The organism is Methylopila henanensis (assembly GCF_042681025.1).
Lineage (GTDB): Bacteria > Pseudomonadota > Alphaproteobacteria > Rhizobiales > Methylopilaceae > Methylopila > Methylopila henanensis.
Genome location: NZ_JBHUER010000008.1, coordinates 1 through 57216 on the forward strand (window position 1 = coordinate 1; position 57216 = coordinate 57216).

Consider the following 57216-nt stretch of genomic DNA (forward strand, 5'->3'; position numbering starts at 1 on the left):
TCGACGGCGACGGCCGCGGCGGTCTCCGCAATGGCCTCCGCCGTCTCGGCGTCGATCCCGGCGGCCTCGACGTCCTCTTCGGCGAGCGCCGCGACGACCGTCTCCGGCTCGGGCTCGTCGGAGGCGACCGGGTCGACAAGAGCCGGCTCGGAGGCCGCGGCGTCGAACACCGGCGTGTCGGCCACGGGCTCGGGAGCGCTTTCCCCGGCCTCGTCCGCTTCGACGGCGTCGGGCGCGGTCTCGGCGAGGCCGGCCTCCGTGGAGAGGTCGGCGTCCGCGACATCGGGCGCCGCGGTTTCGACCGTCTCGGCGACGTCCGGCTCCACGGCGGCCTCGGCCGCAGGGGCCTCGGCCCCGACGGGCGCGGGCGGCGCGATCGGCTCCGCCGGCTTCGGACGGCGCTCCATGCGGTAGCCGAGCGAGCGCAGGATGGTGGCGAAGTCCTCGCCGGAGCAGCCCGCGAGCGAAGTCATCGCGACGGTGACGGTGAAGCCGTTGCCCTCGAAGGCGCCGGCCGGCGGCGTGCCCGTCTGGCCGGGCTTCCAGGCGATGGCCGGGCGGATCAGGTCGGCGAGCCGCTCCAGGATGTCGACGCGGATCGCCCGCTCGCCGCAGACGCGGTAGCCGAGCGCGCGGTAGACGCCCTTGTCGATCTCCTTGTCGACCGGGATCGAGGTCCGGCCGGAGGCGGCGAGATGGGCGACGTCGTCGACCTTGGCGTCGGCGTCCTTGCCGTGGGCGAGCGCCCAGAGCTGGGCGGCGAGCGCGCGCGCCGCCGGCTTCATCAGCGCCGGCAGATAGATATGGTGCGCGCCGAAGCGCACGCCGTGCTTGCGCAGGCTCGAGCGCGAGTCCTGATCGAGCCCCTTGACCTCGTCGGCCACGCGGGCGCGGTCGAGCACGCCGAGCTCCTCGACGAGCTGGAACGCGACGCCGCGCGCGACGCCGGTGACGTCCTCGGCCTGCTCCAGCGCCGACAGCGGCCCGAGCAGCTTCGCCACATGGCCGCGGATCCACTGGTCCATCCGCTTGTCGACCTGCTCGCGGGCGGCGCCGGCGAGCAGGTCGTCGGCGAGCACGCGGATGCGCGGGCTGAGCGCCTTGTCGCCCTTGGCCAGCTTTCCGACCAGTTCGCCCTGCCAGCGCACGGCCCCGTCGGCGGCCAGCACGATGTCGCCGTCGCCGGCGTTGGCGAAGCGGTTCGCCCTGGCCTCGATCTCGCCGGTCAGCGCCTTCGCGGCCGCGGCCCTGAGCGCCTTGCCCTCGACGCTGTCGGCGGATGAATCCGGCGCGAACTGGAAGCCCGCGAGCCGCCCGACGTGATGACCTTCGACGGTCACGCCGCCATCCTTCGTGATTTCAGCCTCGAGCATGTCCTTTTCCCTGAGGCGGCGCATGAGGACGCTGGTGCGGCGATCGACGAAACGCTGGGCGAGCCGCTCGTGCAGCGCGTCCGACAGTTTGTCCTCGACGCCGCGCGTCACTCCTTGCCAGTGAACCGGGTCGTCCAGCCAATCGGCGCGATTGGCGACGAACGTCCAGGTCCTGATATGCGCGATGCGCGCGGATAGCGTGTCGATGTCCCCGTCGGCGCGGTCGGTCAAGGCGACGTGCCGCGCGAACCAGTCGGTCGGGACCTTACCCGGCCGGCTCAGAAAACCATAGAGCTCCGAGAGAAGTTCCGTGTGCTGGGCCGGGGCGATTTTGCGGTAGTCCGGAACCTGGCAGACGTCCCACAGCAGCGACACCGCCTTCGCGCCGCGCGCGGCGTCGCGCACCAGCGGGTCGCGGGCGAGATGAGCGAGCGCGCGGACGTCGTCGGCGTCGGGCGCGCGGGTGAGGCCCGCCTCCGCCGGCGGGCGCGACAGGCTGTCGAGCAGGGCGCCGACGGAGGCGAAGTCGAGCCGCGCGTTCCGCCACTGCAGCACCTTCACCGCGTCGAAGCTGTGCCCCTCCAGCCGCTCCACCAGCTCCGGCTCGAACGGCGGGCAGCGCCCGGTGGTGCCGAACGTGCCGTCGCGCAGGTGGCGGCCGGCGCGGCCGGCGATCTGGGCGATCTCGGAGGGGTTCAGCCGCCGGAACTGATGGCCGTCGAACTTGCGGTCGCCGGCGAAGGCGACGTGGTCGACGTCGAGATTGAGGCCCATGCCGATGGCGTCGGTCGCGATCAGGTAGTCGACGTCGCCGGCCTGGTACATCGCGACCTGCGCGTTGCGCGTCCGCGGGCTGAGCGCGCCGAGCACCACCGCGGCGCCGCCGCGCTGGCGCCGGATCAGCTCGGCGATCGCGTAGACCTCCTCGGCGGAGAAGGCGACGATGGCGCTGCGCGGCGGCAGGCGGGTCAGCTTGCGTTCGCCGGCGAACATGAGCTGGCTGAGCCGCGGCCGTCCGACAACATGCGCGCCGGGCAGCAGCTTCTCCACCAGCGGCTTCATGGTGGCCGCGCCGAGCGCGAGCGTCTCGTAGCGGCCGCGCCGGTTCAGCAGCCGGTCGGTGAAGACGTGGCCGCGGTCGAGATCGGCGCAGAGCTGGATCTCATCGATCGCGACGAAATCCACGTCGAGGTCGCGCGGCATGGCCTCGACGGTCGAGACCCAGTAGCGCGCTCCGAGCGGCTTGATCTTCTCCTCGCCGGTGACGAGCGCGACCTTCTCCGCCCCGACCCTCTCCACAAGCCGCTGGTAGACCTCGCGCGCCAGCAGCCGGAGCGGCAGGCCGATCAGGCCGGAGCCGTGCGCCGCCATCCGCTCGATGGCGAGATGGGTCTTGCCGGTGTTGGTGGGGCCGAGCACCGCGGTGACGCCGCGGCCGCGCATGGGGGCCAGGATGTCGGAAGCGGGCGCCGGCGCGAGATCAGCGACGTCGGTCATTCACCCTTCCTTAGCATCCCGACGCGGCCGGATGCACGCGGCGCGAGTCTTTCGCGAACCCGCGAAACCGGAACGAGTCCGGAACGAAGGCGGGTCGAATCGGCGACCCGGTTGCGATTCCCGATTCGTTCCAAGCACTTGGCGCGACTCGCGAAATCCCGGGACGGGGGAAACGCCCCCACAACCCGGGAGGCAGGCCTGCGGCGGGACAAAGACCGGGCGACCCCGCAACGGGCGACGGCGGCGCGTGGAATCCGCCGGTCAGAGGTCGGCGCCCACCTTCTTGTCCTTGTCGCCGGGCCGGACGACGACGAAGGAGCTGGCCGCGATCACGGCCGTGCCGACCTCGGTCCGGACCGAGATCTTCCAAGGCAGCAGCGCGCGGGTCCCGGCGACCGGGGCCAGCCAGACCTCCATGTCCTTGTTGCTTTCCATGAAGGCCACCTGCTTCCGGCCGGGGCGATGGCCGGAGATCGCCTTGTAGCTCGCCTTGCAGACGATGGCCTGGCCTTCGTACTGGCCGGGCGCCGAGGAGCCGCCCTTGACGGTCTCGGTGCGGTCGTAGCGCAACGTGACGTCGAAGCGCTGTCGGCCGTCGAACACCGGCAGCGTGCGGTTGCAGGACGACGACGCCAGCGTATCGCCCGCCCCCGCGACCGGCATCATCAGGGCGCTCACGGGATCCAGCACGCCGCGCTTGTCGCTGTCGGAGACCGGGACGATCCCCTCGGTCCGCGCCGGCGGCTCGACCAGCATCGAGCGGATGGCGCCGGCGGCGAGCGCGAAGCGGATCACCTGGCCCTTCTCGCCCGAGCGGGTGTTGATGGCGTAGGCGGCCGGCGTCACCGTCGCGTCGCGCAGCGCGCCCCGTGCGGTCGCCGCTCCGCGCCCGCCGGTGAGGAAGCGCGCGAGCCCCGTCATGCGGGCGCTGACGTTGAGGTCGTAGCTCTGGTCCTGAATGCCGGCCTGCATCGAGGCGGTGCCGATGCTGAAGCCGGCGAGCGTGAGGTCGTAGCGGGCGCGCACCCGCGTCTCGGCGGCGGAAGCGGCCTGCGCGGAGGCGGCGACGGCGAGCGCGATCGCGCTGAGGCGGACAAGGAATCGGACGGCCACGAGCAACCCTTGCGACGACGTCGGAACGGACGACGCGCGGCGCGTCGAAGAATCACGGCGACGGCCACGCGCCAAACGGCTCTAAGATGCTAGATCATATTCGGCCTTTTGTGAGGCCTAGCGCCCAAGACCTCGCCTCGCCGACGTTCCACGCGCCCGTTCCGCTGTGCCGCGGCGCAATTCTTGACGGGCTGCCGCCCCGCCGTTATAGGACCGCCTTCTCTTTCAGGCACGCGGAGCGCGCGCCCGGGCGGCGCGCCGCCCGAAGCGCCGCTCGAACGCGCGGGTCGAAACGTCACCTTCAGGAGCTGAGCCCATGTCGCGGCGCTGCGAACTGACCGGCAAGGCCGTCCTTACGGGCCACAAGGTCAGCCACTCGAACCACAAGACCAAGCGGACGTTCCGTCCGAACCTGCTGCGCGTGTCGCTGCTGTCCGAGACGCTCGGCCAGTCGGTGCGGCTCCGGGTCTCGGCCCACGCGCTGCGCTCGGTGGAGCACCGCGGCGGCCTCGACGCGTTCCTCGCGAAGGCTTCCGAGCTCGAGCTGAGCCAGGGCGCGCGCGACCTCAAGCGCAAGATCGCCAAGGCCGGCCAGCAGGCCGAGCAGGCGCAGGCCTCCTGATCCCTCTCGTCCGAAACGACACGCCGTGACGCGCGAGCCGCTCACGGCGGGCGGACTGGCGTTTCCCGTCGCCGCGATGGCCCTGGTCGTCGCGGCGTCGAACGTTCTGGTGCAGCATCCGGTCGACGCCCTCGGCCTCGGCGACAAGCTGACCTGGGGCGCCTTCACCTATCCGCTCGCCTTCCTCGTGACCGACCTGACCAACCGTCGCTTCGGCCCCTCCGCCGCGCGGCGCGTGGTCTATTGCGGTTTCGCGCTCGCGGTCGCGCTGTCGATCTGGCTCGCCACGCCGCGGATCGCGCTCGCCTCGGGCTCGGCGTTCCTCGTCGGGCAGTTGCTCGACGTGGCGGTGTTCTCGAAGCTGCGCCGCCTGGCCTGGTGGCGCGCCCCGCTCGCGGCGGGCCTCATCGGCTCCGCGGTCGACACCGGACTGTTCTTCTCGCTCGCCTTCGCGGGCGACCCCGCGATGTCGGAGCCGGTCGCGCTGTTCGGCCTCGCGCAGACGCCGCTGTGGGCGAGCCTCGCGACCTACGACTTCGTGGTGAAGGTCGCCGGCGCGTTCTTGCTGCTCGCCCCTTACGGCGCGCTGATTAACGTGATCCGCCCTTACGAGCAGACCGCCGCCGGCTGACCGACGGCGGCTCGCTCCGCGCTCCGTCCTTACAGACTCCAGCCTGTGAACGGCGTCTCCGCGACCGGCGTCAGCGGCGGCTCGCCGGCGGCGTAGGCCTCGAGATTGGCGACGACGAGATCGGCCATCGCGCGGCGCGTCGCGACCGAGGCCGAGCCCACATGCGGCAGCAGCACCGCGTTGGGCAGCGCGATCAGCTCCTGCGGCACGTGCGGCTCCTGCGCGAACACGTCGAGGCCGGCGGCGAGAATCACGCCGTCGCGCAGCGCCGCGATCAGGGCGGGCTCGTCCACCACGGAGCCGCGGGCGACGTTGATCAGAACCCCGTCCGGACCAAGCGCCTGGAAGACCTCGGCGTTGATGACGCCTCTGGTCTCGGCGCCGCCTGGAAGAATCGCGATCAGCGTGTCGACGTCGCGCGCCATCGCCACGAGATCGGGATAGTGGCGATAGGCGAGGTCCGGCTGCGGCCTTCGGCTGTGGTAGACGACCGGCAGATCGAAGGCGTCGAGCCGGCGCGCGATGGCGCGGCCGATGCGGCCCATGCCGATCACGCCGACGGTGCGGCCGCGCAGGCTCGAGGTCAGCCGGTAAGGCCCCTCCCCGCTCCAGCGACCCTCGCGCAGCCAGCGCTCCGCGCAGGCGAACTCACGCACGGTCGCGATCAGCAGGCCGAGCGCGGTGTCCGCGACCTCCTCGTTCAGGACGTCGGGCGTGTTGGTCACCACGATCCCGCGCCGGGCGGCGAAGGCCGCGTCGACGCTGTCGTAGCCGACGCCGAAATGCGACACGATCCTGACCCGCGGCAGCCGCTCCAGCAGGTCGGCGTCGACGGGGCGCTTTCCGAACGAGGCGATCGCCTCCGCGTCGCCCGCTCCGTCCGCCAGCAGGGCGTCGAGCGACGGCGCCTCCCACAGGCGGCGCAGGTCGAAGACGCGTTCGAGCGTCTCCAGCGCCTCGTCGGGCGGACGCCCTGTGGCGATCAGCATGGGACGGGACATTGGCGGCCTCCTCGCGGCGCGGACGTCATGGCGCCTTTCCTGCTCTGCGCCAATAAGCGCGTCGCGCGCCGCGATCCAGCCCCCTATCCTCGGATAGAGAATGTCGGCGCATTCGTAGAAGCACGTAATGCTCCGTCATAAAACTGGAATAATCTTTCGCTTAAGGCCACGGTCGGCGTGACGTCACGAACAATCCGGAAGTGATCGCGCTCAAGTTGAAGTCCCATTCCGGGACGGAGCATCACATCCGTGGACGTTCGCACAGCCTTTCTGGACTTGCATCGGGGACGGGTTCTGGGCAGAGATTGGGCATGAACCTGTGATACTTCGCTGAGCGGCCGCCGTCGCCCTTCGGGCAGGCGAAAGGCGGGGCGGGGACGTTCGCAGACGCATCGGGGTGTGGATGGCAAATCAAGTCGAAACGATCAACGAGTCCGTCAAAATCGCGCACGCCGCCGGCGCGAAGGCCAATGTCGTCGTGTTCGGCGGACTGGTGAAGAAGTCCGGCTACAGCGTTCCGGACTTCGAACTCGTCGATGAGATCGCTTCGCTGCCCTACAACGCGATCTTCCTGAAGGACAGCACGCGGCGCTGGTACAATCTCGGCGTCAAGGGCGTGTCCGACAACTTCGAGGGCACGACCGCCTATATCGAGGAGCTGATCGAGGACAAGTTCGGCGACGACGACCTGCCGCTGGTCACCATCGGCGCCTCGATGGGCGGCTACGCCGCGGTCGGCATCGGCGAGCAGCTCGGCGCCCGGTTCGCGCTCTCGATCGCGCCGCAGACGGTGATCTCGCTCGAGGCCCGCGGCCGGTTGGGCGACAGCCGCTGGAAGGCCGACTTCGAGTTCTTCAAGCCGCGCTGCGCCGATCTCCGCTACATCCTCAAGGGCCGCATCGAGAAGCTGAAGATCGTGGTCGGGACGGAGAACGTGGCGGACATCATCCAGGCCTCGAATCTCGCCGGCGCGCGCGGCGTCTCGATCGACTTCGTGAAGGGCGCCGACCACGACGTGCTACGCGCCTGGAGCGATAAGGGCGACCTCGCCCGCGTCATCGCCGACTACATCGAGGACGGGCTGAAGGGCGACCACGAGCTGGAAGCCCCGGAGACCGACGGCGCCGGCCTCGTGGACGCGCAGCCGACCACCGAAGCCGAAGCCCTGGAGCCCGCGCGCAGCTGATCCGCGCGACGCCTGCGACCTGTTCCCTATAGCGGCGCGGCCCCCGCCTGCGCCAAGCTTCGCCCGCATCCCGCAGACGGGGTCCGGACGGGAGCGTCGCACGATGGGGTTCATTCGCATGCTGGGCGCGGCGGCGCTCGCGGTCCTGATCGCGGCGCCCGGGGTCGCCCAACCGCTCGACGACGCCCGGATGCGCGCGGCGGACAGCGACCCCGCCAACTGGCTGCTCCACGGGCGCGACTACGGCGCGCGGCGATTCTCCCCGCTCGACGAGGTGAACGCCGGCACGGTGAAGCGGCTGGTCCCGAAATGGATCTACCAAACCGGCTACGCCGCCACCTTCCAGACGACGCCGCTCGTCGCGGACGGCGTGATGTACCTGTCCGCCCCCTTCTCCCACGTCATCGCCATCGACGCCGCGACCGGGCGCGAGCGCTGGCGCTACGAGCACAAGGCCCGCACGAAAAAGCTCTGTTGCGGCCCCGGCAACCGCGGCGTCGCGCTCGGCTACGGCAAGGTGTTCGTCGCGACCGTCGACGCGCGTCTCGTCGCGCTCGACCAGGCGTCCGGCAAGCCGCTCTGGGACGTCGCGCTGGTGGAGGACGCCGGCGCGCCGGCCCCGACCGAGGACGCGCTGGCGCTCAACGCCGCCGACGCCGCCAAGACCGTGTCCGGCTCGACCGGCGTCGGCGCCTCCGCGGCGCCGCTGGTCTATGACGGCAAGGTGGTCGTCGGCATCACCGGCGTTGGCTACGGCCTCCATCTCGACAGCGACCGCCCCGGCGCGCCCCTCGGCGCCGTGGTCGGCGTCGCCGGCCGCTACGGCCGGCCCGGCTTCCTCGCCGCCTTCGACGCCGCGACCGGCGCGCGCGTCTGGTCGTTCGACAGCACGGTGAAGGACTGGGAAGGCGCGTTCGTCGAGACCACCGCCTACGGCGCGAAGCTTCCACGCGACATCGCGGCGGAGAAGGCTTCGGCGCCCGAGCATCGCGACGCGTGGCGCTACGGCGGCGGCTCGATCTGGCACGCCCCGGCCTACGACCCGGAGCGCGGCCTGCTGTTCCTCGGCGTCGGCAACCCCTCCCCTCAGGCCGCGAGCGAAAGCCGGCCCGGCGACAACCTCCACACCTCGTCGCTGGTGGCGCTCGACGCGAAGACCGGGCGGCTGGTCTGGGCCTACCAGCAGGTGCCCCACGACCTCTGGGGCTACGACGTGGCGAGCCCACCGTCGCTGTTCGACGTCGAGCTCGACGGGCGCCGGGTCGCGGCGGTCGGCCAGGCGAGCAAGCTCGGCTGGTACTTCGTCCACGACCGCGAAACGGGCCGGCTGCTGTTCAAGTCCGAGCCTTACATCCCCCAGTCCAACATGTTCCAGGCCCCGACGCCGGAGGGCGTGGTGATCGCGCCGGGCGTCGGCGGCGGGGTCAACTGGTCGCCGGCCTCCGTCGATCCGGCGCGCGGCGTGGGCTATGTCGCGGCGATGCACTGGCCGGCCCGCTACAGCGTCCGGACGCTGCCGGCGCAGGGCGACAAGCCGGAACTGCGATACTTCGCGATCGAGCCTGAGAAGGAGGGCATGTACGGGCTGGTGAGCGCGATCGACCTCGCGCGCGGCGGCAAGCTCCTGTGGACCCGCAAGGTCGCCGAACCGCTGATCGGCGGCGTGCTCGCCACCGCCGGCGGCCTCGTCTTCACCGGCGAGGGCGGCGGCGATCTGATGGCGCTCGACGCCCGGACGGGCGACCCGCTCTGGCGTTTCAATTGCGGCGCCGGCGTCAACGCCCCGCCCATGACCTACGCCGTCGACGGCCGGCAATATGTGGCGGTCGCGGCCGGCGGCAGCCAGATCTGGGGCTTCCGTCAGGGCGGCGCCGTGATCGGCTTCGGTCTAGCCGACGCGCCCTAGCGAAGCTCCGCGGCGAGGCGGCTCCTGAACAGGTCGCCCTCTTCCACCCGACCACGCTCGACCTCGGCCGCGATCGCCACGACGTCCGCCTCTCCGAGCGCGCGCCCCACGATCTGCAGGCCGACCGGCATGCCGTCCGACGCCAGCCCAGCGCGGACCGAAGCCGCCGGCTGGCCCGTCAGGTTGAAGGGATAGGTGTAGAACACCCAGCTCACCAGCGTGCGGTCGGTCAGTCCCTCGGGCACGTCGACGCCCGCCGGCACGCTCGCCTTGGGCAGCGTCGGCGACAGCAGCGCGTCGTAGCGCTCGAAGAAGCGGCGCATCTGGTCCCGCAACGCATAGCGACGAAAGACCTTGTCGTAGTAGTCGCGCATCTCCTGCGCGAGCGCGGCCTCGAGCACGACGGCGACGGCCGGATCGAGCAGCTCGCGCTTGGTCTCGACCACGGTCCGGAGCCGCGTGCCGACGCCGGCGTAGAACTCGGCCATCCACAGGTCTTCCGGGTCGGCGTCGAACACCCGCTCGACCTCCTCGACGATGGCGCCGGCGTCAGCGAGCCGCTTCGCCGCCGCCTCCGCGATGGCCACGACCTCTGCGTCCGGCCGGGCGTATCCGAGCGTGGGGCTCCACGCGATCCTCAGCCCCTCCACGCCCCGGCCAACCGCGCCCAGCACGTCCGGGACAGGCCCCGCGACCGCGAACGGATCGCGCGGATCGTAGCCGGCGACCGCCGAGAACAGCAGCGCCGCGTCCCCGATCGAGCGCGCCATCGGCCCGACATGGGCGAGCGTCGGCGTCGCCGAGGTCGGCCACACGGCGACGCGCCCGAACTGGCCCTTGAGCCCGGAAAGCCCCGTCAGGGCGCAGGGGATTCGGATCGACCCGCCGCCGTCGGTGCCGAGCGCGAACGGCGTGATCCCGGCCGCGACCGACGCCGCGGCGCCGGCGCTCGAGCCGCCGGGGGTCTTGCTCAGATCCCAGGGATGCCGCGTGATTCCGGTGAGCGGGCTGTCGCCGACCGGCTTGCAGCCGAACTCGGACGTCGTGGTCTTGCCAATCAGGATCGCGCCGGCGGCCCTGGCGCGCTCGACCGCGGGAGCGTCGACCTCCGCCACGTTGTCGGCGGTCGCGCGGGATCCTGAGGCGTAACGCTGCCCCTTCACCGCCATCAGGTCCTTGGCGGAGAACGGCAGTCCGTGCAGCAGGCCGAGCTCGTCGCCGCGCATCACCGCGGCTTCCGCCTCACGGGCGGCCGCCAGCGCCTCGTCCTCCATCAGCAGGAAGAAGGCGTTGAGCGTCCCTTGCGTCGCCGCCGCTCGGTTAAGCGACCGCCGGGTCAGCTCCACGGGCGAGACGGCTCTGGTTGCCACCAGCCGCGCGAGCTCGGTCGCGCTCATGAAGTCGAAGTCGGCGGACATGGGCGGCTCTCCGGGTGAACCAGCGGGGGTCGTCGGCGGGACGGGACCGCCTCGCACGAGCCCCCTAACGCCGGGCGTCCACGGCTTGACGGCGGCGCCCCCGCCGAAACAAGCCGCGGACGCCCGGCAGGCGGCCGGCGAAGCCGGCGCGCAGGGGCGTCAGTTCACGATGGCGAAGGCGCGGACCGGCGAGCCCGAGCCGCCCTTGAACTTGATCGGCGCGCCGAAGAATTGGAACTCCCCGGCGCCGACCAGCTCTTCGAGGTTGACGAGCCACTCCCAGTGGCTGACGCCGAGATCGCGGCAAAGCCGGTGCTGGGCGAAGATGTTGTCCGTCGGCTTGTCGGTCGACGGCCCCTCGACGCCATGCATCTTGGAGCCGCGGTCGTAGAGCCACTGGGTGGCCTCCACCGTTAGAAGCGGGTTCTTCCAGACCGAGTCCAGGCTCGGATAGTTGCGGGCGTGGAAGCCGGTGCAGAGCAGCACGATGTGGCCGTCGACCTTGACGCCGCACTTTTCCTCGGCCGCCTCCATGTCGGCGACGGTGATGTCGCCGAGGTCGGGAATGTGGCGGAGGTCGAAGCAGAGCGCCTTGCCCATGAACATCTCAAGCGGCATCTCGTCGATCGGCGCGCCGTTCGGGTTCACGTGCTTGTAGGCGTCCACGTGGGTTCCGACGTGGTCGAGCATGGCGATGAAGTTGGTCTGGAACGTCATCGCGTCGCCGGGCACGCCGAGGTCGAAGGCCTTGGAGCTTTCGTGGCTGAGATGGGTGGTGATGACCGGCCGCTGGAACAGCTTGTGGGCCGGCATGTTGTCTTCGACGGTCAGGCTGAGATCGACGACGCGGGACATGGGTACGCTCCTTGGGGTGGTGTTCGATCGCGGCGGCGCGGGCTAATGCGCCTTGCCGAGGAAGGCGGCCATCACCTCCGGGTCGCGCGCGAGCTCCTGGGAGGGACCCTCCTTCGCGACGATTCCGTTGGAGATGACGTAGGCGTGGTCGGCGATGGCGAGCGCGCGGGCGGCGAGCTGCTCGACCAGCAGGATGGTGAGCCCCTGGCGGTTGAGATCGCGCAGCACGCCGATGAGCTGGTCGACGATCTTCGGCGCGAGGCCGAGCGACAGCTCGTCGATCACGAACAGTTCCGGCTCCGCCATCAGGCCGCGGGCGATCGCGAGCATCTGCTGCTCGCCGCCGGACATGCTGCCCGCGAGCTGGCCCAGACGCTCCCGAAGCCTCGGAAACATCTCCAGCACCCGCTCGCGGGTCTGGCGCGCGCGCTCGCCCTTGAGGCCGCCGTGGACATAGGCGCCGAGGGTCAGGTTGTCGTCGACCGTCTGGTCGGGGAACAGCAGCCGGCCCTCCGGCGCCATCACGAGGCCGCGGCGGACCTTGGCGTCGGCGGTCAGGCGCGTCGTGTCCTCGCCCCGGAACAGCACCTCGCCGCGGCTCGGCCGCACGAGGCCGGTCGCGCCGCGCACCAGCGACGACTTGCCGGCGCCGTTCGCGCCGATGACCGCCACGAGCTGCCCGCGCTTCACGGTCATGGACACGTCGCGCACGGCGACCGCCGCGCCATAGCGGATCTCGAGATTCCTGATCTCGAGCAGGGTCTCGTTCGGCGTCGCGGGGGCGCTCACGACGCCGCCTCCGCGAATTCGCCATGGGCGACGGGCGTGCCGAAATAGGCCTCGATCACCCGCGGGTCGTTCTGGACGACGCCGGGGCGGTCGCTCGCGATCACCTGGCCGTAGTCGAGCACCGTCACCGTGTCGGCGACCGCCATGATCAGGTCGACATGGTGCTCGATCAGCAGCACCGAGACGCCCGAGGCTGCGATCTTGCGGATCATCGTCGCGAGGTCGTCTATCTCCTGGGTGGTCAGGCCGGCGGCCGGCTCGTCCAGCAGCAGCAGGCGCGGCCGGGCGGCGAGCGCGCGGGCGATCTCGAGCCGGCGCTGCAAGCCGAACGGCAGGTAGCGGGCGGCCTCGTTGGCGTGCTCCGTCAGGCCGACGAAGGCGAGCAGGCCGACCGCCGCCGCGCGCAGGGCCCGCTCCTCGCGGCGCTGCCGCGGGGTGCGCAGCAGGGCGTCGGCCAGTCCGTAGCTGAGCCTGGTCTGCCCGCCGACCATGACGTTCTCGATCACCGTGAGGTCGCCGAACAGTTCGGTGTTCTGGAAGGTGCGGGCGAGGCCGAGCTTCGCGATCTCGTGCTGGCGCTTGCCCGTCAGGTCCTCGCCGTCGATCCCGAACGAGCCCGACGTCGGCCGGTAGACGCCGGAGATCGCGTTGACGAAGGTGGACTTGCCGGCGCCGTTCGGCCCGATCAGCGCGTGGACCTCGCCGCCCTTCACCCGGACATTGGCGGCCGAGAGCGCGGTAAGGCCGCCGAACCGGACCGTCAGGTCGTCCGTGACGAGCTCGGCGGTGGCTCCGCGGGCGGCGGGCGCGAGCTCGGCCTGCGCCGAAGCGATCTCCGCCTCGGAAAGCCCGCGCGCCGGGGGCCTCAGCCGCTTCAGCACGAAGCCGGCCGTTCCGAGCACGCCGCGCGGCAGCACGAACATCACGATCAGCAGCAGCGCGCCGTAGGCGAACTTTTGCCAGAGCTGGAACTCCTGCAGGTACTCCGGCAGGTAGGTCAGCGTGAACGCGCCGAGCACCGGGCCGAAGGTCGTCGCCGCGCCGCCGAGGATCACCATCAGCAGGAAGCGGACGCTGTCGGAGAAGGTGAAGATGTCCGGCGAGATGTACTGGTTCAGGAAGCTGTAGAACACGCCGGCGACGCCCGCCGTCACCGCCGCCGCCACGAAGGCGAGGATGCGCATCGCGGTGGCGTTGATCCCGAGCGAGCGCGCCGCGATCTCGCTCTGGGAGACGGCGAGCATGGCGCGGCCGTAGGCCGAGTTCTTGAGATTGTGGGCGGCGAGCGTGGCGAGCAGCAGCGTCACCGCCAGCACGCCGTAGAAGCCGTAGCCGGAGAGCTCGTAGCCGAGCACGTTCGGCATGGGCACGCCGCTGAGGCCGGTCGTGCCGCCGGTGAGCGACGACCACTCGATCGCGACGTTCTCGACGATGATGCCGAAGGCGATGGTGACGACCGCGAGATAGACGCCGCGCACCCGGACCGTCGGATAGGCGAGCGCGACGCCGGCGACGCCGGCGACCACCGCGGCGCCGATTGAGGCCGTGATCAGGTCCGCGCCGAGACGGACCGCGAGGATCGCCCCCGTATAGGAGCCGAGCGCGAACAGGCCGGCCTGGCCGAGCGAGACGAGACCGGTGAGGCCGACCAGCACGTTGAGGCCGACCGCGATCAGGCCGTAGATCAGGAACAGCATGAACAGGCGGAGCTCGTACTCGTTCTCCGCGGTGAGCGGCACGGCGACGAGCAGTCCCGCGAGGGCGATGAAGCCGAGGAGGTGCAGCCGGCTCATACCTTCACCGTCTCGCGCTTGCCGAACAGGCCCTGCGGGAAGGCGAGCAGCACCGCGATCATCACGCTGAAGGCGACGATCTCGCGGGCGGCGGTCGAGATGTAGCCCTCGACGAACTTCTCCAGCACGCCGAAGGCGAGGCCGGCGACGAGCACGCCGGGCGCGCTCGTGATGCCGCCGATGATCGCGACCGCGAAGCCCTTGAGGCCGATCAGCACGCCCATGGTGGCGGAGGCCTGGATGACGGGAGCGACAAGCACCCCCGCCCCGGCGCCGAGCACCGCGGCGAGCCCGAAGGACAGCGCGACGATGCGGTTGACGTTGATCCCCATCAGGGCGGCCGCGCGCTTGTCATGGGCGACGGCCCGCATCGCGCGGCCGACCAGCGTGCGTTTCTGGGCGAGGCCGAGGCCGAGGGTGAGCAGCACCGCGACCGCCGGGATCAGCAGCTCCTGCGGATAGACGCCGGCGCCGAAGACGCTGATCGGCCGTTCCACGCCCGGCGAGGGCAGCGCCCGCGAGAAGCCGCCGAACTGCATGGTGGCGAGGCTCTCCGCCATGATGCCGATCGCGATCGTCGCGAGCATCCAGCCGATCGAGTTGGCCTCCGCCGTGAACGGCCGCACCGCGATCCGCTCGAGCGCGACGCCGAAGACAGCGCCGGCGAGGATCGACAGCGAACAGGCCAGCCAGACCGGCATCCCGGCGTCGACGCCGAGCACGGCGAGGACCGCGCCGATCATCAGCGTGTCGCCATGGGCGAAGTTCACCGCCTTCGCCGTCGACCACATGATGTGGAAGCCAAGCGCGACGAGCGCGTAGACGCCGCCGATGGCGAGGCCGGACAGCGTGTATTGCAGGACTGTGGTCATGGGCTGGGATGCTCTGCGGCGGAAGTCGCGGACGGCTCCGGGGTGGGAGCCGCCCGCGCCGTTCGGCTCCGACGGTTAGGACGACGGTCCGAAGGGTGCGTAGGACGGCGGCCGCGCGGACGGGCGGCCCGCCGTCCGGCGTCAGTTGGTCTTGCCGTAGGGCGTCTGCTCGATCGGCAGCAGCTTGCCGTCCTGCCAGGCGGTCAGCTTGTAGTACTTGGGCAGGATGGCGTCCTGACGCTCAGGATCGGAGTCGTCGAAGGCGGGATCGTAGTTCGCGACGAGGCCTTCCATCCGCACCTGATAGAGCGCCTCGCGGACCTTGGCCCAGTCGTAGGCGCCGGCCTTCTCGATCGCCTGCGCGATGATGTAGACGGCGTCGTAGGCGTTGCCGACGCCCGAGCTCATCTTGATGTCCTGCGGGTCCTTGAGGCCGTACTTCGCGGAGATCTTGTCCCAGAGCGCCTTCTTCTTCGGGTCCATCTCGCCCATGAAGGTGTAGGTCTGGACGACCTGGACGCCGTTCGCGAGCGGGCCGGCGAGTTCGCCGAGATTGCCGGCGATGCCCCAGGCGCCGATGATCGTCGGCTTGTAGCCGACCTTGTCCATCGAGCGCAGGATCTGGTTGCCCTCGCGGTCGAGCGCCCAGAACAGCACGACGTCGGCGCCGGCGTCGCGCGCGCGGATCGCCTGGGGCGTCATGTCCTGGTCGTTCCAGTTGAAGGTCTCGGTCGCGACCAGCTCCTTGCCGGCGGCCTTCATCGCCGCCTGCACGTCCGGCAGCGCGCCGTTGCCCCAGCCGGTGTTCTCGTAGAAGAACGCGACCTTGCCGGTCTTGGACTGCGCCATCGCCTTCTCGACGAGGAAGCGGGCGACCCATTTGTCCTTGGCGGAGACGCGGAACATGTAGTTCGGCGACCGGCCGTTCTCGATCGCCTTGGTGTTGGCCGCGAGCACGCCGACGAAGGGAATGCCGATCGCGTTCACGGGCTCGGCCTGCGCGACCGACACGGTGGAGTGGTAGCCGCCGAGGATCGCGACGCATTTGTCGGCGAGCGCGATGCGGCGGGTGTTGTCGACGCCGCGCGGCGGCGCGCCGGCGTCGTCGTACTGGATCAGCTTCAGCGGCTGGCCCAGCACGCCGCCCTTGGCGTTGATTTCCTCGATCGCGGTCTCGGCGCCCATCTTGATCGCCGCCCCGCCGAAGGCCGCAGGACCAGTCGTCGCGACCGAGTTTCCAATACAGGGCGCCTTCTGCGCCAGCGCAGCCGTGGGAGAGAGCGCGATTCCCGCAAGCGCCAGCCAGCGAAACGCATGCGATAATCTAGACGACGTCATGGTGTCTCTCTCCGAGATCATACCGCGCTGCGGCCGAGGGGTGCGCATATCTTCGCGCCGCGTCGAAGGCTGACGGAGACGCGCCCCGCGATCAAAGACGGTTTTCCGATGAGAGCTATCGGCCTGTCCTATGACTTAAAGTTTGCGCAGACCATTAGGCCGCAGAAGATCAAATAAAGCATTGATTATAAATAATTTTTGTCAGGACAAAATCCATAATATATGCATATGATATAATTCTAGGCAGGCGTCGAAAAACGTCGCCGTGCAGGCTGGCTGTCTCAATCGTGAGGATCGTCCCCTATGGATCTGCGGCAGCTCCGCTACTTCGTGCAGATCGCCGAGAGCGGAAACTTCTCCCGCGCGGCGGAGGTGCTGCGCGTCGCCCAGCCCTCGCTCAGCCAGCAGATCCGCAATCTGGAGGAAGAGCTCGGCGTCGAGCTTCTGATCCGGCACGCGCGCGGAGTGACGCCGACCGAGCTCGGCCAGCGGTTCTGCGAGCGCGCGCGCCGCATTCTCGAAGAGGCCGACGGCGCGAAGGCCGACCTGCGCTCGCTCGCGGAAAGCCCCGCCGGCCGCGTCTCGGTGGGCCTGCCGACCTCCGCCGCCCGCGGGCTGGCGCCCCATCTCTATCAGGCCTTCGCGAAGCGCCTGCCGAACGTCCGGCTGCATGTGGTCGAGGCGATGAGCGGCTATCTCGACGAGCTCATCCAGGCCGGACGCCTCGACGTCGCGCTGCTCTACGACCACAAGGCGTTCGAGAACGTCGCCTGGACGGAGATGATGGTCGAGGAGCTGTTCTTGTTCGTGCCCAGGGGGCATGCGCTGGCCGCCCGCGGCGAGATCGCGTTCGCCCGGCTGTTCGACCTGCCGCTGGTGCTGCCCGGCCGGCCCAACGTGCTGCGGACCGTGATCGAGCAGCTCGCCGCCCGCAACGACCTGACGCCGCGCGCGATCGACTGCGACAGCCTGCCGGCGATCGCAAGCATGGTGCGCTCCGGCGACTTCGTCGGGGTCATGCCGCGTTTCGCCTTCGCCGACGAGATCGAGCGCGGCGAGCTCGAGACCGTGCGCATCGTCGATCCCACGCCGTCGTGGCGGCTGTCGGTCGTGGTGTCGAAGCGCACGCTCAACCTCCGGATCGCCGACTTGACCGCGCGGCTGATGGCGGATGTGATCGCCGATCTCGTCCGCCAGGGCGCCTGGCCCGCGAAGCTGACCACGCTCGACCGCCAGACCGCCTCGAAGCGGAGGACGGGGTGACCGCGGAGCCTTAGGAAGCCGTCCCGCCCTGACAAAAAGGGCGCCCGCCCGAACATAGGGTTCGGACGGGCGCCATCGCGCAAGCAGGGCCGGGCGTCAGCCCACCGTCGCCCACCCGACGCCGTAGCCGGTGGCGGCGTCGTAAGGCCGGACGATCTCTTCCAGCATGATCCGCGTCGGGGCCTCGGAACGCCCGCCGGCAGCGTCGAGCCAGAAGTCGGGCTCAGCGTCCGGGCCGATCCTGACCGGAAGCTGGCCGGTCATGCCGGTGACGCACCACTCCTTGGGACGGTCGCGGCGCGGGGTGTGGCGGCGGGTGATGTCGAAATCGCCCCTATCGACGAAATCGTCCAACTCCTCGAACGTCGCGTCTTCCGGCGCCGTGAGCCCTAGCTCCGCCATGCTCTCGACGCTGCCGGAAAAGCCGTCGCGCACGCGACGCTCGTAGCCTGGCGAGCTTTCACGCGGCCATTCCACGCGCGCCGCCTCCCCTTCGCCCGAGAAGACAGCGTGGGCGGGAATGTCCAGGCCGCGACGAGCCGCCTCCTCCTTCGCCCCCGAGAACGCCTCGCGCGTCACCACCTCCGGCGCGGATTCGACCTGCTCCGGCCAGCTCACGACCGTGACCTTGCGGGTCGCGGGCCGTCCCCATTCGTCGCGGACGTAGCGGCCGCGCCATTCCAGATCGTCGGCGTTGCCGAGGACGGACGGATTGACCGAGACCACGCCGAGGATGAAGCGCGCGTCGTCTCCTGCCCGCCCTTTCCGCACCTTCCGCGTTCCCGGCTCGCGCACGACGATGTCGCCGGGCTCGAGCGCTTGTCCGGGCGTCGCCAGCTCCCGCATCTCTGCGTAGTCGGCGCCCATCGTCGACGTGCCGCCGGAGAAACGCCCGATGCCGTCGATCGAGCCGATCCGCCACTTCATGTTTTTCGACGAGGCGCCGTCGGAGGTGATCGCGGTCGGCGAATAGCCGCCGCCGATGCTGTAGGTGCTGACGCTTTCGGTGTTGCGGGAGCCCACCAGCGTCATGAACGTGCCGTTGGAATGGGAGGTCTGGGACGAGATCACGCCCGCGCCGCGCACATTGTCGACGAGCACGGAGCCGCCGTTGGTCTTGGCTCCGCCGCCGGCGCTGGACGACAGGGTTCCAAGCAGGAAGTGCATGTCGCGGTCGGAGCCCGCCGACGTCAGCCGTCCATTGTAGGACGCCAGCACCACGCCCCAGTGACAATTGTAGATGGAGCTGCCGCCAGAGGCGATCATCGCGCTCGCCAGCGTCTTGTCGGCTCCTGAGGCGTTCGGTCGGATGAAAAAGTCCGACGACGCGATCACAGCCGTGGAATCAGCGTTGATCTTGCCGCTGTTGCGGCACGAATAGACGCCGGCTCCCGACCCGTCGACGATGATCTGCTTGATGATCTGGAAATTGGTCGTGCCGACGACGGAATCCGCGCGCGAGCCGATGATGACGTTGTTTGATCCGCTGCGGATGTCGCCGGCCATAGAGCCGAGGATCGTGTTGTAGAAACAGTCCTTCGGGTCTTCGTCCGTGTCGCCGTTGAAGGACGAGATCGCGATTTCCTCCGTGCTGCCGGACGGCGAGAACGGCCCGTCTTCGCCGGCGAGCACGAGTCCCCAACGATCTTTCCGCCTAAGGCCGTCGGCGTCCGGATCTCGGTCGTTCACGCCCTGAAAACCGAACGTGCGGCTGAGCAAAGACGATGCGATGAGCGACGTCTGCCCGTTAGCCTCCACGAAGCGGCAGGCCGTCGCCGTCGAGTTGAAGTCGCCAGATAGGTCCGAGACGCTTATGCCGCCCATGAAATTGTTGGTTCCACGGGCCCAGATCCGCGAGACGCCGGCCGCGACGACCCTGGCTCCCTCGTTGACGACCTCGACCTTGCTCCGGTCGGCGCCGATCAGGATCGCGCTTCCTTTGGTCGACCGCTGCGCACCGGTCGACTGCTCACCGCTGATGATGGCGTGAGTCGTGTCGCCCATGGGATAGTCCACGCCGCCGACACGGAAATAGCCGTGGTAGTAGGCCGGCAACGACCAACGGTTGCCCGTGTAATCGGGCAGCGCGTCCACGAGATAGGTCCGGCCGCACAGGTTGATCCAGCGATCCCCTCCGTCCGCTGTGGCTCTGCTCACCGCCGCAGTGTCGTTGGTCATGCCGTCGCCCGCAGCGCCATAGTCCAGAAGCGTCGCAAGCTCGCTTATCCGCTGGCGCAGGGGGCGCGCCTCGACCCCTCGGCCGCGGACCGCCTCGGCGCCGTAGGCCGGGGCGGACATCATGGCGCGGGTGCCCGTTCCGGACCCGCCGACGCCGCAAAACGCGCCGAGCTGCGGCGACCATGCGATCGCGCGCCAGTCGAAATCGCTGGCCGCGGGCCGCGCCGTCCACACGATCCCGTCCGGCGACGTCATCACCCGGTTGCCCGTTCCGGTGTTGGCGAGAGCGGCGAACAGGCCGATGTCGTCGGACCACTCCACGCCGAGCCAGGCGTTGTCCGCGGCGCTCGCGCGCGCCGTCCAGACGACGCCGTCGGGCGACGTCATCACCCGGTTTCCGGCGCCGCTGGACGCGACCGCCGCGAACAGGCCGATGCCCTGCGCCCATGCGATGGACTGCCAGGCATTATCGACGGCCGAGCTGCGCGACGTCCATGTGAGGCCGTTCGGAGACGTCATGACGCGGTTGCCCGTCCCCGTGGCCGCGACCGCGGCGAACAGTCCGAGCCCCGGCGACCAGACGACCGAACGCCAGTCCTGCGCGGGCGCCGTCGGGCTGACAGCGCTCCACGTGATCCCGTTCGACGAGGTCATCACACGCGCCCCGGAAGACCCGACCGCGACGAACCTGCCGGCCTGCGTCGACCAGCAGACGCTGCGCCACGTCTCCGCGGGCGCGCTGCGCGCCGTCCAGTCGACGCCGTTCGGCGAAGTCATGACCCGCGTGCCCGCGCCTGACAGGGCGACGGCTGCGAACAGGCCGAGCTCCGGCGACCAGGTGACCGAACACCAGCTGTCATCGGCCGGACTCGAGCGAGTGGTCCAGACGAAGCCGTTGGGCGACGTCATGACGCGATTGCCGGAACCCGTCTGCGAAACCGCGCAGAACAGTCCGAGCTGCGGCGACCAGGCGACGCTGAGCCAGGTGTTGTTCGCGGACGTGGAGGACAGCGACCAAGGGCCATCCTCGACGGCTCGACGCCAAAAGGTTTTGAGTGTCATTGTGTCACCTGTTTGTTTATATTCCTACCATCAGATCGCATGATCTCTCTCTCGGCCCCAAGCGGAGCGAGATTTTGTGCTTTGGACCTGGGATCTGACCGCTCTTTCCCTTGAACCTGAACGGAACCGCCGGACTTCGCCCGACGCCGATCTTTGGGAATTAAAACCTAGAACATATAAGGAACAAACGCAAGCGGCTTTCGCCGCCGACGAACTAGGGAACGTCGGTCGTCGCGCCGTTGGCTGTCTGTCGCTAGCGGACGTTTGGAAGCGTCAGGCCGGTGGATTCGGCCCGGCGACGCGCGTCTGACGCTTGTCGCGATTGTGCGGGAACGCCAACGACGGTAAGGCCATGCCCTTTCCGCCAAGCTCCGCCGAAAGCGCCGCCTCGTGACCACCTCCGCCGACGCCCCGAAGAACTCTCCCGCCCGCGTGCTGTTCGCCAGTCTCGTGGGCACGACGATCGAGTTCTTCGACTTCTACATCTACGCGACCGCCGCCGTGCTGGTGTTCCCGAAGCTGTTCTTCCCGTCGAGCGATCCGTCCTCGGCGATGCTGCAGTCGTTCGCGACCTTCGCGATCGCCTTCTTCGCGCGGCCGGTCGGCGCGGCGGTGTTCGGGCATTTCGGCGACCGCGTCGGCCGCAAGGCGACGCTCGTCGCGGCCCTGATGCTTATGGGCTTCTCGACGGTCGCGATCGGGCTGCTGCCGACCTACGCGCAGATCGGCGTCGCGGCTCCGCTGCTGCTCGCCCTCTTCCGGCTCGGACAGGGTCTCGGTCTTGGCGGCGAATGGGGCGGCGCGGTGCTGCTCGCGACCGAGAACGCGCCGAAGGGCAAGGAGGCCTGGTACGGCATGTTCCCGCAGCTCGGCGCGCCGATCGGTTTCATCTGCTCCGCGCTCAGCTTCCTCGTGCTGTCCTGGACGCTGACCGACGAGCAGTTCTTCGCCTGGGGCTGGCGCATCCCCTTCGTCGCGAGCGCGCTGCTCGTGATCGTCGGGCTCTATGTCCGGCTCAAGATCACCGAAACGCCGGCCTTCCGCGCCGCGCTGGAACGGCATGAGCGCGTGCGGGTGCCGTTCGCGGCGGTGATGAGGGATCATACCGGGCTGCTCGCGCTCGGCACGCTTGGCGCGACCGCGACCTTCACGGTGTTCTACCTGATGACGGTGTTCGCGCTGAGCTGGGGCACCGGCGTGCTGAACTACACCCGCGGCGAATTCCTGCCGCTGCAAATGCTGGGCATGGTGGTGTTCGGCCTCACGATCCCGTTCTCCGCCCGCATCGCCGACCGGGTCGGCCGCGAGCGCGCGCTGATCTGGGCGACGATCGGAATTTTCCTGTTCGGCTTCCTGTTCCAGCCGCTGTTCGGCGCCGGCGACGTGGTCAGCGTCGCGCTGTTCCTGATGCTCGGCCTCGGCCTGATGGGCTGCACCTACGGCCCGCTCAGCGCGGCGCTGGCGGAGCTGTTCCCGACCGCGGTGCGCTACACCGGCGCGTCGCTGACCTTCAATCTCGCCGGCATCCTCGGCGCCTCGCCTGCGCCCTATGTCGCGACCTACCTCGCCAAGGCCTACGGCCTCGCGGCCGTCGGCTGGTATCTGTCGGCGATGGCGGTGCTGACGGCGATAGCGCTCGTCGCCGTGGCCCGGCGTCGGGAGACGCCGGCGCTCGCGGTCTGAGGACGCGGGACGGCGGCGGAGCTTACTCCGCCGCCTGCGCCATCTGGCGGCGCGGCAGGTCGAGCTTCTCCCACACCGCGTCCAGCGCGCGGGCGAGCTTCGCGATCAGCGCGTCGTCGTGGAACGGCGTCGGCGTGATCCGCAGCCGCTCCGTGCCGCGGGGCACGGTCGGATAGTTGATCGGCTGGATGTAGATGCCGTGGTCGGTCAGCAGCGCGTCGGAGGCGGCCTTCGCCATCTCCGGACAGCCGACGAACACCGGCACGATGTGGGTCTCGGAATCCATCACCGGCAGGCCGCGGTCGGCGAGCGCGGCCTTGGTGCGGGCGGCCTGCGCCTGATGGCGCTCGCGCTCGGTCTGCGAGGCCTTGAGATGTGCGACCGAAGCGCGGGCGGCGGCCGCGATCGCCGGCGGCATCGCGGTGGTGAAGATGAAGCCCGGCGCGTAGGAGCGCACGGCGTCCACCAGCGAACGCGTGCCGGCGATGTAGCCGCCGATGACGCCGAAGGCCTTGGCGAGCGTACCCTCGATCACGTCGACGCGGTGCATCACGCCCTCGCGCTCGGCGATGCCGGCGCCGCGGGGGCCGTACATGCCCACCGCATGGACCTCGTCGAGATAGGTCATCGCGCCGTAGCGCTCGGCGAGGTCGCAGAACGCCTTGATCGGCGCCACGTCCCCGTCCATCGAGTAGACGCTCTCGAACGCGATGAGCTTCGGGCGCGCCGGGTCGGCCTCCTTGAGCATGCGCTCGAGGTCGGCGACGTCGTTGTGCCGGAAGATCTTCTTTTCGCAGCCCGAGCCGCGCACGCCCGCGATCATCGAGGCGTGGTTCAGCTCGTCGGAGAGGATGAGGCAGTCCGGCAGCAGCCGGGCGATGGTCGAGATGCCGGCCTCGTTGGAGACGTAGCCGGAGGAGAACACCAGCGCCGCCTCCTTGCCGTGCAGGTCCGCGAGCTCGCGCTCGAGCAGGACCAGCGGATGGTTGGTGCCGGCGATGTTGCGGGTGCCGCCCGCGCCCGCGCCCACGCGCTCGGCGGTCTCCGTCATCGCGCGGATGACGGACGGGTGCTGGCCCATGCCGAGGTAGTCGTTGGAGCACCACATGACCACGTCGCGCGCGCCGTCCGGCGCGTGCCACGTCGCGTGCGGGAACGACCCGGCGCGGCGTTCGAGATCGGCGAAAACGCGGTAGCGCTTCTCGAGGTGAAGCTGCTCGACCGCATTGCGGAAGACGTCGTCGTACTTCATCGGCCTCTCTTTTCGCCGACACGTCATAATCATTCTAGTGCGGAATGTCGCGGGTCGAACATCACGAAGCGACAGAACGCCGCGTGATAATTCGTCAGGGGCGGGTGATCGCCTCGACGGGAGCGTCGTCGGCGGCGTGGGACGACGTCCATCGCCGGGCGCTGGCGCGGGCCACCAGCACGACAGGGGCGAGGCCGGTGAGAACGATGGCGATCGCGGCTACCGCGCCGCTCTCGTAGGTGCCGCGGGAGGCTTCCGCGTAGACGTGCGTGGCGAGCGTTTCGAAGTTGAACGGCCGCAGCAGCAGGGTGGCCGACAGCTCCTTCATGCAGTCCACGAAGACCAGCAATGCGGCGGCGCCGAGGGCGGGACCGGCGAGCGGGACGTGGATGCGGCGCACGACGCCGCCCGGCCGTTCGCCGAGATTGCGCGCGGCGTGGTCGAGCGTCGTCGGGATCTTGGCGAGTCCCGCCTCGACGCCGCCGGCGGGTATGGCGAGGAACCGTACCACATAGGCGTAGATCAGCGCGGCTCCCGAGCCGGACAGCAGCAGCCCGGTCGAGACGCCGAGAAACTCGCGCGCCGCGCCGTCGAGCATGTTGTCGAAGGCCGCGAGCGGCGTCAGCAGGCCGACCGCGAGCACCGTGCCCGGCATGGCGTAGCCGACGCTCGCGGCGCGCAGGGTGAAGCGCGCGGGGCCGCCGCGCCCGATTCGCACGGCGTAGGCCACGACGAAGCCGAGCGTCACCGCGATCACGGTCGCGACCGACGCGAACAGCACCGTGTTCAGGGTCTCTTGCAGGATCTGCGGCGGCAGGCCGAACTCCGCGATCCGACGCCAGGCCTCGCGCAGCAGATAGGCGAAGGGGGCGACGAAGCCGGCGAGGATCGGCAGCGCGCAGGCGATCACGCAGGCCGCCTGCCCCAGCGCGCCGGGCGTGCGCCGCGCCGCGCCGCGAACGCCGCGCGCGCCGGAGGACACGGTCTGCCGGCGCCGCGCCCAGCGCTCGAGGGCGACCAGCAGCACCACGATCGCGAGCATCGCCAGCGCGATCTGCGCCGCGCCCTCCACGCTCGATCGGTTCACCCATGTCGTATAGATCGACACCGTCAGGGTGCGGACGCCGAGGAACTCGGCCGCGCCGATGTCGTTCAGCGCCTCCATCAGCGCCAGCGAGACGCCGACCGCGATCGCCGGCCGCGCGAGCGGCAGCGCGACCACGAAGAACGTCCGCAGGCCTCCGGCGCCGAGCGTGCGCGCCACCTCCAGCACCGTCGCCGACTGCATCAGGAACATCGAGCGGGCGGTGAGGTAGACGTAGGGGTAGAGCACGGATCCCAGCAGGAAGACGCATCCGCCCATGGAGCGGATCTCCGGGAACCAGAGGTCGCGCGGGTTCTGGACGCCGAGCGCGCTCCGCAGCGCGGTCTGCACGGGGCCGATCGGGTGCAGGATGTCGAGATAGGCGAAGGCCGCGATGTAGGTCGGGATCGCGAGCGGCAGCAGCAGCGCCCAGTCGAACATGGCGCGGCCGGGAAAACGGTAGGCCGAGACGATCCAGGCGGTCCCGACTCCGACCACGGCGACCACGGCGCCGACGCCGGCGAGCAGGGTCGCGGATTCGATCAGCGCCCGCGGCAGGACGGTCGCGATCAGATGCGGCCACAGATCGCCCGAGCCGCGCAGGGCGAGCCCGACAAGGCCCGCCACCGGCGCGAGCGTCAGGGCCGCGACGACGGCGCTGGCCGTGAGCCAGCGCCGTCCGTCACGGGGGGCGGCGGCGACGCGCGCGTCGCCGCCATGCGTCGCGACGGTCATCGCCGCGTCGGCTCCGGAATCAGTCGTTGAAGCCGACCTCGTCGACCAGCGCGGCCGCGGCCTTGCGGTTCTTTGCGATCTCGACCAGCGGATGGTCGTCGGGCTTGAACGTCCCGAACGCCTCGACGATCGGGTCGGTCTTGGCGCCCGCCTTCACCGGGTACTCGTAGTTCGTCTCGGCGAACAGCTTCTGACCCTCGTCCGTCACCAGGAACTCCAGCAGCTTCACGGCCTCGTCGCGGTTCGGCGCGTTCTTGGCGACCACCGCGCCGGCGACGTTGGCGTGCGTGCCGCCGCTCTTGGCGAAGGTCGGCAGGATGACGTTGATCGAGTCGGCCCAGGTCTTCTGCTCGGCGCCGCCTTTGCCGGAGCGCATCAGGCCGACATAGTAGGAGTTGCCGACCGCGAGGTCACAGGTTCCGGCGAGGATGTCCTTGGCGCCTTCGCGGTCGCCGCCGCTCGGCTTGCGGGCGAGATTGGCCTTGAGGCCGGTGAGCCAGGCCTTGGCTCCGTCCTTGCCGTCCTTGTCGATCACGGCCGCGATCAGCGACGTGTTGTAGGGGTGCTGGCCCGAGCGGATGCAGATCTTGCCCTTCCACTTCGGGTCGGCGAGCTCCTCGTAGGTCAGCGCCTTCAGATCCGGCAGCCGGTCCTTCGAGGCGTAGACGACGCGGGCGCGCATGCTGGTCGCGAACCAGCGGCCCTCGGGGTCGCGGAACGCCGGCGGGATCGCGGTTTCGAGCGCCGCGGACTTGACCGGCTGGGCGAGCCCCTTGTCGACGAGGTCGATGAGGTTGCCGTAGTCGACGACCATCAGGATGTCGGCGGGCGAAGCGGCACCCTCGGCGGCCACGCGCTCCGCGAGGCCCTCCTTGATGAAGATCGCGTTGACCTTGGTCCCGGTCTCTTTGGTGTAGGCGTCGAGCATGGGCTGGATCAGCCCCGGCTCGCGCGTGGTGTAGATGTTCACTTCGGCGGCGAGCGCAGGCGTCGCGGCGCCGAACAGCGCGCAGGCGGCGGCGAGACGGGAGAAAAGACGAGCTGTCATGACGGCGTTCCCGATATGCGGCGCTCCGCCCTCCGAGGCGAGGTCGTTTGTTTCGCCGCCATGCGGTCGTAGGCCCGGCTCTACAAACGGTCAATCAGCTTCGCCAACCTGTCATAAGGATTGAATTAGAACAGTTATAATATAAACGTCACTCTCGTCTCCGGCGTTTCACGCGGCGGCGGGCGACCTGTTATAGCGTCGCCCTGGACCGACCCATCGCATCACGCCTTTCCGCATAAGGACGCCCGCCATGCGCCTCATCGTTGCAGGAACCTCCGGCCGCATGGGCCGCGCGTTGGTGCGTGCGATCGGCGAGACGGAGGGCGTCGAGCTGGCCGGCGCGCTCGAGCGCGCTGGCTCCGAGCATCTCGGCCGCGACGCCGGCGAGCTCGCGGGTGTGGGGCCGCTCGGGATCGCCGTGACGGACGACGCGCTGCCGCTCGTCGCAGCGGCGGACGGCGTCCTCGATTTCACGGCGCCCGAGGCGAGCGTCGCCCTGTCGGAACTCGCCGCGCAGGCGCGCATCGTGCACGTCATCGGCACGACAGGCTTCTCGACGGCGCAGATCGCGCGGCTCGACGCCGCGGCCCGGCACGGCGTCATCGTGCGCTCGGGCAACATGAGCCTCGGCGTCAACCTGCTTGCGGCGCTGGTGCGGCAGGCGGCGCGCGCGCTGGGGCCCGAATGGGACGTCGAGATCGTCGAGATGCATCACCGGCTGAAGGTGGACGCGCCGTCCGGCACCGCCCTGCTGCTCGGCCAGGCCGCCGCGGAAGGCCGGGAGATCGCCCTCGCCGAAAGCGCAGTTCGCGTGCGGGACGGCCACACCGGCCCCCGCGTCGAAGGGACCATCGGCTTCGCGACGCTGCGCGGCGGCACCGTCGTCGGCGACCATTCGGTGATTCTCGCAGGCCCCGGCGAGCGCGTCGAACTCGGGCACCGGGCCGAGGACCGCATGATCTTCGCCCGCGGCGCCGTGAAGGCGGCCCTCTGGGGCTTCCGGCGCAAGCCCGGCCATTACGGCATGGCCGACGTGCTGGGTCTTCAGCCCGCCTGAAAGCGACGCAAAGCTTCGTGCAAAGGCCGTGCGGCTAGGCTAAGGATCGCGCGGCGCCACCACAGCTCGCCGATCCGACCGCCCCTTCCGCCGGAGCAGCCGCATGCAACGTCGCCTCGTCCTCGTCCGCCATGGCCAGAGCGAGTGGAACCTCAAGAACCTCTTCACAGGTTGGAAGGATCCCGGACTGACGGAAAAGGGCGTCGAGGAAGCGAAGGCCGCCGGGGCGCGCCTCAAGGCGCAGGACATCAAGTTCGACGTCGCCTTCACCTCGAAGCTGCAGCGCGCCCAGCGCACCAACGACCTGATCCTGGCCGAGCTCGGCCAGCGCGTCCCGGTGATCGAGGACGCGGCGCTCAACGAGCGCGACTACGGCGAACTCACCGGCCTGAACAAGGACGACGCCCGCAAGACCTGGGGCGAGCAGAAGGTGCTGATGTGGCGCCGATCCTACGAGGTGCCCCCGCCCGGCGGCGAGTCGCTGCGCGACACGGTCGCCCGCGCGCTGCCGTACTTCGTGCGCGAGATATTGCCGCGCGTGCTGAACGGCGAGCAGACGCTCGTCACCGCGCACGGCAATTCGCTGCGCGCGCTGATCATGGTGCTGGAGCGCCTGACGCCCGAGGCGCTGCTGCGCCGCGAGCTGTTCACCGCTGCTCCCATCATCTACGACGTCAACGCGGATTCGACGATCGCCGCGATCAAGGATCTCGCCGGCTGACCGGCCAGCGTTCCGGCAATCGCCGCGGACGCGTTCAGTCATGAAGAAATGATTGGCCGCGCCGCCAAAGCGCGCCATCATTTCGGGCCATGGCGACGTGGTCGACGCGGAACGGCGGTCGGGCGCAGCGTGGGTTTCGCGCAGCGCTGATCGTGCTCGGCCTCGCCACGACCACGTTCTCGTCGGCGTCCGCCGCCGAGGACGCGCCGGCGATCCCGACCCCCGCCCCCTCCGACGACGCTCCTGCGGCCCGGGGCGCGGCGGAAACCCAGGCGCAGGGCGGCCAGCTCGAGCCCTGCGCGGGCGTCGATCTGGTCAAGGCGCTTCAGGCGAGCGATCCGGCCGGCTTCGCGGCGTTCGAGGACGCCGCCCGCAACGTCGTCAACGGACAGGGGCTGCTCTGGCGCATCGAGCGGCCGGGCGGACGGCCGTCCTACCTGTTCGGCACGATGCATTCGACCGACGCGCAGGCCAAGGATTTCGACGAGCTGGTCATCCGCGCGCTCGCCCGCTCCCATGTGGTCGCGATCGAGCTGCCGGGCGCGAGCACCCGTCGCGTCGCCGGCGAGCTTCGCCGCCTCGTCGCGAACCGATCCTACCGCCCGACCGGCGGCGCGCTGCGGCTGCTGCCCGAGCATGTGCGGCCCGACGTCGAGCGGCGCATCGCGCAGGCTGGTATCCCGCCGGGCGTCGCGAACCAGCTCCAGCCCTGGTATCTCGCGCTCGCCCTGTCGCGCTCGACCTGCGCCGCGGCGCCCAACGGCTCGGACACAGAAACCGCGGACGGCCGCATCGAGCGCCTCGCCCATGAGCAGGGATCGGACGTGGTCGCGCTGGAGACCCCGCTGGAGCAGGTCGAGGCGCTGGCCTCGGTGCCGGACGGCGTCGCCGTGCGCATGCTAAAGGACGCGGCCGAACGCGGCATGAAGCCTGAGGACGTGGAGAGCACGATCACCGGGCTCTACCGGACGCGGCGCATCGGCTACCTGCTCGCGATGCGGGGCCCGACCTGGGCCGGCGTGTTCGACGTCGACGGCTACGCCGATTTCCTGTCGGCCTTCATCACCCGCCGCAACGCCTCGATGCTCGATCGCGCGCTGCCGATCCTGTCGCGCGGCGAAGCCTTCCTCGCGGTCGGCGCCCTGCACCTGCCGGGGCCGAGCGGCCTCGTGGAGATGATCCGCCGCTCCGGCTATCTGGTGACGCGCATCTGGTGAGGCTCAGGCGACGGCGCCGTCCTCCGCCGGGCCGTCGCCGCGCCGCTTCGCGGTCTCCCAGCCCAGCATCGCGCGCTTGCGGGTCAGGCCCCAGTGGTAGCCGGTCAGCGCGCCGTCGCGGCCGATCACCCGGTGGCAGGGCACGACGAAGGAGATCGGGTTCTTCCCCACCGCCGCGCCCACCGCGCGCGCGGCCTTCGGGCGGCCGATGGTCTGCGCGATGTCGCCATAGGTGGTGGCGCAGCCGAGCGGCACGCTCAGCAGCGTCCGCCACACCGTCACCTCGAAGTCGGTGCCGATCAGCACCACCCGCAGCGGGCGGTCCGGGCTCCAGCAGGCGGGGTCGAACGCCTGCGCCGCATAAGGTCCGATCGCGGCGTCGTCGCGCACGAAGCTCGCCGCCGGCCAGCGCCGCGCGAGATCGCGATAGGCCTCCTGCACGCCGCCCGCCTGGTCGGCGAAGCCGATGCCGCACAGCCCGCGGTCGGTCGCGGTGAGCACGGCGACGCCGAACGGCGAAGGCGCGACGCCCCAGCGGATGACGAGCCCGGCGCCGCCGGTCTTGAAGTCGCCCGGCGACATCGCCTCGTGGGTGACGAACAGGTCGTGCAGCCGTCCGGGCCCCGACAGGCCGAGCTCGTAGGAGGCGTCGAGCAGATTGACGTCGTCGCGGCGCAGCAGGTCGCGGGCCCGGTCGAGCGTCACCGCCTGCAGGAAGGCTTTCGGCGACAACCCGCACCAGCGGCGGAACACGTGATGCAGATGCGACGGCGACAGGCCGACGACGTCCGCGACCTCCTCCACCGTCGGCTGCGAGCGGAAGCGGGTGGTCAGATGTTCGAGCGCGCGCCGGATCACGTCATAATCCGAGGCCGTCGCGGCGGGTTCGGGCGTGAAGGCCACGGGGACGTCGCCGAGGGGCGATGAAGGGGCGTCGAACATGTCCGGCCTCCGGTCGAGATGCGGTTCGCCGCCACCATGGCGGCGGGGCGGCCGGGCGGACACCCGAAACCGACGGTCGCGGGTCACCGTTCGGCGGCGGGCGAGAGCGCGCCGCGCCGGGCCTTGGCGAGCGCGGCCCCGAAGGCGTCCGCGAACTCGGCGCGTTCGCCCGGCGACAGCGCGCGTCCTACGTCGAGCGACGCCTGCCGTTCCCGGATCGCGACGCGGGTCATGCCGAAATCCTCGTCGGTCTCGGTCTCGAGCCGCACCCACAGCGGGTTGAACCGCCACACGCTCTCCACGCCGCGCGCCGTGATCCGGCGCACGACCAGCTCGACATAGGTGAGGACGACGCGCTCGCAGGCGCGCGCCTGCGCGAAGCTCGCCCGGAGCGCGAGCCAGAGCAGCAACGCGTCGAGCCCGAAGAAGCCGACCACCGGCCAGGCCCCGACGAGGAAGAACGGCACGCTGACGATCGTCGAGAGCACGGCGAAGCCGCCGACCAGGATCGCCGCGCCGCGCGATCCGAGCGAACGGTGCGGGGTGATCACCGCGGCGAACACCTCGGCGTCGGCCGCGTCCAGGGGTCTCGCGCTCAGCGCTCTGGCGTCCTCGCCCATGGCTTCAGTATAACCGGCCCATGCCGCCCCGCCAGACCTCCGCCCGCGCCTCCGCGCCGAAACCCGCCACCGCGCGCAAGGCCGCCACGAAAGCGCCCGCGCGCCGGAACGCGGCCGCGCCAGACCGGCTGCCGCCGGCGGTGGTCGAGGAGATGTTCCGCCGCTTCCACGCCCGCGATCCGGAGCCGAAAGGGGAGCTGGAGCACGTCGATCCCTACACGCTGCTGGTGGCGGTCGTGCTCTCGGCGCAGGCGACCGACGTCGGCGTCAACAAGGCGACGCGCCGCCTCTACGCCGAGGCCGCGACGCCGGAGGCGATGGTCGCGCTCGGCGAGGAGCGCGTGCGCGAGCACATCCGGACGATCGGCCTCTACCGCACCAAGGCGAAGAACGTCATCGCGCTGTCGGAGCGGCTGATCGCGGAGCATGGCGGCGCGGTGCCGCCTTCGCGGGCCGCGCTGGAACTGCTGCCGGGCGTCGGCCGCAAGACCGCGAACGTGGTGCTGAACATCGCCTTCGGCGAGCCGACGATCGCGGTCGACACCCATCTGTTCCGGGTCGGCAACCGCACCCGGCTCGCGCCCGGCAAGACGCCGCTCGAGGTCGAACTCGGGCTTGAGGCCGTGGTGCCGGACGCCTACCGGCGGCACGCCCATCACTGGCTGATCCTGCATGGGCGATACGTCTGCAAGGCGCGCAAGCCGGACTGTCCGTCCTGCCTGATCGCGGACCTCTGCCCGTTCGAGCCCAAGACCACGGCCGCGCCGGCTGCCTGAGTAGGCCGCCGGCCGGCCGCGCCGTCAGTGGGCGGCGGCCTTGGCTCCCGCCTCGGCCCCGGCTGCGGCGCCGCGCTTCTCGGCCACCTCCTTCGCGCGGTGCTCCTCGGTGTCCTCGCCCTCGGGGTTCGGGGCGTGGCTGTCGCCCTCGCTTCCGTGCGCCTTGTCGGTCAGCCAATCGGAGAGCGCGAGGAACACGCCGGAGAGCACGAACACCGCGTGCACCACGGTCATCCAGTAGATGTCGCGGTCGCTGGTCGAGCCGAGATCCATGAACGACTTCAGCAACTGGATCGCCGAGATCGCGACGATCGAGGCGATCAGCTTCATCTTGAGGCCGGAGAAGTCGACCTTGCCCATCCATTCCGGGCGGACGCTCTGGTCCTTCAGGTCCATGCGCGAGACGAAGTTCTCGTAACCCGAGAAGATCACCAGCAGCACGAGGTTCGCGGTGAGCGACAGGTCGATCAGCGACAGCGCGCCGAGGATGACCTGGCTTTCGGTCGCGTGCAGCACGCCTTCGGCGAAATGCAGAAGTTCCTGCAGGAACTTCACCAGAAGCACCACGAGCCCGACGACCAGCCCCACATAGAAGGGCGCCATCAGCCAGCGGCTGGCGAACAGTCCACGCTCCAGCGTCCGTGCGATCATCGTCTTCCCAAGCCCCGGCGGCCTGCGCGCCGCGTCCTCCGACCCTCTCCGCAGGCCATGGCATGGACCTGGCGGACCGGCAAGCGTCCCGATCGGGGCCGGGCGTTAGGTCGCGCCGCGGGCCGTCACGGCTCGACGCCGACCCGCCGCCGCGGCCGCCGGCCGATGAGCATCAGCAGCACGCCGACGACGATGAGCGGCGCGAAGGTCGGCGACGCGAGGATCGAGGACAGGACCGGATTTTCGAGCGTCGGGACGCCCAGCTCCGCGACGAAGCGCTTCACGCTCTCGAGCGTGTCGGGCGAGAACTGCGCCCAGGACTGGGCCGTCGGCGTCAGCGACAGGACCCCGGCCGCGATCGAGCGCGCGCCGTCGACCACCAGGGCGACGAAACCCGCGGCGAGGACGAGGAAGCCGAGCAGGCGAAGAAGAAATCGAATCATAGGCGTCGTCGAGCTTCCCGTTGGCGCGACGCGGGGACGTCGCGTTCGCGGGAGAAGATGGGCCGGGAAGCGCTCCGGGACAATGCGCGTTCCGAGCTTTGTCCCAGGGCGATCCCGCTGTCCGCCGGCCGGCGACGCGACGGAAGCTCTCACCCGCTAGCTCGCGCTTGTCACCGCGCCGTCCGCTTGATAAGCCCTCGCCCTCGCGGGAGGGGTGGCCGAGTGGTTGAAGGCGCACGCCTGGAAAGTGTGTATGCGGGCAACCGTATCGCGGGTTCGAATCCCGCCCCCTCCGCCAGTCCTGCCTTCAAGGTATTGAAGTGACTGCGATTTGCAGAAGACCTTGATTTTTAGCCCACAAATTACCCCACATTCACTTTAGACGCTAACGGATGCTGGTACGCCGTATCGGACATCCGGGCGCTCCTGATTCTCTATAAATACGAGATCGGGGCCGCCGCTCAGATCGGCACGACAAGCTCATAGCCAAACGCCCCCTTCTGACCCTGGCTGTGTGAAAACCCGCGTGGTGGCAGGATACCTCATCTGCTTCGGGGGATCGGATGGGTCGCTTCATCGAGGGCGTGGATCGCAGCCAGACGACGCTGTTTCCGGACCGGTTGGACGACTGGATCGACGACGACAATCCGGTCCGCGTGATCAACGCCTTCGCGGACGCTCTCGATCTCGGCGAGCTTGGGTTCGATGGCGTGACGCCGGAGGCGACTGGCCGTCCGGCGTATCATCCGTCGGTTCTGCTCAAGCTCTACATCTACGGCTACCTGAACCGGGTGCAGTCGAGCCGGCGGCTGGAGCGTGAGGCTGGCCGGAACGTCGAGGTGATGTGGCTGACGGGCCGGCTCGTTCCGGACCACAAGACGATCGCGGACTTCCGTAAGGACAACGGCCAGGCGCTCCGCAAGGTCTGCGCGCGGTTCGTGCGCTGTGCCGCGAGATGGGTCTGTTGGCGGCGGTGAGCGTCGCGATCGACGGCAGCAAGTTCAAGGCGTGACAACCGGGATCGGAACTTCACCCGTGCCAAGACGGAGCGGCGAAAGGCTCAGATCGAGGAGAGCGTCGTGCGCTACCTGGAGCAACTCGACACAGCCGACCGGCAGGAGCCGTCGGCGGTCCTGGCGACCAAGACTTCGCGGCTGAAGGACAAGATCGCGAAGCTGCAAGGCGAGGCGCGCCGGCTTGCCTAGCTTGAGACGCAGATGCTGGCGGCGCCCGATCGGCAGATATCGACCACCGATCCCGACGCGCGCTCGATGGCGACGAGCGGCCGCGGCTCCGGCGTCGTCGGCTACAACGTTCAAGTCGCGGTCGAGATCGAGCATCATCTGATTGTCGCCCACGAGGTGACCAACGTCGGATCGGACCGCTCGCAACTCGCCGCCATCGCTCGTCAGGCGAAGGCCGTCCTACAGACGGATCGGCTCGAGGCCGTCGCCGACCGGGGCTACTTCAACGGCGAGCAGATCCTGGCCTGCGAGCAGGCGGGGATTGCCGTGACGCTGCCGAAGCCGATGACGTCCGGAGCCAAGGCCGCAGGGCGGGCTGACCTTACGCCGCTACTGGACGATGGCGTGCCATGGCTGCCTTATCAAGGCGCGCTGCACCCCGGCCAAGGAGCGACGGATCACGCGCTGGGAGCACGAGCATGTGCTCGAGGCCGTCCAGCGCCGGCTGGACGCGAACCCGAACGCCATGCGCCAGCGCCGCGAGACGGTCGAGCACCCGTTCGGCACGATGAAGGCGCGGATGGGCGCGACCCACTTCCTGATGAAGACGCTGCCGCGGGTCGCCGGCGAGATGGCGCTGCACGTGCTCGCCTACAATCTGACCCGTGTCCTCAACATCGTAGGCGTCAAGCCGATGATCGCAGCGATCCGGGCCTAAGCGAGCCGATGGGCCCGTTCAGGCAGGCTGACAAACCGACTGGTGACCCTGACGCCGGTTGTAGTGTCAAAAAAGAGCCCGCCTGGGCCAAACCCGATGGCCTTGGACGCCCGCCGCTGGACGCCTCCCAGCACCGAGCGTTTTTACACGATCAAGACCCTTTGCGGACCGTCGGAAGGTCGGCTTCTAGGCCCCTCTAGACCTGCCCCGATCAAGTGCACTGCTTGCCTCGCTGAACTCATGTCACGCGCAGGTCTCGAACGAGCCATCCAGTGCCGATCAATGCGATCTTCTAAGCCTCTGTGATGTGATCGGCGACGACAGCAAGGCAGAGCAGGGATCTGGGCCGCGTGATACCCACGAAGAGGTTCATTAGCTGCGGCGGTATCGATGTAGCCGTCCTGGCGACCGATGTGCCGGAAAGCGGGCCGAGCGCCTCCTTCAGGTCGTACAGCTTGTTCTTGGAAGACGTCAGCACGAGCGTCGCATCGTGGGTCTCTCCCTTGACCCCGGCGATCGTGTTGAGGTCGATCGCGACCGATCGGCCATCGCCGAGATGCTCGTAGTGACGTGAGCCCCTGAAACTCCGCCACAGATGGCTAGAGTCCGGACCCAAGGGGGGACGGATGGATGAAGAAGTCACGGTTCACGGAAGAGCAGATCATCGCGATCCTACGGGAGCAGGAGGCGGGGGTGGCGACCGCAGAGGTCTGCCGGAAGCACGGCGTCAGCTCGGCGACGTTTTACAAATGGAAGTCCAAGTTCGGAGGCCTCGACGTCTCGGACGCGCGGCGTCTCAAGGGGCTCGAGGACGAGAACGGTCGGCTGAAGCGGATGCTGGCGGACGCGATGCTCGACAACGAGGCGCTGAAGGATCTTTTGGGAAAAATGGTGACGCCCGCAGCTCGACGGGAGACTGTGGCGTATCTCGCCGAGGCCTTCGATATGCGCGAGCGGCGGGCGTGCCGGGTGGTCGGCGTAGATCGGACGAGCGTGCGCTATCAGGGTTCGCGTCCCGACGACGCCGTCCTGCGCGGTCGGCTGAAGGAGCTGGCGGCGGAGCGCCGGCGCTTCGGCTACCGGCGACTGCACGTGCTGCTTCGACGGGAGGGGCACGTGGTCAACCGCAAGCGCGTGCAGCGGCTCTATCGCGAGGAGAAGCTGGCGGCGCGCCGTCGCGGCGGTCCCAAGCGGGCGATGGGAACGCGTCGGCCGATCGAGACGCCCATCAGGGCGAACCAGCGCTTGAGCCGGACTTCCTGTCGGACCAGCTCACGGACGGCCGCCGCTTCCGCATCTTCGCCGTGGTCGATGACTGCACGCGGGAGTGCCTGGCGCTCGCCGCCGACACCTCGCTGTCCGGCCTGCGGGTCGCCCGCGAGCTCGACGACATCGTGCGCCGGCGCGGCCGGCCGACGACGATCGTCAGCGACAACGGCACGGAGTTCACGTCGAACGCGATCCTCGGCTGGGCGGACGAGACCGGCGTCGGCTGGCATTACATCGCGCCGGGCGAGCCCCAGCAGAACGGCTTCATCGAGAGCTTCAACGGTCGGCTGCGCGACGAGCTTCTGAACGAGACGCTGTTCCGCTCGTTGCCGCACGCCCGCGCCGTGCTCGAAGCCTGGCCGCGCGACTACAACGAACAACGACCGCACTCGAAGCTCGGCTGGATTACGCCTCGGGCCTACGCCAGCGCCATCCTCGAGACCGCCGGCCGAAGCGCTGCGCAACCTGACAGCTCCACGCTTCGGCCTCTTGAAACCGCCATCGACGACGGCTCAGATCACGACAGGACTCTCGCTTCCGCTGGATGAAAAACGGGGTCACGTCACGTGCGCCGTCGCGTCCACGTCCATGCGACGCATGCATCATCAGAAACACCATCCCCGACAATGGCCGGTCGGGCGCGCCCTTGAACACATAACCCTCGGAGCCTTCGGCCCGCTTCGCGTCCGCAAGGATTTCGAAGCAACGGGCGCTCAACGGCACGCGGTGCGGCCGGCCCGCCTTCATGCGCTACGCCGGAATGGTCCAAACCTTCGCGGCCTGGTCGACCTCGCTCCACGTCGCGCCGAGAACCTCTCCGGTGCGAGCCGCGGTCAAAATCAGAAACTCGAAGGCGAGCTTGGTCCTCACAGTGGCGTTCTGCATACGCAAGGCTTTGACGAAGGCCGGCGTTTGGCCATACGGCAGCGCTTTATGGTGACCAGACTTCTTGGGCTGCTTCGGCAGGCCGCGGTCGACGCCAAGCACCGGATTCTCGCCGCTGCGATGCCCCGCGGTCTTCGCCCAGTCCAGGATGACCTTGAGCCGCTGCCGGACGCGACGCGCGGTTTCGGGCTTCGTCAGCCAGATCGGGCTCAACACCGTAAGGATGTCGGGCGTCTCGATCGAGTTCACCAGCCGATCGCCGATCAGAGGTATGGCGTAGGTCCGCAGCGTGTTGATCCATTGCGCCGCGTGCTTGTCGTTGCGCCATCCGGGAGTGTGGTCGGCATGAACCTGCTCGACCGCTTCCGCGAACGTCGGAACCGCGACCTTCTCGGATTTGCGGGCTTGGATCGGATCGCCGCCTTCGCGCGCGATCTTCCGGTGACGAACCGCCAACTCTCGGGCCTCGGCGAGGCTCACCAGCGAAGCGCTCCCGAGCCCCATGTCGCGGCGCCGGCCCTGCGCAACCGTTCGGAGCAGCCAACGCTTGGAGCCAGACGGATCCACGACCAGATAGAGCCCATTGCCGTCGGCGTAGCGCCCTGGCTCCTTGAGCGCCCTCACACCCAACGCCGTCAGCGCCTTGTCGGGGTGCCGTCCCTTCCGCTTCATGCCGCCATCCGCCGAACTTAGTCACCCCACATTTTAGCCCACATCGTATGTTGGCTTGCAATAGATGTCGATGGATTCGACCGGACGAACGATCCGCGTACATCGCCTCAAATTCCAACGAAATGAACAACGCTGGATCTCAACAAATTATGCGGACACGGACGCCCCTCCGCCAGTCTTCATTTCAAGTAATTACTTACGTGTTTTTGGAACGCTGACAGGCGTTGACGCGCCATGTCGGACGTCGGAGAGCGATCCCGTCGCTGCCGGGTCTGGGAAGAAATGCGATCCGCCCCGCGTAGACGGCGTCGTCGTTAACGGGAGTCCGCTTTCGCGGCTGATGCCGCCGCGCAGCATTGCTGCGGATGCGAATTTTCGCCGGTGCGAACCTGGCGCAAAGCGCTTCAAACGTTTGTCGCCGGACGGCCTTCGCCGATCGTTTCTGGGTCTGGTCTTAAAACGAGCGCGGCCAACCGGTTTCATTCTTCCGATGAATCAAACGTTCAAAACGCGCGACAAGCATTCAAGACGAAGCTGATCGCCCCCGGCACGTTCCTCTCGAAACAGCGACGGCGTTCGTGGCCGCGCGTTCAGGGGAACCCACATGTCCGTCACCGCCACGCCGACGCCCGGCTCGCTCCTCGTCTCGCCGACCGACCACGCGCTGGTGCTGATCGACTTCCAGTCGCAGATGTCGTTTGCGACGAAGTCGATCGACGCCGTCACGCTGCGAAACAACGCCGCCCTGATCAGCCATGCGGCGAAGGGCTTCGGCGTGCCGACGATCCTGACCACGGTCGCCGAGAAGAGCTTCTCGGGCCCGATGTTCTCCGAGATCACCGACGCCTTCCCGGGCCAGAAGCTACTGGACCGCACCTCGATGAACACCTGGGAGGACGCGGCCGTCATCGACGAGGTCAACCGCATCGGCAAGCGGCGGCTGGTGTTCGCGGGCCTCTGGACGTCGGTCTGCATCGTCGGCCCGACGCTCTCGGCGATCGACCAGGGGTTCGAGGCCTATGTCATCGCCGACGCCTGCGGCGACGTCTCGGACGAGGCGCATGAGCGCGCCATGGAGCGCATGATCCAGGCGGGCGTGCGCCCCATGACCTCGCTCCAGTACATCCTCGAGCTCCAGCGCGACTGGGCCCGCGCCGAGACCTACGACTTCACCACCGGCGTCGCGAAGAAGTACGGCGGCGCCTACGGGCTCGGGGTCATCTACGCCAAGACGATGTTCGGCGCTTCCGAAGGCGGCCACTGACGGTCCCGCCGGGCGCGCGCCGATGAAGATGTATCTGCTCTCGGCCGGCGCCGGCCTTCTGGTCGGCGTCGTCTACAGCCTGCTGCATGTCCGCTCGCCCGCGCCGCCCCTGGTGGCGCTGGTCGGCCTGCTCGGCATCCTTGTCGGCGAGCAGATCGTGCCGGTCGGCCAGAAGCTGGTCGCCGGCCTCAGCCCGGCGGTCGCCTGGGCCGAGGCGAAATGCGGCGCGCATCTCTTCGGCGCGCTGCCCGGCCGCCATTCCGACGCTTCCCCGCCGCCGACCGACGGAGCCGGCTCATGAGCCCGACGCGCCGCGAGGCGAGCCTTGGGGCGGCCGCCGCCGCGCTCGCCGCGGGCCTCACCTCGCCATCGCGGGCCGCGCCCGCCGGAGGGACGACAATGACCGACGCGACGACCGCCGACCTCATCATCATCAAGGGTCTCGTCACGACGCTCGACCGGTCCGCGCCCGAAGCGGAAACCTTCGCGATCAAGGACGGCCGCTTCCTTGCGGTCGGCCGCGAGAACGAGGTGATGGCGCATCGCGGGCCGCAGACGAAGGTCGTGGACCTCAACGGCCGGCGCGTGCTGCCGGGGTTGATCGACAACCACCTGCATCTCATCCGCGGCGGGCTCAACTTCAACATGGAGCTGCGCTGGGACGGCGTGCCGTCGCTGAAGGACGCCATGGACATGCTGCGCGCGCAGGTCGCGATCACGCCGCCGCCGCAATGGGTGCGGGTCGTGGGCGGCTTCACCGAGAACCAGTTCGCCGAGAAGCGCCTGCCGACCATCGAGGAGCTGAACCAGGCCGCGCCCGAGACGCCGGTGTTCATCCTCCACCTCTACGACCGCGCGCTGCTGAACGGCGCGGCGCTCAGGGCGGTCGGCTACGGCAAGGACACGCCGAACCCGCCCGGCGGCGAGATCACCCGCGACGCGGGCGGAAACCCGACCGGCCTGCTGATCGCGAAGCCCAACGCCACCCTCCTCTACGCGACGCTGTCCAAGGGACCGAAGCTGCCCTTCGAGTATCAGGTCAACTCGACGCGCCACTTCATGCGCGACCTGAACCGACTCGGCCTCACCGGCGCGATCGACGCCGGCGGCGGCTCCCAGAACTACCCTGACGACTATGCGGTCATCCAGAAGCTCGCCGACGAAGGCCAGCTCACCATCCGCCTCGCCTACAATCTGTTCACGCAGAAGCCGAAGCAGGAGAAGGAGGACTTCGTCCGCTGGACGCAAACCTCGAAGTACAAGCAGGGCGACGACTACTTCCGCCACAACGGCGCGGGCGAGATGCTGGTCTTCTCCGCAGCCGACTTCGAGGATTTTCGCCAGCCGCGCCCCGACATGCCGGCCGAGATGGAGGGCGACCTCGAGGGCGTCGTCCGGGTGCTGGCCGAGAACCGCTGGCCGTGGCGGCTGCACGCCACCTATGACGAAACCATCTCGCGCGCGCTCGACGTGTTCGAGAAGGTCGACCAGGATATCCCGCTCAAGGGCCTCAACTGGTTTTTCGATCATGCCGAGACGATCTCGGAGCGCTCGATCGACCGGGTGGCGGCGCTCGGCGGCGGCGTCGCGGTGCAGCACCGCATGGCCTATCAGGGCGAATACTTCGTCGAGCGCTACGGCGCGGGCGCGGCCGAGGAGACGCCGCCCTTCGCGCGGATGCTGGAGAAGGGCGTGAAAGTCTCGGCCGGGACCGACGCCACCCGCGTCGCCTCCTACAACCCTTGGGTCTCGCTGTCCTGGCTCGTCACCGGCCGGACGGTCGGGGGCCTGGCTCTCTATCCCTCCCGCGCCCGGCTCGACCGTGAGACGGCGCTCAGGATGTGGACTGAGAACGTCACCTGGTTCTCGAACGAGGAAGGCAGGAAGGGCCGCATCGCGCCCGGGATGCTCGCCGACTTCATCGTGCCGGACCGCGACTACTTCGCCTGCGCCCCCGACGAGATCTCCTCGATCACCTCGGACCTCACGGTGGTCGGCGGCAGGGTCGTCTACGCCAAGGCCGACTTCGAGAAACTCGACGAGACCGAGTTTCCGCCCGCCATGCCCGACTGGTCGCCGGTCCGCGCCTATGGCGGCTACGGCGCCTGGAAGGCCGAGGCGAAGAAGGACGCCGCGCTGCGCCTTCAGTCGACGGCCTGCGCTTGCGCCAACGCCTGCGGCGTGCACGGCCACGCCCATGCGCGGGCGGCGTCCGGCCGTTTGCCGGTCGCCGATCTCAAGACTTTCTGGGGCGCGCTCGGTTGCGCATGCTGGGCGGTGTGACCGCCATCCAACGCGAGGACAAAGACATGCCTTTCGTCACGACGTCCGACGGCGTCGAGATTTTCTACAAGGACTGGGGTCCGAAGGAGGCGCAGCCGATCGTGTTCCACCACGGTTGGCCGCTGTCCTCTGACGACTGGGACGCGCAGCTGCTGTTCTTCCTGTCGCAGGGCTACCGCGTCGTCGCCCACGACCGCCGGGGCCACGGCCGCTCGGCGCAGGTCTGGGACGGCCACGACATGGACCACTACGCCGCCGACGCCGCCGCCGTCGTCCAGCATCTCGACCTGAGGAACGCCGTCCACATCGGCCATTCCACCGGCGGCGGCGAGGTGGCGCGCTACGTCGCCAAGCACGGCGAGCCGCAGGGCCGCGTCGCCAAGGCGGTTCTGGTCAGCGCGGTGCCGCCGCTGATGCTCAAGACCGACGCCAATCCCGGCGGCCTGCCGATCGAGGTATTCGACGGCTTCCGCCAGGCGACCGCGGGCAACCGCGCCCAGTTCTTCCTCGACGTGCCGAGCGGGCCCTTCTACGGCTTCAACCGGCCGGGCGCGAAGGTCGACCAGGGCGTGATCAACAACTGGTGGCGGCAGGGCATGACGGGCTCGGCCAAGGCGCACTACGACGGCATCAAGGCGTTCTCGGAGACCGACCAGACCGAGGACCTGAAGGCGATCAGCGTGCCGACGCTGGTGCTGCACGGCGAGGACGACCAGATCGTCCCGATCAACGCCAGCGCCCGGCTTTCGGCTCCGCTGCTGAAGAACGGGACGCTCAAGACCTATCCCGGCTTCGGCCACGGCATGCTGACCGTCAACGCCGACGTCCTCAACGCAGACCTCCTCGCCTTCGTGAAGAGCTAGACCAGAGAGCCCCCAGCCGTCATGCCCGCCTTGGCGGGCATCCACGACGTCCTTCTGCTTCGCTCGACGTCGAAGTCGTGGATACCCGCGCGAAGGCGCGGGCATGACGGTCGGCGGAGACCGAGAGATATCTCGCCATGACCACGCCCCCCGCTTCGAACGCCTTCGCGCCGCTGCGCCGCCCGCTGTTCGCCGTGCTGTGGGGCGCGACCGTGGTCGGGAACGTCGGCTCCTTCATGCGCGACGTCGCGAGCGCCTGGCTCGTGACCGACCTCGCGGCCTCGCCGGCGGCCGTGGCGCTGGTGCAGGCGGCCGCCACGCTGCCGATCTTCCTGCTGGCGATCCCGGCGGGCGTGCTCTCCGACATCCTCGACCGCCGCAAGCTCCTGATCGCCATCCAGGTGCTGCTGGGCCTGACGAGCCTTACGCTCGCGATCCTCGCGGCCTCCGGCGGCCTCACGGTCTCCTCCCTCGTCGCGCTCACCTTCGTCGGCGGCGTCGGCGCGGCGCTGATGGGGCCGACCTGGCAGTCGATCGTCCCCGAACTCGTGCCGCGCGGAGAGCTACGCGACGCCGTCGCGCTGAACTCGCTCGGCATCAACATCGCGCGCTCGATCGGACCTGCGGCCGGCGGCATCCTGTTGGGAGCAATGGGCGCTGCGGCGACCTATGGCGTCGACGTCGTCTCCTACCTCCTCGTCATCGCGGCTCTGGTGTGGTGGCCGCGGCCGAAGGCGGCCGACGACGCGCTCGCCGAACGTTTCTCGGGCGCGTTCCGGGCGGGCCTCCGCTACGCCAAGGCGAGCCGCGAGCTTCACCGCGTGTTGTTCCACGCCGCCGTGTTCTTCGCCTGCGCCAGCGCCGTCTGGGCCTTGCTGCCGCTGATCGCGCGCGGGCTGCTGGAAGGGACCGCGAGCTTCTACGGCCTGCTGCTCGGCGCGGTCGGCCTCGGCGCGATCCTCGGCGCGCTGGTCATGCCGAAGCTGCGCGCGCGGCTCGGGACCGACGGCCTGCTGCTGTTCGCCGCCATCGTCGCCGCGCTCGTCATGGCCGGTCTTTCCTTCGCGCCTCCGAAGCCCGTCGCGCTCGCCGGCCTGCTGCTTCTCGGCGTCGCCTGGATCGTCGCGCTGACGACGCTGAACGGCGCCGCTCAGGCGATCCTGCCGAACTGGGTCCGCGGTCGCGGGCTGGCGGTCTACCTTACGGTCTTCAACGGCGCGATGACCGGCGGCAGCCTGCTCTGGGGCCTCGTCGCGCACCATCTCGGCGTCGCCGCGACGCTGCTCGTCGCGGCCGCCTGCCTCGCCGCCGCAGGCCTGCTGCTGCGCCGCCGCACGCTGCCGAAGGGCGAAACGGACCTTACGCCTTCCAACCACTGGCCGGAGCCGCTGACCGCCGAACCGGTCGAACACGACCGCGGGCCGGTGATGATCCAGATCGAATACCGGGTCCGCCGCGAGGATCGCGAGAACTTCCTCAAGGCCATCGCCCGCCTTGGCGACGAGCGGCGGCGCGACGGCGCCTATGCCTGCGGCGTGACGGAGGACGCCGAGGATCCCGAAAAGATCGTCGAGTGGTTCATGGTCGAAAGCTGGGCCGAACACCTTCGCCAGCACAAGCGCGTCTCCCACGCCGACGCGGACCTGCAGCAGGCGACCCGGCGCTTCCATGTCGGGCCGGAGGCTCCGGTCGTGCGCCACCTGCTTGGCCTCGACCTGAAGACCTCCACGGGAGGGTGACGGAGCCATGCTCCGCTCCCTCCGGACGGCCGCCGCGGCGTCGATCGTCGGCGCGGCCACGGCCGTCCCGGCAGGCGCCGAGCCTCCGTCCTTCTCGAACAATCGGGCGGACGAGAACTGGGGCGCGCTCCGGGAGCCCGCCAACCGCACGGGCGCGGCGTGGGAGGCGCTCAAGTTCATGCCCCTCGACACCGCGGGCGGCAGCTTCCTGACGATCGGCGCGGACCTCCGGCTGCGGTTTGAGAGCTACGCCGACAACTTCGACGCCGCGAAGCCCAACGAGACCTACGGCTGGTCGCGCGTCATGCCCTACGCGGACCTCCGTCTCGGACCGAACCTCCGCTTCTTCGGTCAGATGCTGGGCGCCTGGACCGACCGCAGCGCGCTGACCAAGGGACCGGTGGACGAGACCGGGGTCGAGCTGCTGCAAGGTTTTGCGGAGGCGAGCGCGCCGGTCGGATCAGGCGAACTTTCGGTCCGCGGAGGCAGGCAGATGGTCGCTTATGGCTCGGAGCGTCTCATCGGCCTGCGCTTCGGGCCGAACGTGCCCCTGTCGTTCGACGGCGCGCGGGCGCGGCTGGAACTCGGCGGCTGGACCGCCGACGCCTTCGCCTATCGCCCCGTCGAGAACGCGCTCGGGGACTTCGACGATCGGTCAGACCGCACCCGCAAGGTCTACGGTCTCTACGCGACCCGCGCCTTGCCGGAGCTCGCGCCGAAGTCGGGCCTCGACCTCTACTGGATCGGCTACGGGCGCGAGGATGCGCGCTTCGACAGTAGCGTCGGGAACGAGCGCCGCCACACCTTCGGCGCCCGGTTCTTTGGGTCGCTAGACGACTGGAGCTGGAACCACGAGGCGATGCTGCAGCTCGGGACTTTTGGCGACGAGAAGATCCTGGCCTGGTCGGTGGCGACGGACACGCGCTACACCTTTTCCGCAGTGCCCCTTCAGCCGTTCGTCGAACTCAAGGCAAACGTCATCAGCGGCGACGGCGGGCCGGGCGGCCGCCTGGGCACGTTCAATGCGCTGTTCCCCAAGGGCAAGTACTTCGGCGAGATCGGGCTGATCGGCCCGGCCAACCTCGTGAACCTGCATCCCGCCATCGGGGTGTCGCTCGGGTCTGGTTGGTCGCTGACTGGCGCGGCCGTCTTCTACTGGCGGCAGTCGCTCGACGACGGCGTCTACGGCAACCCCGGAAACCTCATCCGGCCGTCCGGCGGAAGCCGGGCGCGCTACGTCGGGACGCAGGCCGAGGTCGTGCTGGGCTGGGAGGCGACGCCGAACGTGACGCTCGAGACGTCCTACGCGCTTTTCGAACCCGGTCGCTTCCTGAGCGAAACCGGGCCCGGGAAGACCGTCCACTTCGTGGGCGGGGAGATCCAGTTCCGATACTGAGGCCGAGAAAGCGAGACCTTGGCGAGCGCGGGCCCGCAGGCGCGCCTGACGACAGTGGCCCGGCTACTTGGCCGCCGTCTCGGCCGGCTCCGGGGTCGCCCACGGGGCTTTCGCCAGCCGACGCGCGAGGAACTCGATCAGCGCCGTCACCCGCGGGGGACGCAGCGACCCGGGCGGGGTCACGACGTTCAGCGCGATCGGCGGCGGGCGCCAGTCGCACATCACCGCCTCCAGCCTCCCCGCCGCTATGTCCCGCCAGACGATGAACTCGGGCTGCACCGCGAGCCCGAGCCCGGCCATCAGGCTCGGCGTCAACGCGTCGGCGTTGTTGGCGCGCATGGGTCCGGACGGCGTGACGGCGGCCTCCTCGCCGTCCTCGCGCAGGAACCGCCAGCGGTCGCGCGAGGCGAGGTAGGAGTAGCCGAGGCATGCGTGGCCGGCGAGGTCGCGCGGATGGGACGGCCGGCCCCTCCGCTCGAAATAGGCGGGCGCGCCGACCAGCACCCGATTCACCCGGCAGAGCCTCCGCACCTTCAGCCGCGAGTCCGACAGGCTCGCGATCCGAAGCGCGAGGTCGAAGCCGCCCTCGATCAGATCGACGGTGTGGTCGCTGAGCTCCATGTCGACCGAAACGTCCGGATAGGCGGCGAAGAACTCCGGCAGCAGCGGCGCGACATGCGCCAGGCCGAACGACATCGGCGTCGCGAGCCGCACGACGCCGCGGGGCGAGGCCGACTGGGCGATGGCCTCGGCCTCCGCCTCCTCGCCCGCGCCAAGGATCCGCTCGGCGTTCGGGACCGCGGCGCGGCCGGCCTCGGTGAGCGACAGGCGGCGCGTGGTGCGGTGAAACAGGGGCGTCCCGATGCGCGCCTCCAGCCTCGCCACGGCCTTCGAGACCGTAGCCTTGGAGAGGTTGAGGTCGGCCGCCGCCCGGCTGAGGGAGCCGCGGGCCGCGACGCGGGCGAAGATCGCCCAGGCCTCGAAGTCGGGAAGCGTCGCCATTGGTCCATTCCCCGAAACAGTGATTTTCGATTGTTTCCGTTTAATATCTCAGCCTGGCGCGTACTTTCGTTCAAGCGAAATCGGCGTCCCGAGGTCGGGGCCATCGAACGGAGTCCTCGCCATGAGCGGCGCAGCCCTTCGCCACGTCACCGCGATCAGCGGGCCCGCGCGCCGGGGGCGGGTCGGCGTCGGCGAGACCGACCTGATCGGGCTTGAGGCGGCGGTCACGCCGGGCGCGGCCCTGCTGTCCCCCCGGAGCGAGGTTCTCGAGAACGGCACGCCGCGCGTCTTCCGCCGGCTCGCCGGGGGCGTGTTCGGCGAGGCCGATGTCCAGGTCGCAGAGGACTGGCTCAAGGGCAGGAAAAGCAGGGGCGAAGAGGCCGCCGCGTCATGACGCGGCGGCCAGGCACGAGCGACTTCCGGCGCCCCGGCGGGCTCACGCCCGAACAACGCCGGATCGCCTTTCAGGAGCTGGGCGCCGGCGGCGAGCCGAAACGGACCGTCGCGGAGGTCGCCACGCTTTGCGGCCTCTCCCGCGGCCACTTCATCCGCGCCTTCCGCATGTCGGTGGGCGAAACCCCGTATCGGTGGTCGCGCCGGCTGCGCATAGAGGCCGCCCAGGCCGCGTTGCTGAACTCGGACGCCGCCATCGCGGACATCGCCGCCCAGTGCGGCTTCGCGGACCAGAGCCATCTCACCCGGGTCTTCTCCGCGGAAGTCGGGGTGAGCCCGGCCGCCCTCAGAAAAACGCTCGGGACCGGGACGCCTGCCCGCAGGTCGCCCCTCAAGCCCCCGCGGGAGACGCCGTCCCCGTCGCGCCCGGAGGAGTGACGCTCGCCTGGCGCGCGATTCCTCCAAGCCTTGAGCCTGAGGTCGTCCGGCATGCGACGCTTGACGAACCTGCGCCGATCGCGCGGCCTCCGCTCCTCGCGCGCCGTTGAACGGCGGCGCGGAACGCCGGACGCCCCTGGCCGTTGCCCTTGAGATCCCCAGACGAACAGCGTCCGGGGAAGCCTTCAGGGAGGAGCGGACAGGATGGCGCGCGACGGCCATATCGAGACCTATGACGGGCCCGCCGGCGGCTGGGGCTCGGCCAGATCGGTCGGCCGGGCGCTCGTCCATGACGGGGCGCCGCTCAGGAGCGGCGCGGCGCTCTGGAGGCAGAACAAGCCCGGCGGCTTCGCCTGCGTCAGCTGCGCGTGGTCGAAGCCGCGCGACCCGCATGCGTTCGAATTCTGCGAGAACGGCGCGAAGGCGACCGGATGGGAACTGACGTCGAAGACGATCGGGGCCGATTTCTTCGCGCGCCATACGCTGACCGAGCTCGAAGGCTGGTCGGACTTCGAGCTCGAGGATCAGGGCCGGCTGACCGAGCCGCTAAAATATGATCCGGCGAGCGACACCTATCAGCCGATCGCCTGGGAAAGGGCGTTCGAGGAGATCGGCGCGGCGCTGAAGGCGACCGATCCGAAGCGAGCGGCCTTCTACGCGTCAGGCCGGGCCTCGCTCGAAACCTCCTACATGTACCAGCTGCTGGCGCGCGCCCACGGCGCCAACAACCTGCCGGACAGCTCCAACATGTGCCACGAGAGCACGTCGGTGGCCCTGCCCGAGAGCATCGGCGTGCCGGTCGGGACCGTGTTCCTCGAGGATTTCGAGCACGCCGACCTGATCTTCTTCTTCGGCCAGAACGTCGGATCGAACGCGCCGCGCATGCTGCATCCGCTGCAGGACGCGGCGAAGCGCGGCGTGCCGATCATCACGTTCAACCCGCTCAAGGAGCGCGGGCTCGAGCGCTTCACCAATCCGCAGGCGCCGACCGAGATGCTGACCGGGGCCGAGACCCGCATCTCGACGCAGTACCATCAGGTGAAGGCGGGCGGCGACCTCGCCGCGCTGTTCGGCCTGTGCAAGGCGCTGATCGCGATCGACGACGCTGCGGCGCCCGGGGCGAAGGTGATCGACCACGCCTTCATCGCCGAGCACTGCCACGGCTACGACGCTTTCGCCGACGCCTGCCGCGGGAAGGACTGGGCTGAGCTCGAACGCTGTTCGGGCCTGACGCGCGAGGCGATCGAAACCGCGGCGGAGGCCTATTCCAGGTCCAGCGCCGCGATCGGCGTCTACGGCATGGGGCTGACCCAGCACTGGTCCGGCGTCGACAACGTCCAGATGCTCATGAACCTGCTGCTGATGAAGGGCAATGTCGGCCGTCCCGGCGCCGGCATATGTCCGGTGCGCGGCCACTCGAACGTGCAGGGCCAGCGCACCGTCGGGATCACCGAGAAGGCCAGCCTCGCGCCGCTCGACAGGCTGAAGGAGCTCTACGGCTTCGAGCCGCCGCGCGAGGACGGCATGGCGACCGTCGACGTCTGCAAGGGGATCATCGACGGCGAGGTCGAGGCGTTCGTTTCGCTCGGCGGCAATTTCCTCCGAGCGACCCCCGAGACCGCGCGGATGGAGGACGGCTGGCGCAAGCTGAAGCTGTCGGTCCAGATCGCCACCAAGCTGAACCGCAGCCACGTGGTCCACGGCCGAGCGGCCTACCTGCTGCCGTGCCTCGGCCGCATCGAGATCGACCGGCAGGCGGGCGGGCCGCAGATCGTTTCGATCGAGGACTCGACCTCGCATTTCCACGCCTCGCACGGGTTCGCCGAGCCCTGCGCGACGACGCTGCTGTCGGAACCCGCGATCGTCGCCGGCGTCGCCAAGGCGACGCTGCCGGCCAATCCGTTGATCGACTGGGACGGCTGGACGGCAGACTACGCCCGTGTCCGCGACGCCATCGAGGCGACCTATCCCCAGGTGTTTCCGCGCTTCAACGAGCGCATCGAGACGCCCGGCGGGTTTCCAAAGCCGATCGCGGCCCGCGAGCGCGAATGGAACACGCCGACGGGCAAGGCCAGTTTCATTTTCCCCGACAGCCTCGACGAAAATCCCGACATGCCGGCGCCGCAGCCGGACGCGCTGCGGCTGATCACGTTGCGGTCGAACGACCAGTTCAACACGACCGTCTACGGTTTCGACGACCGCTTCCGCGGCGTCGAAGGCACGCGGATGGTGGTCTTCATGCATGCGAACGACATCGCCCGGCTCTCGCTCGCGGACGGCCAGACCGTGGCGATGCGCACCGTGGCCGACGATTTCGAACGCGAGGTCGAAGGCTTCCGGATCGTGGCCTACGACATTCCGGAAGGCTGCGTCGGCGCCTACTATCCGGAGTGCAACCCTTTGATCCCTCTCTGGCACCACGCGAGGGGGTCCAAGGTTCCGGCGGCCAAGTCGGTGCCCGTCCTGATGCGGCCGTGCGGGTAGACGACCGCGGGTTCCTGCGGCGCGGCGGGGACTGATCTTCGGACCGCCGGGCGAACGAAAGCTGCGCCGCATCGTTGGACTCCTGACACAAGGAGCACGCGATGAAGCATTTTCCCGTTCCGCCCTTCCCGAAACAGCCGCAGTCCTTCCCCGGCCTCACGGAGAAGATGGACCCCCGTCCTGACCACGGCGAGACGAGCTACAAGGGCTCCGGCAAGCTTCAGGGCAAGAAGGCGATCATCACCGGCGGGGACAGCGGCATCGGCCTCGCGGTGGCGATCGCTTTCGCGCGCGAGGGCGCCGATCTGCTCGTCGTCCATCTGCCGAGCGAGGGGGACGACGGCGCGACCTGCCGCCGGCACATCGAGGAGGCCGGGCGCAAGGCGGTGATGGCGCCGGGCGACCTCAGCGACGCCCGCTTTCGCGAAGAGGTGATCGAGCGCGCCGCATCGGAGCTCGGCGGCGTGGACATCCTGGTCAACAACGCCGCCTACCAGCGGCCATTCCAGTCGATCGACGAGGTGACGCTCGAGGAATGGACGAAGACGTTCGACGTCAACGTCCACGCCACGTTCCACCTGACGCAGCTCGCGACGCGCCGGATGAAGCCGGGCTCCGCGATCATCAACACGGCGTCGGTCAACTCGAAGGACCCCTCGCCCCAGCTGCTGCCCTACGCCGCCACGAAAGGCGCGATCGCGAATCTCACGGTCGGCCTCGCCCAGCTGCTCGCCGAGAAGGGCATTCGGGTGAACGCGGTGCTGCCGGGACCGATCTGGACGCCGTTCATTCCGGCCGGCATGCCGCCCGAGGCGGTCGAGACCTTCGGAGCAAAGACGCCGTTCGGACGTCCTGGCCAGCCGGCGGAGCTCGCCTCGGCCTATGTGATGCTGGCGTCCGACGAGGCGAGCTACACATCCGGCGCCTTACTGACGATCGCCGGCGGGCAGGCCGTCGTCTGACGGACCGCCCAGCGCCATTGGGCAAGGCGGAGCTGAGCGAACGCGCTTCAGCCGTTCTTCTGGAGCGCGTCACTCGCCCGGGTCGAAGCCGAGCCAGCGGGCGATCTTCCTCGGCAGGATCAGGACGACGCCGGTGACGAAGAAGGCGGCGAGCATGAAGCGCCAGTCCGCGAGGGCGCACGCGACGCCGAGCGCGGCTGTCGCCCACACGGCGGCGGCCGTCGTCAGCCCCCTTATGGCGCTGTCGTTCGGCAGCTTCAGCACCGCGCCGGCGCCGATGAAGCCGATGCCCGTCAGAACGCCCTGAAGGATGCCCTGCACCACGCGGCTGAAGGCGTCGGGGTTGTCGCGTAGCTCGGCAGGCTGAAGAGCGGCGAGCGACACCACCGCCGCGCCGACGGCGACGAGGCCCAACGTGCGCATTCCCATCGGCTTCTGCTTGAGATCGCGATTGAGCCCGATGGCGATGCCGCAGCCCGCGGCCGCGAGCAGCCGCAGGCAGGATTCGAGCAGATAGGCGTCGGACGTCTCGGTCAGCATGTCGGCTCCATGCCGTGGCGCGGCGTCCGGCCTGGCTCGCGAGGAGCCTGACGCGGCGGCGAACAGCCCGCGCGGCTCGCCGTCGTGGACGTGTCCGGACAACGCCTCCGGCCGTCGATGGTTCTGGCGGACAGGTGGCCGCGCCGTCCGGCGGGAACAAAAAAGGCGCGCCGCCGGTTGGGGAGTGATCGGGAGGGCGCGCGATGGCGATGAAGGCGTTCTGGAAGGGTTATCTGAAGCTCTCGCTCGTCACCTGCCCGGTGGCGATGACGCCGGCCACCTCGGAGAGCGAGCGGATCCGCTTCCATACGCTCAACCGCAAGACCGGCAATCGCGTCGTCAGCGAGTATGTCGACAGCGTCACCGGGAAGCCGGTCGCCAGCGACGACGAGGTCAAGGGTTACGAGCGCGGCGAGAACGACCACGTCATGCTCGAGGACGACGAGCTCGACGCCGTCGCGCTCGAGACGACCCACACGATCGATATCGAGATGTTCTGCCCGCGCAATAGCGTCGGCTGGATCTGGTACGACAAGCCTCACTATCTCGCGCCGAACGACAAGGTGGGCGCGGAAGCCTTCGCCGTCATCCGGGAGGCGATGGCGGCGACCGACGTGGTCGGTATTTCGCGGCTGGTGCTCTATCGCCGCGAACGCGCCGTGCTGCTCGAGCCGCGCGACAGGGGCATCGTGCTGTGGACGCTCCGCTACGGCGACGAGGTCCGCGACGCGGCCGACTATTTCGGCGGTATCAAGCAGGCCAAGCCGGACCCCAAGCTGATGCGGCTGGTGGGCTCGCTGATCGACGAGCGGACGAAGAGCTGGTCCGCCGACATGGTTGACGACCCCGTCCAGGCGCGCCTGCTGGACCTCATCAAGTCGAAGAAAAAGAAGGGCGCGAAGAAGGTCGCCAAGCCCAAGGCCGAACCGCAGGCCGAGACCGGGAACGTCATCAACATCATGGACGCGCTGCGGAAGAGCATCGCGTCGTCGAAGGAAAAAGCGAAGCCGCGCTAGCCGGCGCGCCGCCGCTTCGTCTTCGCGCCGTCCGGGATCGGCGCCGCGGCCTTCCGGAAATTTTCCCAGGGGTCGGAGGCCATCGCGGCGAGCCGCGCCGGCATGTTGTCGACCGTGAACTGCGCGGGGCCGACGCCGGGGCCGAGCTCGTCCCAGCTCAACGGGGCCGAGACGGCGGCGCCGGGCCTCGCGCGGGTCGAATAGGGCGCGACCGCCGTCGCGCCGCGGCCATTGCGCAGGTAGTCGACCAGGATCTTTCCGCGGCGCTTCGCCTTGCTGACGGTCGCGACGTAGCGGGACGGATCGTCGAAGGACATGGCGTCCGCGATCGCCTTGGCGAAGGCCTTGGCGTCGGGCCATTGGGCTTTCGGCTTCACCGGCGCGACGACGTGGAGCCCCTTGCCTCCGGACGTCTTGACGAAGGCGGTCAGCCCGGCGGCTTCCAGCCTTTGCTTCACCTCCAGCGCGGCGTCGATCACCGCCGGCCATTCGACGCCCTCGCCGGGATCGAGGTCCATGATGATCATGTCAGGCTTTTCGAGCGCCTTCATCGAGGAGCCCCAGGGGTGGATCTCCAGGACCCCGCCCTGGACGAGGCCGAGCAGCCCCTCCCGGCTGTCGATCGTCAGGACTGGCTCGTCGTCGGTCGGATCGGTAGACAGCCCGATGTGCTTGTTCATGCCTTTCCAGCCGTGCTTCTGGAAGAAGCATTGCTCGGCGACGCCGCCAGGGCACCGCAGCAGCGAAAGCGGCCGGCCGACGACGAACGGCGCGATCTTCGGCCAGACCTCCATGTAGTAGTCGGCGAGCCCCTGCTTGGTGACGCCGGTCTCGGGCCAGTAGAGGCGATCCGGGTGCGTGAGCTTCACGGAAGGCGCCGCGACCGCCTCGGGCGCCCCGTCGCTCTGCGTCTCGCGCCGCACCTCGCCAGCCGGCTTGTCCTCGCGCAGGCCGCGGAACGCCGCGTGCCTCAGGTGATGATCGCCGGTCCAGGCCCGGAATTCGATCTCGGCGACAAGCTCGGGCTTCACAAACCGGACGCCGCGCGCCTCGTCCGCCGTCAGCTTTCCGGCGAAGGGAGAGCGCTTCGCCTCCAGCGGCTGGAGCTTGGCGAACAGGTCCGCCGCAACCTTCGCGGAAAAACCCGTCCCCACCCGTCCGACATAGACGAGCCGTCCGTCTTCGTAGGCGCCCAGCGCGAGCGAGCCGATCGCGCTCGACGCCGTGCTCGACGGCATGTAACCGCCGATCACGAACTCCTGCCTGTGCGCGCATTTCGACTTCACCCAGCCGCGCCCCCGGCCCGAGACATATGTCCCGTCGCGGATCTTGGAGACCACGCCTTCGAGGCTGAGCCGGCACGCGTGCTCCAGCACCAGCCCGCCGTTCTCGTCGAAATGCTCGCTGAAACGGATGACGGGGTCGGCGCCGGCGATCAGCCTGGCGAGTGCCTCCTTGCGGTCGAGCAGCCCGCAGCCGGTCAGATCGTGGCCGTCGAGGTGGAGCAGGTCGAAGACGAAGAAGACGAAGCCGTCGCTCCGGCCCTCGCTCAATGCCTCCTGCAGCGCGGAGAAGTCCGACGCGCCGGCCGCGTTCTCGACGACGAGCTCGCCGTCGATCAGCGCATCCCGCGCGGGGAGCGCTTTCAGGGCCTCGACGACGGGCTTTCCGAACCTCTTCGTCCAGTCCAGCCCGCTGCGGGTCAGCAGCCTGACGCGGCCGGCCTCGACGCGGGCGAGCAGCCTGTAACCGTCGAACTTGATCTCATGAATCCATCGGGCGCCCGCCGGCGCCTTCGCCGCCAAAGTCGCGAGCGCCGGCGGCACGAAGTCGGGCAGCGGCCCGGGCTTCGCCTTCGCCGGAAGGGCTGCGGCGACCGCGGCGTCGCGCGCCTTCGGGGAGCGTGACGCCGCCCGCTTCGTCGCGGTCGCAGACGATCGCTTCTCAATCCGGCCGGTCTTCGACGACCACCCGGGCGCCTCGCCTGCGATCTCCTCGACGAGCCGACCCGTCTTCACCGACTCCGGACGCTCTTCGAGGATGTCGGGATCCGAGGCGCCGCGCGCGGCCGCGTCATCCCCCTTGATCAGCAGCCAGTTTTCGCGGGTCTCGCCGCGCCGGTCGGCCATCCGCACGAGACGCCAGCGGCCTGTGAGCTTTTCGCCGTGAAGCTCGAACTCGATATGGCCCTTCTTGAAGCCGTGCGCCGCGTCGCCGATCGGCGACCAGCGGCCGCGGTCCCACAGCACGACCGTCCCGCCGCCGTATTCGCCCTTGGGGATCGTTCCCTCGAAGGTCCCGTACTCGATCGGATGATCCTCGGTCCGAACCGCCAGGCGCTTTTCGCCCGAAACGAGGCTCGGTCCCTTAGTGACGGCCCAGCTCTTCAGGACGCCGTCCATCTCCAGCCGCAGGTCGTAATGCAGCCGCCGGGCGGCGTGCTTCTGGATCAGGTAGCCGTCACCGGTTCCGAGCGCGTCGTCGGACCCGGCCGGCTCGGACGTCTTCTTGAAGTCGCGCTTGCGCCGGTAGACGTCGAGCGCCATCGCTCAGCTCGCCTTCCGCCGCTCGGTCTGTCCGCCGCTCCGGGAGGCGGCCGTCGCCTTCTTCGTCTTGGCGGAACCCTTCGCCGCCGCCGACGCCTTCTTCGAAGCGCCCCCGGACGCGCCGGCGCTCTGGCGCAGCGCCTCCATGAGGTCGGTGACCTTCGCCGGCGCCTTCGGCTTGCGCGGCGTGATCTTTCTGCCCTCGATCTTGGCCTTCACAAGCTCGGCGAGGGCCGCCTCGTAGCGGTCGTCGAACGCGGTCGGATCAAACGCGCCGCGCTTGGTGTCGATGATGTGCCTGGCGAGATCCAGCATCTCGCCCTGTATCTTGGTCTTCGGCACGTCGCTGAACGCGTCGGCGGACGAGCGGACCTCGTAGTCGAAGTTGAGCGTCGTGCCGACGAGGCCGACATCATGCGGGCGGATGAGGACCGTGCGCTCGCGCCGGAACAGCACCGTCCGCGCCAGCGCGGCGACCTTCTTCTTCCGCATCCCCTCGCGGATCAGCTCGAACGCTTCGTGGGCGGTTGGGTCCGAAGGCGCGAGATAGTAGGGCTTGTCGAAATAGACGTCGTCGACGCCGTCGCACGGGATGAAGGCGTCGATCTCGAGCGTCTTGTCGCTCTCCGGCGTCGCGGCGGCGACTTCGTCGGGCTCCAGGACGACATAGTCGCCCGACGAGGTCTCATAGCCCTTGACCTGATCGTCGCGCTCGACCGGCCGGCCGGTGTCCGCGTCGACATACTGCCGGCGCACGCGGTTGCCGGTCTCGCGGTTGAGGGTATGAAACGCGATCCGGTCCGAGGTCGACGCCGCGGTGTACAGCGCGACCGGGCAGACGACCTCGCCGACCTTCAGGAAGCCCTTCCAGTTCGCTCGTGGCGCCACGTCCGCAACCTCCCGCCGACGACTCGAAACGCCAGCCGCGGCTCCCGGTTCCGAGTGACGCCTTCGGGCCGAGCGGAAGCTGCGCCCGGATCGTCGCGTCAGCGGCGGAGCGCATGGCGCGTGCTGCGAAAGTCGGGCGGTCGAAGAACGCGCCCCGTCTATATGCCCTCTCCCGCGTCCACCGGACCGGAAACCTGAGGAGTTCGCCATGCATGTCACGATTGAGAACGCCGAGGCGGCCATCCGCGCGGCGATCGAGAAGGCCCGCGAGATCGACACCTTCATGTGCATAGCGATCGTGGACTCGGGCGCGGACCTCAAGGCGTTCCACCGCATGGACGACGCGTGGGTCGGCTCGATCGACATCGCGATCAAGAAGGCGAAGACGGCGGTGTTCTTCGGCATGCCGACCGGCGAGATCGGCAAGCTGTCGCAGCCGGGCGGCCCGCTCTACGGCATCGAGCATTCGAACGGCGGCCTGATCACCTTCCCCGGCGGCCTGCCGATCGTGGACAGCGAGGGCGTGATGGTCGGGGCCATCGGGGTGAGCGGCTCTTCGGTCGAGAACGACCACGCCGTCGCCACCGCGGGCGCGAAGGCGCTCGGCGCGTGGGAGCTTCCGGCCCATCCCTGGCGCACCTGACCGGCGGCGATCCCATTCCGCGCGATCGGCGGACCGACGCGCCCGCTGATCGTCGGAGCCGCCTCTGATAGGCGGCTGGTCAGAGCAGCCAGAACGCCAGCAGGCCGAGAGCGCCGGCCCAGATGACGAGCACCGCCGTCAGGCCCGCGACGCTGGCCGGGCGCCGTGGCGCGGCCGCCGCCCGCGCGCGAAACTCGGCGAGCAGTTCGTCCGGGATGAGCCGGATCGCCAGCATGATCCCGAGCGGGACGATGATCAGATCGTCGAGATACCCGAGCACCGGGATGACGTCGGGGATCAGGTCGACCGGCGACAGCGCGTAGGCCACGACCGCCAGCGCAACGACCTTGGCGGCGAGCGGCGTGCGCGGATCGCGACCGGCGATCCACAGCGCCGCGACGTCGCGCTTGACGGCGCGGGCCCACTGTTTCGCCCGCTCGAGCGTGCGGCTCATGCCGATGTCGTCCCATGCGGATTCGGTCATGCGGACTGTGGCCGCGAGCCGTTGAGAATAGGTGGACGAACCGGCGCCACGCCGGCCGCCACGCGCGGCGCAGGCCGGTCGAAACCGGGATCGATCCGCCCGAGCGCGCACGCGGCCTGGAGCCTCCAGCCGGCGCTGGCCCGCCTACGATTATCGTCTCATAGCCCTTGTATGCCAGATTGCTTTAAACACCGGGCGTCATCCGGAAAAAGAGCGACATGGCGAACATTCTGATCCTTGGGGCCTCCTACGGCTCCCTGCTGGCGACCAAGTTTCTCATGGCGGGACACGACGTCACGCTCGTCTGTCGCGAGAAGACGGCCGACCTCATCAACCGCGCCGGCACCGAAGTCCGCATCAAGCTCCGCGACGAGGCGGAGCACCGCGCCATCCATTCGCGCGACCTGCCGGGCAAGCTCGA

Annotated in this window: 47 protein-coding genes, 1 tRNA gene and 2 pseudogenes (1 of these 50 only partly in view); 27 read left to right on the top strand and 23 right to left on the bottom strand. The window is 69.5% G+C overall.

Going from position 1 to position 57216, the window contains the following annotated elements; all coding sequences use genetic code 11:
- Positions 1-2870: helicase-related protein (locus tag ACFSCV_RS10495; RefSeq protein ID WP_378799543.1), on the bottom strand; the 2870-nt coding region annotated here is incomplete at its 3' end.
- Between the two features lie 261 nt (positions 2871-3131).
- A complete protein-coding gene (locus ACFSCV_RS10500; protein WP_378799544.1) occupies positions 3132-3983 on the bottom strand; it encodes a DUF3108 domain-containing protein in 852 nt (283 codons plus the stop codon).
- Positions 3984-4299: 316 nt separating this feature from the next.
- On the opposite strand from ACFSCV_RS10500, the gene rpmB reads away from it, so the two are divergent.
- Positions 4300-4605 carry a 50S ribosomal protein L28 gene (gene rpmB, locus ACFSCV_RS10505; protein ID WP_378799545.1) on the top strand — a complete coding sequence of 102 codons (306 nt, stop codon included), beginning with the start codon at positions 4300-4302 and terminating at the stop codon, positions 4603-4605.
- 76 nt (positions 4606-4681) lie between these two features.
- Positions 4682-5236, top strand: coding sequence for a VUT family protein (locus ACFSCV_RS10510; protein ID WP_378799923.1), 555 nt, complete (start codon positions 4682-4684; stop codon positions 5234-5236).
- A gap of 29 nt (positions 5237-5265) precedes the next feature.
- Here the strand turns inward: ACFSCV_RS10510 and ACFSCV_RS10515 are convergent, their stop codons facing one another.
- Positions 5266-6237, bottom strand: a complete 972-nt coding sequence (locus ACFSCV_RS10515) for a 2-hydroxyacid dehydrogenase (RefSeq protein WP_378799546.1) — start codon at positions 6235-6237, stop codon at positions 5266-5268.
- Positions 6238-6640: 403 nt separating this feature from the next.
- On the opposite strand from ACFSCV_RS10515, the gene ACFSCV_RS10520 reads away from it, so the two are divergent.
- Both ACFSCV_RS10520 and ACFSCV_RS10525 read left to right on the top strand, forming a co-directional pair.
- On the top strand, positions 6641-7423 hold the full coding sequence (locus ACFSCV_RS10520) for a hypothetical protein (RefSeq protein ID WP_378799547.1): 783 nt from the start codon (positions 6641-6643) through the stop codon (positions 7421-7423).
- 103 nt (positions 7424-7526) lie between these two features.
- Complete coding sequence (locus ACFSCV_RS10525; protein ID WP_378799548.1) at positions 7527-9329, top strand: pyrroloquinoline quinone-dependent dehydrogenase; 1803 nt, start codon at positions 7527-7529, stop codon at positions 9327-9329.
- On the opposite strand, the gene ACFSCV_RS10530 is transcribed toward ACFSCV_RS10525, so the two are convergent.
- The 6 genes from ACFSCV_RS10530 to ACFSCV_RS10555 all read right to left on the bottom strand — a co-directional run bounded on the left by ACFSCV_RS10530 (position 9326) and on the right by ACFSCV_RS10555 (position 16394).
- Positions 9326-10747, bottom strand: coding sequence for an amidase family protein (locus tag ACFSCV_RS10530; protein WP_378799549.1), 1422 nt, complete (start codon positions 10745-10747; stop codon positions 9326-9328). The genes ACFSCV_RS10525 and ACFSCV_RS10530 overlap by 4 nt on opposite strands.
- Before the next feature lie 159 nt (positions 10748-10906).
- On the bottom strand, positions 10907-11602 hold the full coding sequence (locus ACFSCV_RS10535) for a cyclase family protein (protein WP_378799550.1): 696 nt from the start codon (positions 11600-11602) through the stop codon (positions 10907-10909).
- Between the two features lie 42 nt (positions 11603-11644).
- On the bottom strand, positions 11645-12391 hold the full coding sequence (locus ACFSCV_RS10540; protein ID WP_378799551.1) for an ABC transporter ATP-binding protein: 747 nt from the start codon (positions 12389-12391) through the stop codon (positions 11645-11647).
- The gene (locus tag ACFSCV_RS10545) at positions 12388-14184 is read right to left on the bottom strand and encodes a branched-chain amino acid ABC transporter ATP-binding protein/permease (RefSeq protein ID WP_378799552.1); all 1797 of its coding nucleotides are present in this window, start codon (positions 14182-14184) and stop codon (positions 12388-12390) included. Before ACFSCV_RS10545 ends, ACFSCV_RS10540 begins: the two co-directional genes overlap by 4 nt.
- Positions 14181-15056 (bottom strand): branched-chain amino acid ABC transporter permease, encoded by an 876-nt coding sequence (locus tag ACFSCV_RS10550; protein WP_378799553.1) that lies wholly within the window; start codon positions 15054-15056, stop codon positions 14181-14183. The genes ACFSCV_RS10545 and ACFSCV_RS10550 overlap by 4 nt, the downstream gene beginning before the upstream one ends.
- Before the next feature lie 141 nt (positions 15057-15197).
- Complete coding sequence (locus ACFSCV_RS10555) at positions 15198-16394, bottom strand: ABC transporter substrate-binding protein (RefSeq protein ID WP_378799924.1); 1197 nt, start codon at positions 16392-16394, stop codon at positions 15198-15200.
- A 303-nt stretch (positions 16395-16697) separates the two neighbouring features.
- Between ACFSCV_RS10555 and ACFSCV_RS10560 the strand changes: the two genes are divergently transcribed.
- The gene (locus ACFSCV_RS10560) at positions 16698-17657 is read left to right on the top strand and encodes a LysR family transcriptional regulator (protein WP_378799554.1); all 960 of its coding nucleotides are present in this window, start codon (positions 16698-16700) and stop codon (positions 17655-17657) included.
- A gap of 96 nt (positions 17658-17753) precedes the next feature.
- On the opposite strand, the gene ACFSCV_RS10565 is transcribed toward ACFSCV_RS10560, so the two are convergent.
- A complete protein-coding gene (locus ACFSCV_RS10565) occupies positions 17754-20222 on the bottom strand; it encodes a peptidase G2 autoproteolytic cleavage domain-containing protein (RefSeq protein ID WP_378799555.1) in 2469 nt (822 codons plus the stop codon).
- Here ACFSCV_RS10565 and ACFSCV_RS10570 point away from each other — a divergent pair.
- Positions 20170-20940: a hypothetical protein gene (locus ACFSCV_RS10570; RefSeq protein ID WP_378799556.1), complete on the top strand. Its 771-nt coding sequence runs from the start codon at positions 20170-20172 to the stop codon at positions 20938-20940. The two genes, ACFSCV_RS10565 and ACFSCV_RS10570, sit on opposite strands and share 53 nt — an antisense overlap.
- A 347-nt stretch (positions 20941-21287) precedes the next feature.
- Entirely contained in the window at positions 21288-22580 is a 1293-nt protein-coding gene (locus ACFSCV_RS10575; protein ID WP_378799557.1) for an MFS transporter, read from the top strand.
- Positions 22581-22602: 22 nt separating this feature from the next.
- Here the strand turns inward: ACFSCV_RS10575 and hemA are convergent, their stop codons facing one another.
- From hemA to ACFSCV_RS10590, 3 genes are all read right to left on the bottom strand, one after another.
- Entirely contained in the window at positions 22603-23832 is a 1230-nt protein-coding gene (gene hemA / locus ACFSCV_RS10580; RefSeq protein WP_378799558.1) for a 5-aminolevulinate synthase, read from the bottom strand.
- Positions 23833-23926: 94 nt separating this feature from the next.
- A complete protein-coding gene (locus ACFSCV_RS10585; protein WP_378799559.1) occupies positions 23927-25651 on the bottom strand; it encodes an ABC transporter permease in 1725 nt (574 codons plus the stop codon).
- Positions 25652-25670: 19 nt separating this feature from the next.
- Complete coding sequence (locus ACFSCV_RS10590) at positions 25671-26699, bottom strand: extracellular solute-binding protein (protein ID WP_378799560.1); 1029 nt, start codon at positions 26697-26699, stop codon at positions 25671-25673.
- A gap of 250 nt (positions 26700-26949) precedes the next feature.
- Between ACFSCV_RS10590 and dapB the strand changes: the two genes are divergently transcribed.
- The 3 genes from dapB to ACFSCV_RS10605 all read left to right on the top strand — a co-directional run bounded on the left by dapB (position 26950) and on the right by ACFSCV_RS10605 (position 29694).
- The gene (gene dapB, locus ACFSCV_RS10595) at positions 26950-27756 is read left to right on the top strand and encodes a 4-hydroxy-tetrahydrodipicolinate reductase (RefSeq protein WP_378799561.1); all 807 of its coding nucleotides are present in this window, start codon (positions 26950-26952) and stop codon (positions 27754-27756) included.
- Positions 27757-27859: 103 nt separating this feature from the next.
- Entirely contained in the window at positions 27860-28477 is a 618-nt protein-coding gene (locus tag ACFSCV_RS10600; RefSeq protein ID WP_378799562.1) for a 2,3-bisphosphoglycerate-dependent phosphoglycerate mutase, read from the top strand.
- Positions 28478-28566: 89 nt separating this feature from the next.
- Positions 28567-29694 (top strand): TraB/GumN family protein, encoded by a 1128-nt coding sequence (locus ACFSCV_RS10605; protein WP_378799563.1) that lies wholly within the window; start codon positions 28567-28569, stop codon positions 29692-29694.
- Positions 29695-29697: 3 nt separating this feature from the next.
- Here ACFSCV_RS10605 and ACFSCV_RS10610 read toward each other — a convergent pair whose 3' ends face one another.
- Both ACFSCV_RS10610 and ACFSCV_RS10615 read right to left on the bottom strand, forming a co-directional pair.
- Positions 29698-30636: a methylated-DNA--[protein]-cysteine S-methyltransferase gene (locus tag ACFSCV_RS10610; RefSeq protein WP_378799564.1), complete on the bottom strand. Its 939-nt coding sequence runs from the start codon at positions 30634-30636 to the stop codon at positions 29698-29700.
- Positions 30637-30719: 83 nt separating this feature from the next.
- Entirely contained in the window at positions 30720-31256 is a 537-nt protein-coding gene (locus ACFSCV_RS10615; RefSeq protein ID WP_378799565.1) for a DUF2244 domain-containing protein, read from the bottom strand.
- A gap of 20 nt (positions 31257-31276) precedes the next feature.
- On the opposite strand from ACFSCV_RS10615, the gene nth reads away from it, so the two are divergent.
- Positions 31277-32032 (top strand): endonuclease III, encoded by a 756-nt coding sequence (gene nth, locus ACFSCV_RS10620; RefSeq protein ID WP_378799566.1) that lies wholly within the window; start codon positions 31277-31279, stop codon positions 32030-32032.
- Positions 32033-32056: 24 nt separating this feature from the next.
- On the opposite strand, the gene ACFSCV_RS10625 is transcribed toward nth, so the two are convergent.
- On the bottom strand, positions 32057-32683 hold the full coding sequence (locus ACFSCV_RS10625) for a TIGR00645 family protein (RefSeq protein WP_378799567.1): 627 nt from the start codon (positions 32681-32683) through the stop codon (positions 32057-32059).
- A 125-nt stretch (positions 32684-32808) separates the two neighbouring features.
- Positions 32809-33126, bottom strand: a complete 318-nt coding sequence (locus tag ACFSCV_RS10630; RefSeq protein WP_378799568.1) for a hypothetical protein — start codon at positions 33124-33126, stop codon at positions 32809-32811.
- A gap of 208 nt (positions 33127-33334) precedes the next feature.
- Here ACFSCV_RS10630 and ACFSCV_RS10635 point away from each other — a divergent pair.
- From ACFSCV_RS10635 to ACFSCV_RS10645, 3 genes and pseudogenes are all read left to right on the top strand, one after another.
- A tRNA-Ser gene (locus tag ACFSCV_RS10635) sits at positions 33335-33424 on the top strand.
- Between the two features lie 265 nt (positions 33425-33689).
- A pseudogene (locus ACFSCV_RS10640) lies at positions 33690-35028 on the top strand (IS1182 family transposase).
- Between the two features lie 630 nt (positions 35029-35658).
- Positions 35659-36845, top strand: a protein-coding gene (locus ACFSCV_RS10645; RefSeq protein WP_378799569.1) for an IS3 family transposase whose coding sequence is annotated in 2 segments (ribosomal slippage) — positions 35659-36280 and positions 36280-36845 — 1188 coding nt in all. Because the reading frame shifts where the segments join, the coding sequence is not laid out codon by codon here.
- A 202-nt stretch (positions 36846-37047) separates the two neighbouring features.
- On the opposite strand, the gene ACFSCV_RS10650 is transcribed toward ACFSCV_RS10645, so the two are convergent.
- Complete coding sequence (locus ACFSCV_RS10650; protein WP_378799570.1) at positions 37048-37854, bottom strand: tyrosine-type recombinase/integrase; 807 nt, start codon at positions 37852-37854, stop codon at positions 37048-37050.
- Between the two features lie 604 nt (positions 37855-38458).
- Here ACFSCV_RS10650 and ACFSCV_RS10655 point away from each other — a divergent pair.
- From ACFSCV_RS10655 to ACFSCV_RS10680, 6 genes are all read left to right on the top strand, one after another.
- A complete protein-coding gene (locus ACFSCV_RS10655; RefSeq protein WP_378799571.1) occupies positions 38459-39118 on the top strand; it encodes a hydrolase in 660 nt (219 codons plus the stop codon).
- Between the two features lie 22 nt (positions 39119-39140).
- Positions 39141-39419 (top strand): XapX domain-containing protein, encoded by a 279-nt coding sequence (locus ACFSCV_RS10660; protein WP_378799572.1) that lies wholly within the window; start codon positions 39141-39143, stop codon positions 39417-39419.
- Entirely contained in the window at positions 39416-41401 is a 1986-nt protein-coding gene (locus tag ACFSCV_RS10665; protein WP_378799573.1) for an amidohydrolase, read from the top strand. Before ACFSCV_RS10660 ends, ACFSCV_RS10665 begins: the two co-directional genes overlap by 4 nt.
- A gap of 26 nt (positions 41402-41427) precedes the next feature.
- Positions 41428-42264 (top strand): alpha/beta fold hydrolase, encoded by an 837-nt coding sequence (locus tag ACFSCV_RS10670; protein ID WP_378799574.1) that lies wholly within the window; start codon positions 41428-41430, stop codon positions 42262-42264.
- A gap of 137 nt (positions 42265-42401) precedes the next feature.
- Positions 42402-44003 carry an MFS transporter gene (locus ACFSCV_RS10675; protein ID WP_378799575.1) on the top strand — a complete coding sequence of 534 codons (1602 nt, stop codon included), beginning with the start codon at positions 42402-42404 and terminating at the stop codon, positions 44001-44003.
- A 7-nt stretch (positions 44004-44010) separates the two neighbouring features.
- A complete protein-coding gene (locus ACFSCV_RS10680; protein WP_378799576.1) occupies positions 44011-45399 on the top strand; it encodes an alginate export family protein in 1389 nt (462 codons plus the stop codon).
- 63 nt (positions 45400-45462) lie between these two features.
- Here the strand turns inward: ACFSCV_RS10680 and ACFSCV_RS10685 are convergent, their stop codons facing one another.
- A complete protein-coding gene (locus ACFSCV_RS10685) occupies positions 45463-46401 on the bottom strand; it encodes a LysR family transcriptional regulator (RefSeq protein ID WP_378799577.1) in 939 nt (312 codons plus the stop codon).
- A gap of 184 nt (positions 46402-46585) precedes the next feature.
- On the opposite strand from ACFSCV_RS10685, the pseudogene ACFSCV_RS10690 reads away from it, so the two are divergent.
- From ACFSCV_RS10690 to ACFSCV_RS10705, 4 genes and pseudogenes are all read left to right on the top strand, one after another.
- A pseudogene (locus tag ACFSCV_RS10690) lies at positions 46586-46735 on the top strand (alpha/beta hydrolase); the annotation flags it as partial.
- A 56-nt stretch (positions 46736-46791) separates the two neighbouring features.
- Positions 46792-47232, top strand: coding sequence for a helix-turn-helix domain-containing protein (locus ACFSCV_RS10695; protein ID WP_378799578.1), 441 nt, complete (start codon positions 46792-46794; stop codon positions 47230-47232).
- Between the two features lie 204 nt (positions 47233-47436).
- A complete protein-coding gene (locus ACFSCV_RS10700) occupies positions 47437-49716 on the top strand; it encodes an FdhF/YdeP family oxidoreductase (protein WP_378799579.1) in 2280 nt (759 codons plus the stop codon).
- 101 nt (positions 49717-49817) lie between these two features.
- Positions 49818-50678, top strand: coding sequence for an SDR family oxidoreductase (locus ACFSCV_RS10705; RefSeq protein ID WP_378799580.1), 861 nt, complete (start codon positions 49818-49820; stop codon positions 50676-50678).
- Positions 50679-50747: 69 nt separating this feature from the next.
- On the opposite strand, the gene ACFSCV_RS10710 is transcribed toward ACFSCV_RS10705, so the two are convergent.
- Entirely contained in the window at positions 50748-51218 is a 471-nt protein-coding gene (locus ACFSCV_RS10710; protein ID WP_378799581.1) for an MgtC/SapB family protein, read from the bottom strand.
- 203 nt (positions 51219-51421) lie between these two features.
- On the opposite strand from ACFSCV_RS10710, the gene ku (ACFSCV_RS10715) reads away from it, so the two are divergent.
- Positions 51422-52234, top strand: a complete 813-nt coding sequence (gene ku / locus ACFSCV_RS10715; protein WP_378799582.1) for a non-homologous end joining protein Ku — start codon at positions 51422-51424, stop codon at positions 52232-52234.
- Here the strand turns inward: ku (ACFSCV_RS10715) and ligD are convergent.
- Both ligD and ku (ACFSCV_RS10725) read right to left on the bottom strand, forming a co-directional pair.
- The gene (gene ligD, locus ACFSCV_RS10720; RefSeq protein ID WP_378799583.1) at positions 52231-54780 is read right to left on the bottom strand and encodes a DNA ligase D; all 2550 of its coding nucleotides are present in this window, start codon (positions 54778-54780) and stop codon (positions 52231-52233) included. The two genes, ku (ACFSCV_RS10715) and ligD, sit on opposite strands and share 4 nt — an antisense overlap.
- A gap of 3 nt (positions 54781-54783) precedes the next feature.
- On the bottom strand, positions 54784-55668 hold the full coding sequence (gene ku / locus ACFSCV_RS10725; RefSeq protein ID WP_378799584.1) for a non-homologous end joining protein Ku: 885 nt from the start codon (positions 55666-55668) through the stop codon (positions 54784-54786).
- 208 nt (positions 55669-55876) lie between these two features.
- On the opposite strand from ku (ACFSCV_RS10725), the gene ACFSCV_RS10730 reads away from it, so the two are divergent.
- Entirely contained in the window at positions 55877-56311 is a 435-nt protein-coding gene (locus ACFSCV_RS10730) for a GlcG/HbpS family heme-binding protein (RefSeq protein WP_378799585.1), read from the top strand.
- Between the two features lie 79 nt (positions 56312-56390).
- On the opposite strand, the gene ACFSCV_RS10735 is transcribed toward ACFSCV_RS10730, so the two are convergent.
- Positions 56391-56795 (bottom strand): YkvA family protein, encoded by a 405-nt coding sequence (locus ACFSCV_RS10735; RefSeq protein ID WP_378799586.1) that lies wholly within the window; start codon positions 56793-56795, stop codon positions 56391-56393.
- A 218-nt stretch (positions 56796-57013) separates the two neighbouring features.
- On the opposite strand from ACFSCV_RS10735, the gene ACFSCV_RS10740 reads away from it, so the two are divergent.
- On the top strand, positions 57014-57216 hold the 5' end (the start) of the coding sequence (locus ACFSCV_RS10740; protein ID WP_378799587.1) for a ketopantoate reductase family protein. 838 nt of this gene lie beyond the right edge of the window; only the first 203 of its 1041 coding nucleotides appear in the window; its start codon is at positions 57014-57016; its stop codon lies beyond the right edge, outside the window.

Coding starts and splice junctions, on each gene's coding strand:
- rpmB (WP_378799545.1), top strand. CDS start 4,300: ATGTCGCGGCGCTGCGAACTGACCGGCAAGGCCGTCCTTACGGGCCAC.
- ACFSCV_RS10510 (WP_378799923.1), top strand. CDS start 4,682: ATGGCCCTGGTCGTCGCGGCGTCGAACGTTCTGGTGCAGCATCCGGTC.
- ACFSCV_RS10515 (WP_378799546.1), bottom strand. CDS start 6,237: ATGTCCCGTCCCATGCTGATCGCCACAGGGCGTCCGCCCGACGAGGCG.
- ACFSCV_RS10520 (WP_378799547.1), top strand. CDS start 6,641: ATGGCAAATCAAGTCGAAACGATCAACGAGTCCGTCAAAATCGCGCAC.
- ACFSCV_RS10525 (WP_378799548.1), top strand. CDS start 7,527: ATGGGGTTCATTCGCATGCTGGGCGCGGCGGCGCTCGCGGTCCTGATC.
- ACFSCV_RS10530 (WP_378799549.1), bottom strand. CDS start 10,747: ATGTCCGCCGACTTCGACTTCATGAGCGCGACCGAGCTCGCGCGGCTG.
- ACFSCV_RS10535 (WP_378799550.1), bottom strand. CDS start 11,602: ATGTCCCGCGTCGTCGATCTCAGCCTGACCGTCGAAGACAACATGCCG.
- ACFSCV_RS10545 (WP_378799552.1), bottom strand. CDS start 14,184: ATGAGCCGGCTGCACCTCCTCGGCTTCATCGCCCTCGCGGGACTGCTC.
- ACFSCV_RS10550 (WP_378799553.1), bottom strand. CDS start 15,056: ATGACCACAGTCCTGCAATACACGCTGTCCGGCCTCGCCATCGGCGGC.
- ACFSCV_RS10555 (WP_378799924.1), bottom strand. CDS start 16,394: ATGACGTCGTCTAGATTATCGCATGCGTTTCGCTGGCTGGCGCTTGCG.
- ACFSCV_RS10560 (WP_378799554.1), top strand. CDS start 16,698: ATGGATCTGCGGCAGCTCCGCTACTTCGTGCAGATCGCCGAGAGCGGA.
- ACFSCV_RS10565 (WP_378799555.1), bottom strand. CDS start 20,222: ATGACGTCGCCCGACGGCGTCGTCTGGACGGCGCGCGCGAGCGCCGCG.
- hemA (WP_378799558.1), bottom strand. CDS start 23,832: ATGAAGTACGACGACGTCTTCCGCAATGCGGTCGAGCAGCTTCACCTC.
- ACFSCV_RS10585 (WP_378799559.1), bottom strand. CDS start 25,651: ATGACCGTCGCGACGCATGGCGGCGACGCGCGCGTCGCCGCCGCCCCC.
- ACFSCV_RS10590 (WP_378799560.1), bottom strand. CDS start 26,699: ATGACAGCTCGTCTTTTCTCCCGTCTCGCCGCCGCCTGCGCGCTGTTC.
- dapB (WP_378799561.1), top strand. CDS start 26,950: ATGCGCCTCATCGTTGCAGGAACCTCCGGCCGCATGGGCCGCGCGTTG.
- ACFSCV_RS10600 (WP_378799562.1), top strand. CDS start 27,860: ATGCAACGTCGCCTCGTCCTCGTCCGCCATGGCCAGAGCGAGTGGAAC.
- ACFSCV_RS10605 (WP_378799563.1), top strand. CDS start 28,567: ATGGCGACGTGGTCGACGCGGAACGGCGGTCGGGCGCAGCGTGGGTTT.
- ACFSCV_RS10610 (WP_378799564.1), bottom strand. CDS start 30,636: ATGTTCGACGCCCCTTCATCGCCCCTCGGCGACGTCCCCGTGGCCTTC.
- ACFSCV_RS10615 (WP_378799565.1), bottom strand. CDS start 31,256: ATGGGCGAGGACGCCAGAGCGCTGAGCGCGAGACCCCTGGACGCGGCC.
- nth (WP_378799566.1), top strand. CDS start 31,277: ATGCCGCCCCGCCAGACCTCCGCCCGCGCCTCCGCGCCGAAACCCGCC.
- ACFSCV_RS10625 (WP_378799567.1), bottom strand. CDS start 32,683: ATGATCGCACGGACGCTGGAGCGTGGACTGTTCGCCAGCCGCTGGCTG.
- ACFSCV_RS10630 (WP_378799568.1), bottom strand. CDS start 33,126: ATGATTCGATTTCTTCTTCGCCTGCTCGGCTTCCTCGTCCTCGCCGCG.
- ACFSCV_RS10650 (WP_378799570.1), bottom strand. CDS start 37,854: ATGAAGCGGAAGGGACGGCACCCCGACAAGGCGCTGACGGCGTTGGGT.
- ACFSCV_RS10655 (WP_378799571.1), top strand. CDS start 38,459: ATGTCCGTCACCGCCACGCCGACGCCCGGCTCGCTCCTCGTCTCGCCG.
- ACFSCV_RS10660 (WP_378799572.1), top strand. CDS start 39,141: ATGAAGATGTATCTGCTCTCGGCCGGCGCCGGCCTTCTGGTCGGCGTC.
- ACFSCV_RS10665 (WP_378799573.1), top strand. CDS start 39,416: ATGAGCCCGACGCGCCGCGAGGCGAGCCTTGGGGCGGCCGCCGCCGCG.
- ACFSCV_RS10670 (WP_378799574.1), top strand. CDS start 41,428: ATGCCTTTCGTCACGACGTCCGACGGCGTCGAGATTTTCTACAAGGAC.
- ACFSCV_RS10675 (WP_378799575.1), top strand. CDS start 42,402: ATGACCACGCCCCCCGCTTCGAACGCCTTCGCGCCGCTGCGCCGCCCG.
- ACFSCV_RS10680 (WP_378799576.1), top strand. CDS start 44,011: ATGCTCCGCTCCCTCCGGACGGCCGCCGCGGCGTCGATCGTCGGCGCG.
- ACFSCV_RS10685 (WP_378799577.1), bottom strand. CDS start 46,401: ATGGCGACGCTTCCCGACTTCGAGGCCTGGGCGATCTTCGCCCGCGTC.
- ACFSCV_RS10695 (WP_378799578.1), top strand. CDS start 46,792: ATGACGCGGCGGCCAGGCACGAGCGACTTCCGGCGCCCCGGCGGGCTC.
- ACFSCV_RS10700 (WP_378799579.1), top strand. CDS start 47,437: ATGGCGCGCGACGGCCATATCGAGACCTATGACGGGCCCGCCGGCGGC.
- ACFSCV_RS10705 (WP_378799580.1), top strand. CDS start 49,818: ATGAAGCATTTTCCCGTTCCGCCCTTCCCGAAACAGCCGCAGTCCTTC.
- ACFSCV_RS10710 (WP_378799581.1), bottom strand. CDS start 51,218: ATGCTGACCGAGACGTCCGACGCCTATCTGCTCGAATCCTGCCTGCGG.
- ku (WP_378799582.1), top strand. CDS start 51,422: ATGGCGATGAAGGCGTTCTGGAAGGGTTATCTGAAGCTCTCGCTCGTC.
- ligD (WP_378799583.1), bottom strand. CDS start 54,780: ATGGCGCTCGACGTCTACCGGCGCAAGCGCGACTTCAAGAAGACGTCC.
- ACFSCV_RS10730 (WP_378799585.1), top strand. CDS start 55,877: ATGCATGTCACGATTGAGAACGCCGAGGCGGCCATCCGCGCGGCGATC.
- ACFSCV_RS10735 (WP_378799586.1), bottom strand. CDS start 56,795: ATGACCGAATCCGCATGGGACGACATCGGCATGAGCCGCACGCTCGAG.